The following is a 57671-nucleotide window of genomic DNA, read 5'->3' on the forward strand; positions in this document are numbered from 1 at the left end:
AGCAGGATCCAACGCTGCAGGGCGTAACTGTCAGCATTAACGGTGCAGATCAGCGCCAGGACCAAGCGTTGGCGAAAGTGAATCGCGACGGCCAGCTCGTTACCCTTACGCCATCGCGCGATCTACGCTTCCTGCTGCAGGAAGTGCTGGAGAAACAAATGGGCGCGCGCGGTTACATGATCGGCGCCGATGGCGCGGTTGATCTGCAAATCGTGGTGAACAACCTGTATGCAGACGTCTCCGAAGGCAACCTGCGCTACAACATCACCACCAAGGCCGATATTTCGATCACCGCTCAAGCGAAAAACGGCAACAAGCAGGTGAAAAACTACCGCTCCACTTATAACGTGCAGGGTGCTTTCACTGCGACCAACGAGAAAATCACCAACGCGGTTAACACCGTATTGGGCGACGTTATTGCCGATATGGCGCAAGACACCAGCGTCAACGACTTCATCAAGCAGAACGCGCGTTAATCCGCGAATACTTTGTGCCGCCTGAGCCATCGGGCGGCACAGACAGGGAAATCATGTCGAAACAGTATCTGAATATCTTCACCCAGCGTAACTCCGCCATTCTCCTGCTGCTGGGCTTTGCCTCGGGTTTGCCGCTGGCGCTGACCTCCGGCACGCTGCAAGCCTGGATGACCGTCGAAAACATCGATCTGAAAACCATCGGTATTTTTTCACTGGTCGGTCAAGCCTATGTATTCAAATTTCTGTGGTCGCCCTTTATGGACCGCTACACCCCGCCATTCCTTGGGCGGCGTCGTGGCTGGCTGCTGATCAGTCAGTTGCTGCTGGTGGTGTCGATTGTGGCCATGGGCTTCATGCAGCCGGCGCAACATCTGTGGTGGCTGGCGGCATTGGCGGTGCTGGTGGCGTTCTGTTCCGCCTCGCAGGATATTGTTTTCGATGCGTATAAAACCGACCTGCTAAGCGCCGAAGAACGCGGCGCGGGGGCGGCGATCTCCGTTCTCGGCTACCGGCTGGCGATGCTGGTTTCCGGCGGCTTGGCGCTGTGGCTGGCAGATCGCTATTTAGGTTGGCAATCAACCTATTGGCTGATGGCCGGGCTGATGCTGATTGGTATCGTCGCCACCCTGCTGGCCCCCGAGCCGGACGATGGCATTCCGGCACCGCGCTCCATGGAGCAGGCGGTCGTCGCCCCGCTACGCGATTTCTTTGCACGGAACAATGCCTGGCTGATTTTGCTGCTGATAGTCATGTACAAGATGGGCGACGCCTTTGCCGGCAGCCTGAGCACTACGTTCCTGATCCGCGGCGTGGGCTTTGACGCCGGGGAGGTCGGGCTGGTCAACAAGACTCTCGGCCTGTTCGCCACCATCGTCGGCGCGCTGTTTGGCGGCGTGCTGATGCAACGCCTTAGTCTGTTCCGCGCTCTGATGCTGTTCGGCATTCTCCAGGCGGTGTCCAATCTCGGTTACTGGATCCTGGCGGTCACCGACAAGAACATCATGACGATGGGCAGCGCCATCTTCCTGGAAAACCTGTGCGGCGGCATGGGCACTGCGGCCTTTGTCGCGCTGCTGATGACGTTGTGCAACAAGTCGTTTTCCGCCACCCAATTCGCCCTGTTGTCGGCGCTGTCCGCCGTCGGCCGCGTCTATGTTGGCCCGATTGCCGGTTGGTTCGTTGAGGCGCACGGCTGGCCGCTGTTTTATTTATTCTCGATCGCAGCCGCCCTGCCAGGCCTGCTGCTGTTGCGCCTGTGCCGTCAAACGCTGGAATATACCCAGCGCACCGACAACTTCATGCCGCGTACCGAGTTCCGTCAACTCTACCGCTGGGCACTGCGTCTGTTGACTTTGGGCTGCTCGCTGCTGGGGGTCTGGCTGATTCTGTTGATTACCAACGCGCTCGACTGGAGTGCCTTGCCGAACCTGGCCGACCTCCTGCTGCAAACTGGCGCCGCACTGAGCCTGGTGGGCATCGCGATGGGCAGCCTGCTTGACTATCTGGCGCTGCGCCGCACCAAGCTGGCCTGATATTGCCGACCGGTCATAGCACCGGTCGGCAAAAATGCATCAACGTGATGAGTTTATTTTTCTTAAAAAAACAGAATTGCCGTTAAAATTATTTTTTTATCCGAGCAAAACGCTCGGAAATAAAATTACCGTCACTTTAAATACACAATTATTTTACATTATATAAACCTTTCCTTCGTATTTAAAATACGGCAGGTTAATGTGCCAAAATCAGCATACCGTTAGTTTTCCTTAACATAGAGCCTGCCCGGCACGATTCAGCTCGCCAACGCGTTGTTGCCATTGGTAAATTGTCACGTAAGGTTACATCTGTGACCCCCTTAACAGAAAGTGTCAACAAGGCGCTGACACTCCCTTAAGCATGTTTACAGTACTGCAACCTTCCCGTAAAATGCCCGCACACATGAAACGACAATAGAGCCTTTGTAATTGAGGTCGTTAGATGAGACTTAAGAAATACAATAAAAGTATTGGGATGATGTCATTAATTGCATCTACTGTAATGCTCAGTGGTTGCAATATGGTATTGATGAACCCCAAAGGAGCAATTGGTGTTGAGCAACGGACACTGATTATCACTGCAATCGCGCTGATGTTGATCGTGGTGATACCGGTTATCTTTATGGCGTTCGCTTTTGCCTGGAAGTACCGTGCTTCCAACAAAGACGCCAAGTACAGTCCGAACTGGTCACATTCCAACAAGATCGAAGCGGTCGTCTGGACCATTCCTATCATTATCATCGCCATCCTTGGCACCATTACCTGGAAGACTACCCACGAACTTGATCCGTTCAAGCCGATTGTCACTGACAAGAAGCCGATGACGATCGAAGTGGTGTCGCTCGACTGGAAATGGTTGTTTATCTATCCAGAACAAGGCATCGCAACCGTTAATGAATTGGCTTTCCCGAAAGATGTTCCAGTCGAATTCAAGATCACCTCTAACTCGGTAATGAACTCGTTCTTTATTCCTCAGTTAGGTGGGCAGATTTATGCGATGGCCGGGATGCAGACCAAACTGCACCTTATCGGCAACGAAGCAGGCAAATACGACGGTATTTCCAGTAGCTTCAGCGGTCGCGGGTTCTCCGGCATGAAATTCACCGCTATTGTCACCCCAACCGAAGGCGACTTCGATCAGTGGGTTGCCAAGGTGAAAGCATCGTCGAATAACCTTAACGCCACCAGCGACTTTAACAAACTGGCAGAGCCGAGTGAAAACAACCCGGTCGAGTACTTCTCCAGTGTCAAACCGAATTTGTTCAAAGAAACTATTGGCAAATTCATGGGTGACATGAACATGCACAAAGGCGCTACCGCGCATGAAGGCATGGACATGAGCCAGGGTATGGACATGAGTGAGCATGCTCACGCCGGAGCCGAGGAATAATCTGATGTTGGGAAAATTAACACTTGATGCGGTTCCGTACCACGAACCGATCATCATGATCACCGTTGCTGCAATTGTTATCGGGGGCCTGGCTCTGCTGGCTCTGATAACCTATTTCGGCAAATGGAAATGGCTGTGGAGCGATTGGCTGACTTCGGTCGACCACAAAAAAATTGGTATCATGTACATCATCGTGGCAATGGTTATGTTGCTGCGTGGTTTCGCCGATGCCATCATGATGCGTAGCCAGCAGGCGCTTGCGTCCGCCGGCGAGGCCGGGTTCCTGCCGCCGCACCACTACGACCAAATCTTTACCGCTCACGGCGTAATCATGATCTTCTTCATGGCGATGCCTTTCGTGGTTGGTCTGATGAACGTTGTGGTTCCGTTGCAAATCGGCGCCCGTGACGTTGCCTTCCCGTTCCTGAACTCCCTGAGCTTCTGGTTCTTCGTGGTGGGCGTAGTGCTGATCAACATCTCTCTGGGGGTTGGTGAGTTCGCGCAGACCGGTTGGCTGGCTTATCCGCCGCTGTCGGGCAAGGAATACAGTCCTGGCGTCGGGGTCGATTACTGGATCTGGAGTCTGCAGATTTCCGGTCTGGGTACCCTGTTGACCGGCGTGAACTTCTTCGCCACCATCATGAAGATGCGTGCCCCTGGCATGCCTCTGATGAAGATGCCGGTGTTCACCTGGGCGGCGCTGTGTACTAACGTCCTGATCATCGTTTCTTTCCCAATTCTGACCGTCACCATCGCGTTGCTGACCCTGGATCGCTATCTGGGCACCCATTTCTTTACCAATGATATGGGCGGCAACATGATGATGTACATCAACCTGATTTGGGCCTGGGGTCACCCAGAGGTGTATATTCTGGTGCTGCCGGTGTTCGGTGTGTTCTCCGAAGTGACCGCGACCTTCTCCAGAAAACGCCTGTTCGGCTATACCTCACTGGTATGGGCAACCATCGCGATTACCGTTCTGTCGTTCATCGTATGGCTGCACCACTTCTTTACCATGGGGTCCGGCGCGAACGTCAACGCCTTCTTCGGTATCGCCACCATGATCATTTCCATCCCTACCGGGGTGAAAATCTTCAACTGGCTGTTCACCATGTACCAGGGCCGTATTCAGTTCAACTCGGCAATGCTGTGGACCATCGGCTTCATCATCACCTTCTCCGTGGGTGGGATGACCGGCGTGCTGCTGGCCGTTCCGGGCGCGAACTTCGTGCTGCACAACAGTCTGTTCCTGATTGCCCACTTCCATAACGTTATCATCGGTGGTGTGGTGTTCGGTTGCTTCGCCGGCCTGACTTACTGGTTCCCTAAATCCTTCGGCTTCACGCTGAACGAAAAATGGGGCATCCGCGCGTTCTGGTTCTGGATCATCGGTTTCTTCGTGGCCTTTATGCCGCTGTATGCTCTGGGCTTTATGGGTATGACTCGTCGTATCAGCCAGAACATCAACCCTGAGTTCCACCCACTGCTGCTGGTAGCGGCTGGCGGTGCAGCGCTGATTGCCTGCGGTATTCTGTGCCAACTGATCCAGATCTTCGTCAGCGTGCGTGACCGCGAGCAGAACCGCGATCTGACCGGTGACCCATGGGGCGCTCGTACGTTGGAGTGGTCTACCTCGTCTCCACCGCCGTTCTATAACTTTGCCGTAGTGCCGCAGATTCATGACCGTGATGAATTCTGGGACATGAAAGAAAAAGGCGAAGCCTATAAGAAACCGGCTAAGTATGAACCGATTCATATGCCGAAAAATACCGGCGCCGGTGTGATTATCGCTGGCTTCAGCCTGGTATTCGGTTTCGCGATGATCTGGGACATCTGGTGGATGGCGATCGCTGCCTTCGTAGGTATGATCGTGACCTGGATTGCCAAGAGCTTCGATGAAGATGTTGATTACTATGTGCAGGTTGATGAAATCGAGCGCATTGAGAACCAACACTATGAACAAATCAGCAAAGCAGGCGTGAAACATGTCAACTGATACTCTGACTAACCATAACGCAGCCCATGCAGAGCATGGGCACCATGACGCAGGCGAGACCAAAGTCTTCGGATTCTGGATCTACCTGATGAGCGACTGTATTTTGTTTGCGAGCTTGTTCGCGACTTATGCAGTACTGGTGAACGGGACCGCCGGCGGTCCCTCTGGCAAAGACATCTTCGATCTGAAGTTTGTCCTGGTTGAAACCTTCCTGCTGTTGTTCAGCTCCATCACCTACGGTATGGCGATGATCGGCATGAACAAAGGCAAGGTTGGCAGCGTTAATACCTGGCTGTTCCTGACCTTCCTGTTCGGTCTGGGCTTCGTAGCGATGGAAATCTATGAATTCCATCATCTGATCGCCGAAGGCTTCGGTCCGGATCGCAGCGCGTTCCTGTCCGGCTTCTTCGCACTGGTTGCTACTCACGGTCTGCACGTGTCTACCGGTCTGGTTTGGATCATCATCATGATGATTCAGGTGAGCAAGCGTGGCCTGACTTCAACCAACAAAACCCGTCTGATGTGTCTGAGCCTGTTCTGGCACTTCCTCGACGTGGTCTGGATCTGCGTATTTACCGTTGTTTACCTGCTGGGGGTTATGTCATGAGCCATTCATCCCATGAAACTTCTCACGGCGGCGCAAGCCACGGTAGCGTTAAGTCATATCTGATCGGCTTTATCCTGTCGATCATCCTGACGGTGATTCCATTTGCGATGGTGATGAGCGGCACAGCCTCTCACTCAACCATCCTGGCGGTTGTAGTCGGCATGGCAGTCATTCAGGTGATTGTTCACCTGATTTACTTCCTGCACATGAATACCTCATCGGAAGAGCGCTGGAACCTGGTGGCATTGCTGTTCACCGCTATGATCATCGGTATCGTTGTTGTGGGTTCACTCTGGATTATGTACAACCTCAACATCAATATGATGGTCAGTTAAAGAGTCGAGCTGCACGTGATGATTAAGCAATACCTGCAAGTAACTAAACCAGGAATTATTTTCGGCAATTTAATTTCTGTCGTAGGGGGATTTCTGCTCGCTTCCAAAGGAAGCATCGATTATCCCCTGTTTCTCGCCACCCTGGTGGGTGTCTCGTTGGTTGTCGCTTCGGGCTGTGTGTTTAACAACTACATTGACCGCGACATCGACAAGAAAATGGAGAGAACGAAGAACCGGGTGCTGGTGAAAGGCCTGATCGCGCCGAGTGTGACCCTGGTTTATGCTACCGTTTTGGGTATTGCGGGCTTTGTGTTGCTGTATATCGGCGCCAACCCGCTGGCCATGTGGCTGGCGGTGATGGGCTTCGTGGTTTATGTCGGCGTTTATAGCCTGTACATGAAACGCCACTCGGTATACGGCACACTGATCGGCAGCCTGTCGGGCGCTGCGCCACCGGTTATCGGTTATTGCGCGGTGACCAACGAGTTTGATGCCGGTGCGTTGATCCTGCTGGCTATCTTTAGCCTGTGGCAGATGCCGCATTCCTACGCGATTGCCATCTTCCGCTTTAAAGATTACCAGGCGGCCAACATTCCGGTTCTACCGGTGGTCAAAGGTATTTCCGTGGCGAAGAACCACATCACGGTCTACATCTTGGCGTTTATGATTGCTACGCTGATGCTGACCCTGAGCGGCTACGCCGGCTACAAATACCTGATCGTCGCTGCGGCGGTAAGCGTATGGTGGCTGGGTATGGCGCTGCGTGGTTACAAAACAGAAAATGACAGCATCTGGGCGCGCAAGCTGTTTGTGTTCTCCATTGTTGCCATCACTTCGCTGAGCGTAATGATGTCTATCGACTTCAGCGCAACGGCATCGCCAGAAACGCTGATGACTTACGTCTGGTAAGCCAAATCGTCTGTGAATGGGCCGCTTAGCGGCCCATTTTATTTGTCTCGCCGAAAAGCCGCCGAACTGTAATATCTGTTAAACAACATTCGATTTACCCCCCCTGCCCTTCACACTAAAATGACGCAGCTTTTCAGAAGCTATCCCACCAGGCGTTATCGCCGATAACCTGCTGGAATGGCTTTTAATGAGGTTTTAATGAACGACAATGCAATGACCCCGCAGGAACGACGGGCGACCTGGGGATTAGGAACGGTATTTTCACTGCGCATGCTTGGCATGTTTATGGTGCTGCCGGTACTGACCACCTACGGTATGGCGTTGAACGGCGCCAGCGAAACGCTGATCGGTATCGCCATCGGCATTTACGGCCTGGCACAAGCGGTGTTTCAGATCCCCTTCGGCCTGATTTCCGACCGCATCGGCCGCAAGCCGCTGATCGTCGGCGGGCTATTGATCTTTGCGCTGGGCAGCGTGATTGCCGCCGTCACCGACTCCATTTGGGGCGTTATCCTAGGCCGTGCATTACAGGGCTCCGGCGCTATCGCGGCGGCAGTGATGGCGTTGCTGTCAGACCTGACCCGCGAGCAGAACCGCACCAAGGCGATGGCGTTTATCGGCGTCAGCTTCGGCATCACCTTTGCCATTGCCATGGTGGTCGGCCCAATCGTCACCCATGCTTTCGGCCTGCATGCGCTATTTTGGATGATTGCCGTGCTGGCCTTGGCCGGTATCGTGATTACCCTGGCGGTGGTGCCGTCCGCAGACAGCCACGTGCTGAACCGTGAATCCAGCATAGTGAGCGGCAGTTTCAGCAAGGTGCTGAGCAACTCCCGCCTGCTGAAGCTGAATTTCGGCATCATGTGTCTGCATATTCTGCTGATGTCCAGCTTCGTGGCGCTGCCGCTGGCGATGGAAAAAGCCGGTTTGGCGCCGAGCCAGCATTGGATCGTCTATTTGGTCACCATGCTGGTTTCTTTTGCCGCCGTGGTGCCCTTTATCATTTATGCCGAAATGAAACGCCGCATGAAGCAGGTGTTTATGGGCTGCGTGGCGGTTCTGTTCTGTGCCGAAGTGCTGTTGTGGCTGTCCGGCGCCCATCTGTGGGGCATCATTGCCGGCGTGCAGCTGTTCTTCATGGCCTTTAACGTGATGGAAGCGATTCTGCCTTCGCTGATCAGCAAAGAATCGCCGGCCGGCTACAAGGGTACCGCTATGGGGGTTTACTCCACCAGCCAGTTTATCGGCGTGGCGATTGGCGGCAGCCTGGGCGGCTTGTTGTATGGCCTGCAGGGCGCCGGCTTGGTGTTTATCGCCGGTGCGGTTATCGCCGCCGTTTGGTTCCTGATCAGCAGCACCATGCAAGAACCGCCGTACGTCAGCAGCCTGCGCATTACGTTGTCGGAACTGGCGGTGAAGGATTCTGCGCTGGAAAGCCGTCTGAAGGCCCAGCCTGGCGTGGCGGAAGCGATAGTAGTGCCCGAAGAGCGCAGCGCCTACGTGAAGGTCGATACCAAACAGACCAACCGCGGTCAGCTGGAAGCTCTGGTAAATTCGCTGTAGCTGTCGTAATAGAAAGGGCCAGCTTGCTGGCCCTTGGTAATATCGTCGCGGAAAAGTTAATCGCGGAAGTTTTTGAACTGGAACGGTTGCCCCAGATCGGCACCGCGCACCAGCGCCATCACCCCTTGCAGATCGTCGCGTGACTTGCCGGTAACGCGGACTTCATCACCCTGAATTTGTGCCTGCACCTTCAGCTTGCTGTCTTTGATCAGCTTGACGATTTTCTTCGCCTGGGTGGTTTCAATACCCTGTTTCAGCTTGGCTTCCACGCTGTAGGTTTTGCCGCTGTGGGTCATTTCGTCCGGGATCTCCAGCGCGCCGCCATCGATACTGCGCTTGCTCAGTTTCTCACGCAGAATATCGAGCAGTTGCTGCACCTGGAAATCAGATTCGCTGGCGACTTTGATGCTTTCATCTTTTTCGTTCAGCTCAAAACTGGCCGGCACGTTGCGGAAATCCCAACGGGTGCCGAGATCGCGTGTGGCGTTCTCAACGGCGTTACGCACTTCCTGCATATCAATTTCGGAAACAATGTCGAAAGATGGCATACTTCTTCCTCCTGAATTAGAGCCTAATGCGATAGGCGATTTCGATGCCGAGCATGATAACCGCTTTAGCGCCTCAGGCAAAATCCGCTAAGCCTACCGACAGATATCTCGCCGGATAGCAGAAAAGTCTATAATTATACGACAGTAATTGAGCGGTATTCCCGTTACCCCAAGGAGACTGAATGAAAATAACTATTCTTGGTTGCGGTGCGCTCGGACAACTGTGGCTCTCCAGGCTTTATCAGCAGGGCCACGACGTACAAGGATGGCTGCGGGTACCGCAACCCTTCTGCGCAGTGAACGTGATTGAGCCTGAGGGCACCTCGTTCAACCGTAATTTGCCCACCAACGATCCCGAACATCTGGCCCAAAGCGAACTGTTGCTGGTCACGCTGAAAGCCTGGCAGGTTTCCAGCGCCGTCAGCGCGCTGCTGCCCAGGTTGAACCCGCGTTGCGCCATACTGCTGCTGCATAACGGCATGGGCACCCAGGATGAACTGCCGGCAAACAGCCAGCCCATATTGCAGGGCACCACGACCCACGCGGCAAGGCGCGAAGGCAGCACCATTATCCATGTTGCCGGCGGCACCACCCATATCGGCCCGACATCGCCGGCGGCGATACATCTCAGCCATCTGGCGGAAATGTTGCATCAGGCTTTGCCCGATGTGGCCTGGCACAACAACATTGCGTCGGCAAACTGGCGCAAGCTGGCGGTCAACTGCGTGATTAACCCCCTTACGGCGCTGTATGACTGCCGTAATGGCGAATTGCAGCGTTACCCGGAGCAAATCGAAACCCTGTGCCGCGAAGTCTCCGGCGTGATGGAAATGGAAGGCTACCACACCTCATGCGAAGGGCTGCGGCAATACGTGATGGAAGTGATTCAGAGCACCGCAGATAACATCTCTTCGATGCTGCAGGATGTCCGCACCCAGCGGCATACCGAGATCGACTACATTACCGGCTACCTGCTGCGCCGCGCGCGCAGCCACGGCATGATTCTGCCGGAGAACGCGCGGTTGTTTGAACTGATTAAGCGAAAGGAAAATGAATATGAGCGTATCGGCGCTGGTCTGCCTGGCACCTGGTAGCGAAGAAACCGAAGCCGTCACTACCATCGATCTTCTGGTACGAGCGGGCGTGAAAGTCACCACCGCCAGCGTGGCCGGCGACGGTGACCTGACTATCGTCTGCTCGCGCGGCGTAAAGCTGCTGGCGGACGCGCCGCTGGTGTCGATTGTGGACGATCCCTTCGATGCCATCGTGCTGCCCGGCGGCCTGAAAGGCGCCGAGTGTTTTCGCGACAGCCCGCTGTTGGTAGAGAAAGTGCGTCAGATGCATCTGCAGGGCAACATCGTCGCCGCTATCTGTGCGGCACCGGCCTTGGTGCTGCAACACCACGATCTGTTCCCCATCGGCAATATGACCGGCTTCCCCGGATTGAAAGATCAGATCCCGGCAGACAAATGGATGGAGCGGCGCGTGGTATACGACGCACGCGTCAACCTGCTCACCAGCCAGGGGCCGGGAACGTCGATGGAGTTTGCGCTGAAGTTGATTGATTTGCTGCTGGGTAAGGCCAAAGCGGCGGAAATAGCAGCGCAGCTGGTGCTGATTCCGGGGATGTACGATTTCCGCGATTAGTAAGCATCAGTTCTGAGGTTAAAATAGATAATCCACAAAATAATTCGAGCTGCAACCAGGCGGCTAGTGCGGGAATCCCCGGGAGCTTACTTGAGTAAGTGACCGGGGTGAGCGCATGCAGCCAACACAGTTGCAGCTTCAAGTATGAAGTGGATTTAAGGGCGGTAAACCTTCACATTGGTGAACCCCTGCTCCAGCAGGTACAGCGCCTGCAGGCGGCTCATCACGCCACGATCACAGTACAGCAGGTAAGTTTTGCTCTGATCCAGATCGCCAAACTGCGTGCTGAGTTTGTAGAACGGCAGCGGTTTCACCTCAACCTGTTCCAGCTTCAACGGCTTCTCTTCCTGCTCGTCATTAGAACGGATATCCAGGATCACGTCGTCAGCGCCAAAGGCCGCCACGGTTTCTACTTCAGCAACCTGTTCCTGCGCCTGTTCGGCGATGGTACGGATATCGACATTCTTCGCTTCACTCACCACGCGATCGAGAATGGAAAAATCGAAGTGACTTTCCTCTTCTTCAATTTTGGCTTTGATCGCTTTTACCGTCGGGCTTTTCGAGATCACACCACAGTATTCCGGCATGGTCTTGGCAAAGTCTTCGGTGCCGATTTCACGCGCCACTTTGATGATGTGTTCTTTGTCGTGCGAAATCAGCGGACGCAGGATCAGGGTATCGGACGCATTGTCGATCAAACGCAGATTAGTCAGCGTCTGGCTGGACACCTGACCCAGCGCCTCACCGGTGACCAGCGCCTGTACGCCATAACGTTCCGCAACTTGCGAGGCGGCACGCACCATCATGCGTTTGAGCACCACGCCCATCTGGCCATCGTCGACCTTTTCCAGGATCTCGCCGACCACGGGTTCGAAATCGATGGCGACAAAGCGCACCTTGTGCGAGCTGGCAAAGCGGTTCCACAGATAATACGCCACCTGCTTGACGCCAATCTCATGCGCCGCACCGCCCAGATTGAAGAAGCAGTAATGTACGCGGCAACCGCGACGCATCAGCATATAGCTGGAAACGCCCGAGTCGAAACCGCCGGAAATCAGCGACAGCACGTCTTCCTGGGTGCCCACCGGGTAACCGCCGATGCCTTCGCGGCGCGCTTTTACCAGCATCAGTTTGTCATCTTCGATTTCCAGATTGACCGTCACCTGCGGGTGCGACAGCTTAACGCGCGCACTTTCGATGTGCTGGTTCAAACCGCCGCCAACGTAACGTTCCACGTCCTGCGAGTTGAAGTCTTGCTTGCCGCGGCGCTTAACACGCACGCAGAAGGTCTTACCCTCCAACTGCTCGCGGTAAGCTTCCAGCGTCTGCTCGAAAATATGGTGGATATCGGTGTAGCCGCGGTCTTCCACTTCCAGAATATGGTGGATACCGGGAATGCGCGTCAGCGCGTCGGCAATCACCGGCCGCTGATTTTCATCTTTGGCGCGAACTTCGATATGATCCCAGTGACGGACAACCGCCAGCGTTTCATCATACTGCTTCAGGACGTTGCGGATATTGGTCGAGAGAATCTTGATAAAGCGCAAGCGCACAGATTGACTCTTGATGGTGATTTCCGGGAACAATTTAATGATAAACTTCATGGCGGTCTTTATTGTCAGAATTACGAGGGAAAAGGATTTACAATGTATATGCGATTGATAAAACCAACGGCAGTGCCGAATGTTTTATCAATCGCATTTGCGGCGCAGAGTATATCACTATCTGGTGAAGCCCGGTGCACAAAACCACACATGCGCGCCATGATTTGCTAATCAAAATCCGCTAGGATAGGCTCTGGCGCCACTGTTCACATGATGATGTAAAAAGAAAATTATGCCGAAAAAACCTGCACAATCAGACAGTACAGAGCAAAGCATCAGCTTTGAAAGTTCCCTCAGCGAACTGGAAAACATCGTGACGCGTCTGGAATCGGGTGAGTTACCGCTGGAAGACGCTCTGAATGAATTCGAACGCGGCGTTCAGCTGGCGCGTCAGGGCCAACAGAAGCTGCAACAGGCCGAGCAGCGTGTGCAAATTTTACTTAACGACAGCGCCGATGACGCCGCGCTGGCGCCTTTCACCCCGGATGCAGAGTAATCGTCATGTCTGAGATCGTCCAACAGCCCGCTTTTTCTGAGCAGTTACAGGCTTTTCGCCAGCGGGCCGACCGCGCGCTGCTGGATTTTATCGCGCCGCTGCCGTTCAATGAAGGCAACATGGTGGCCGCCATGCGCCACGGCGCGCTGCTGGGCGGCAAACGTCTGCGCCCGTTCCTGGTGTATACCACCGGGCAGATGTTTGGCGTTTCACTGAATAATTTGGATGTGCCGGCCGCTGCGGTAGAATGCATTCATGCCTATTCGTTGATCCACGACGATCTTCCGGCAATGGACGATGACGATCTGCGTCGCGGTCAGCCTACCTGCCATATCAAATTTGGTGAAGCCAGCGCGATCCTGGCGGGTGATGCACTGCAGACGCTGGCATTTTCCATTCTGGCCGATGCCGACATGCCCGACGTGGCGCTGCGCGATCGACTGGCCATGGTGTCCGAACTGGCGACCGCCAGCGGCGTTGCCGGCATGTGCGGTGGCCAGTCGTTGGATCTTGAGGCTGAAGGCCGGCAAATTGATCTGCCTGCGCTGGAACAGATACACCGCCACAAGACCGGCGCATTAATCCGCGCGGCGGTTCGCCTTGGGGCTTTGGCCGCCGGTGAGCCTGGCCGTGCAGCGCTGCCGCAGCTTGACCGTTACGCTGCGGCGATCGGCCTAGCGTTTCAGGTACAGGATGACATTTTGGACGTTGTCGGCGAAACCGAGAAAATCGGTAAACGCCAGGGAGCGGACCAGCAACACGGAAAGAGCACCTATCCAGCTTTGCTCGGGCTTGACAGCGCGAAAGCAAAAGCGTGGGATCTCTATCAGGAAGCTTTAGCTGCATTAGACACTTTGGCAGCGCAATCTTATAACACAGCGCCATTGCGAGCGTTAGCCAGCTTCATTATTGAACGCGACAATTAACGTGTGACGTTAACTCCTCTGATATGAGTATCGAATGAGTCTTGATATAGCCAAATACCCGACCTTGGCGCTAGTGGAAAATCCCGATGAACTCCGCTCGCTGCCAAAAGAGAGCCTGCCGAAGCTGTGTGACGAACTGCGGCAATACCTGCTGGACAGCGTCAGCCGCTCCAGCGGCCACTTTGCGTCCGGGCTGGGTACCGTCGAACTGACGGTGGCATTGCACTATGTTTACAACACCCCCTTCGATCATCTGGTATGGGACGTTGGCCACCAGGCCTACCCGCATAAAATTCTGACCGGCCGTCGCGACAGGATTTCCACCATCCGCCAGAAAGACGGCCTGCACCCTTTTCCCTGGCGTGCTGAGAGTGAATATGACGTGCTGTCGGTTGGCCACTCGTCTACCTCGATCAGCGCCGGCCTCGGCATGGCGGTTGCCGCGGAGCGTGAAGGCAAGAATCGCCGCACGGTCTGCGTGATTGGCGACGGCGCGATCACCGCCGGCATGGCGTTTGAAGCCATGAACCACGCCGGGGACATCAACCCGGATATGCTGGTGGTGCTGAACGATAACGAAATGTCGATTTCCGAAAACGTGGGCGCGCTGAACAATCATCTGGCGCAACTGCTTTCCGGCAAACTCTATTCCACCCTGCGCGAAGGCGGCAAAAGAGTGCTGTCCGGCCTGCCGCCCATCAAAGAGTTGGTCAAACGCACCGAAGAACACCTGAAAGGCATGGTGGTGCCGGGCACGCTGTTCGAAGAGCTGGGCTTTAACTATATCGGCCCGGTTGACGGCCACGATGTCCAGGGGCTGGTCGCCACGCTGAAAAACATGCGTGATCTGAAAGGCCCGCAGTTGCTGCACATCATGACCAAAAAGGGCCGGGGTTACGCGCCGGCGGAAAAAGATCCGATCAGCTTCCACGCAGTGCCGAAATTCGATCCGGCCAGCGGCACCTTGCCGAAAAGTGCCGGCGGTCAACCGTCCTATTCAAAAATCTTCGGTGACTGGCTGTGCGAAACCGCTGCCAAAGACAGCTCTCTGATGGCCATTACTCCGGCAATGCGCGAAGGCTCCGGCATGGTGCAGTTCTCTCGTGACTATCCGCAGCAATACTTTGACGTCGCCATTGCCGAACAGCATGCGGTCACCTTTGCCGCCGGTCTGGCGATTGGCGGCTACAAACCGGTGGTGGCGATTTACTCCACCTTCCTGCAGCGCGCTTACGATCAACTGATCCACGATGTGGCGATCCAAAAACTGCCGGTGATGTTTGCCATCGATCGCGGCGGTATCGTCGGCGCCGACGGCCAGACTCACCAGGGAGCGTTCGATCTGTCGTTCATGCGCTGTATCCCGACCATGGTGATCATGACGCCAAGTGATGAGAACGAATGCCGCCAGATGCTGTACACCGGCTATCACTATAACGAAGGCCCAAGCGCCGTCCGCTATCCGCGTGGTAACGGCACCGGTGCGACGCTGGAACCGCTTGCCGCGTTGCCGATCGGCAAAGGCGTGGTGCGCCGGGCAGGCGAAAAGGTCGCGATTCTGAACTTCGGTACCCTGCTGCAGGAAGCCGCTAAAGTGGCTGAAGACATCAATGCCACCCTGGTGGATATGCGCTTCGTGAAACCGCTGGACGAACAGCTGGTGCTGGAGCTGACTGCCAGCCACGAGGTGCTGGTCACGCTGGAAGAGAACGCCATTATGGGCGGTGCCGGCAGTGGCGTGAACGAGCTGCTGATGGCCAAACGCCGCGCAGTGCCGGTACTGAATATCGGCCTGCCGGACAGCTTTGTGTCGCAAGGCAGCCAGGAAGAGGTTCGAGTCGATTTGGGCCTGGACGCCGCCGGCATACGGCGACAAATTGAAGCCTGGCTGGCGCAATAATCCTCGCGCCTGATTGACCGACGCCTCCGCTTTGCGGGGGCGTTTTTCGTCTCAGTCATCCCGATAATCCACTACAGTTATAGATCTGTGCTGACACTGGGAGGCAAGCATGAAGTATCTGAAACTGGGTAACACCGATCTGAACGTCTCGCGCATCTGCCTGGGTTGTATGACCTACGGTGAACCCAACCGCGGCAATCACGCCTGGACGCTGCCGGAAGAAAGCAGCCGTCCGCTGCTGAAGCAGGCACTGGATGCCGGCATCAATTTCTTCGACACCGCCAACAGCTACTCAGACGGCAGCAGCGAGGAGATCGTCGGCCGGGCGCTGAGGGATTACGCGCGCCGTGATGACGTGGTGATCGCCACCAAAGTCTATTTCCCCCTGAGTAATCTGGAACGCGGGTTGTCGCGCGCCAAAATCATGCAGTCTATCGACGACAGCCTGCAACGATTGGGCACCGACTATGTCGATCTGCTGCAAATCCACCGTTGGGATTATGAAACGCCCATTGAAGAAACGCTGGAAGCACTGCATGACGTGGTCAGGGCCGGTAAAGCGCGCTATATAGGCGCGTCGTCGATGTATGCCTGGCAATTCGCCAAAGCGCTGTACACCGCCGATCTGCACGGCTGGACGCGGTTTGTCAGCATGCAGGACCAGTACAACCTGATTCAACGTGAGGAAGAGCGCGAAATGCATCCACTGTGCGCCGCCGAAGGCATCGCGGTGCTGCCGTGGAGCCCGCTGGCTCGCGGCCGTCTGACTCGCCCATGGGGTGAAACCACCGCACGGCTGGTGTCCGATCAGGTCGGCAAAAATCTGTATGACGAAACCGAAGGTATCGATGGCATTATCGCCGAACGCGTCGCCACCCTTGCTGAAGAACGCGGTGTATCACGTGCACAGGTTGCGCTGGCCTGGCTGTTGAGCAAACCGGTGGTCAGTGCTCCTATTATCGGCGCCTCGCGCCAGGAACATCTGGAAGACGCCGTGGCCGCCGTCGATCTGGCATTAACGCCGGAAGAGATTGCCGAGCTGGAAACGGCCTATGTGCCGCATCACGTGACGGGGTTTGAATAACGCGGAGGTTTCAAGGGCGCAGCCGTGTTGAACTGCGCCCCTGTAATCAAAACAGCCCGAGCGGCCAGTGGTGGCCAATCAGGTAGATGATGCCGGCCGAAAGCACCCCGGCGACGATGTCGTCGACCATGATGCCCATACCGCCATGCACGTTGCGATCGAACCAGCGGATAGGCCAGGGTTTCCACATGTCGAGAATACGGAAAATCACAAAACCTGCGGCCACCCACTGCCAGTCGTTAACCGGCAACGCCATCAGCGTGATCCACATGCCGACAAACTCGTCCCAGACGATGCTGCCGTGATCGTGTACCCGCATATCCTTGGCTGTCTGGTGGCATAAATAGACGCCGATACAGATGCTGAACATCACCAGCAGCGAATAGAGCTGCCACGGCAGTTGGATCAGCAGCAGCCAGAACGGAATCGCCGCCAGCGATCCCATGGTGCCCGGCACCACCGGTGACAGGCCGCTGCCGAAACCGGTAGCCAGCAAGTGCCACGGATTGCTCATCCGCAGACGGCGTTTAGCTTCATCCATATTACGCCTGCTCCGCGCTGAAATGATCGAAGCCCTTCCACGGCAGCTCCACCGCTTCATCGTTGCGGTAGAATTTAATGCCTTCGGAAAGTGGACCAATCTGGCCTATACAGGTGTAATCCGCACCCAGATGGCTCAGTGCCACTTCCAGCGCACCGCGATTGATTTCCGGCACCGTAAAGCACAGTTCGTAATCCTCACCGCCGGTCAGCGCCCAGCGCAGCGCTTGTTCAGCGTCCGTATGGCTGCTCAACACCTGCGACAGCGGCAGCTCATCCAGAACGATGCGCGCCCCGCACTCGGAAGCTTTCAGCACGTGCTTCAGATCGGAGATCAGCCCGTCGGAAATATCGATCGCAGAACTGGCCAAATCACGCAGCGCCTGCCCTTGCAACACCCGTGGCTGCGGCCGCAGATGGCGGCCAATCAGGTAATCGCGGGCGTCGGTATCCGCTACCTGCAGGCGATCCTGCAAGATAGCCAGGCCGGCGGCACTGTCGCCCAATGTACCGGTAACGTAGATCCAATCGCCGATGCGCGCACCGCTGCGGGTCAACGCCCGGCCGGCCGGGATCAAGCCATGAATGGTTAACGTCATGCTCAACGGGCCGCGCGTGGTGTCGCCGCCAATCAATTGCATACCGTAATAATTAAGCTGTTCGAACAGGCTGTCGCTGAACGCCTTCAGCCAGGGCTCATTCACGTCAGGCAAGGTTAACGCCAGTGAAAGCCAGGCCGGATCGGCGCCCATTGCCGCCAGATCGCTCAGGTTGACTGCCAGCGCTTTGTAGCCGAGATCGGCCGGATCGATATCCGGCAGGAAGTGAACGCCCGAAACCAGGGTGTCGGTACTGACGGCCAAAAGCTGTTTTTCTGCCACTGTCAGGAGTGCGCAGTCATCTCCAATGCCCAACTGTACGTCCCGGCGCAGACTCTTAAACCGGTCAAAATAGCGGGCAATGAGGTCAAATTCGCCGCATGCCATGGTCGATATTCCAATAGAAGAAATTAAGGCCGGCGATGCCGGCCTTAATTTTTTATTTTTTCTTGCGAATGCTTGGTGCTGCTTTATCCAGCACGCCATTCACAAACTTGTGGCTGTCTTCAGCGCCGAAGGTTTTCGCCAGTTCGATCGCTTCGTTGATAGCCACTTTATAAGGCACATCCTGACGCATTTTCAGTTCAAACAGGGCAATGCGCAGAACGGCTCTTTCTACCTGGCCCAGCTCTTCGAGCTGACGCGACAGGAAAGGTTCCATCAGGCCATCCAGCAGACCTGCATTCACCGCCACGCCAGACAGCAGCTCCCGAAAATAGGCGATGTCCACATCTTTGACATCTTGCTCCGTCAGGAACTGGTGTTCAACATCGGCAATGTCATTTTTAGACAACTGCCAAGAGTAAAGCGCTTGAACAGCGCACTCACGAGCGCGGCGACGAGCAGCAGGTTTCACGGAATTCCCCTTAACTAAATTCAGGCTTTAATAGCTTCGATAACATTAATCATTTCAAGTGCGGTCAGAGCCGCTTCAGCACCCTTGTTGCCCGCTTTGGTGCCGGCACGCTCGATAGCCTGTTCGATGCTCTCGGTGGTCAGCACGCCAAAGGCAACCGGGATTTCAGCGTTCAGAGAAACGCTGCCGATACCGGAACTGGCTTCGCCCGCGACATATTCGAAGTGCGCGGTGCCCCCACGGATAACGGTACCCAACGCGATAATCGCATCGTATTTGCCGGTGTTGGCCAACACGCGAGCCGTCAGCGGCAGCTCGTAAGCGCCCGGGACCCAGACAACGGTGATGTTGTCGTCAGCAACCTGACCAATGCGCTTGAGTGCGTCGATGGCACCTTGCAGCAGGCTGTCGTTGATGAAATTGTTAAAACGTGCAATTGCGATCGCCACACGGGCATTTGGAGTAGCAACAACACCTTCGATAACTTTCATGGGCTTTCCTTAAAAATGGGTTCGATACCCCGCAGGGGGGCGGATTCTATCACATTCTTTATCTGCCTGCGCGGCGGTTTTGTAAAACGCCAATCGGAGCGGCAAACAGACTTTACATTCAGTATTTCGGCTTCAGCCGCAAGCGCAGGTCGGGGCCGATTTGCCGTACTTCGCTAAAGACGAATTCCGGCGCATCGGCCAGGTTTTCAAGGCCCGGCAACCGGCACAGGCCGCGCCCATTATCGCCCATCAGTTTTGGCGCGATGTACAAAATGAGCTCATCAACCAGCCCTGCCTGCAACAACGCGCCGGAAAGCGCAGCGCCGGCTTCTACCCAGATGGAATTCACCTGGCGTTTCGCCAGTTGCATCATCATCACGACCAGATCGACCCCGCCGCCGTGCGCCGGAAATGTCAGTTGTTCAACATCCTGCGGCCAGTTCTGATCGTCCGGCTGCAACCGCGCCAGCCAGGTCGTTCCCGGCTGCTGCACTACCCGATGCTGCGGCGTTACGCGATTCCGGCTGTCGAGGATAATGCGCAGCGGCTGGCGCAGATTTTCACGCGGGTAGAGGCTCTGAGTGGCGGTATCCAGCTCATCCCAACGCACCGTCAGCGACGGATCGTCGGCCAACACGGTAGCGCTGGTGCTCAGGATGGCGGCGCTTTGCGCCCGCAGACGCTGCACGTCCTGCCGGGCCTGCGGCGAGGTGATCCACTGGCTCTCGCCGGAAGCCATGGCCGTGCGGCCATCGAGCGAGGCCCCCAGCTTCAGTTGCACATAAGGAAAACCGGTGCGCATGCGTTTGAGAAAACCCGGATTCACCGCTTCCGCATCGCTCAACATCAGGCCGTGGCGCACGTCTATACCCGCCTGTTGCAGCTTGTACAGGCCACGACCGGCAACCTCCGGGTTGGGATCCTGCATCGCCGCAACCACGCGGGCAACGCCGGCGGCGACCAGCGCATCAGCGCAAGGCGGCGTACGCCCGTGATGGCTGCAGGGCTCCAGCGTGACATAAGCGGTGGCGCCGCGCGCCCGCTCGCCCGCCATGCGCAACGCATGCACTTCCGCATGGGGTTCGCCGGCGCGCAGGTGATAACCTTCGCCGACGATTTCGCCGTCACGCACGATAACGCAGCCGACGTTCGGGTTCGGTGCGGTAGTGAAACGCCCCAGCCGCGCCAACTCAAAGGCACGTGCCATATAAAATTCGTCGTTATGCATGCGCTATCCCTTAGTCTTGCAGACGGGCGATTTCTTCGCCGAATTCGCGAATATCTTCAAAGCTGCGGTAAACCGAGGCGAAACGAATATAGGCCACTTTATCCAGCTTCTTCAGCGCGTCCATCACCAGGTTGCCGACCAGCTTGGTCGGTACTTCGCGTTCACCGGTGGCGCGCAGCTGGGATTTGATGTGGTTAATCGCATTTTCCACGTCGTCGGAGCTGACCGGGCGTTTTTCCAACGCTTTCAGCATGCCGCGACGCAGTTTGTCTTCGTTGAACGGCTCACGCACTTCGTCGCTTTTTATCACCCGTGGCATCACCAGCTCAGCCACTTCAAAGGTGGTGAAACGTTCATTACAAACCAAACACTGGCGGCGACGGCGCACCTGCGAACCATCACCCACCAGACGGGAATCAATGACTTTGGTATCAACGGCGGCGCAAAAAGGGCAATGCATAACACGTCCTGATAAACGTTTTCATAGTTAAGAGCAGTTTACCCCGAAGTACGGTCACAACAAAGGCCGTCGACCATTTGTTGCGAGCCGCGATACCGAATGGCGCTAAAACGGCGGCGCGCATGACTTTCCTCGCCGGGCGGGCTAAGCTGATAACAGGAGATATTGAATAGGAAATCGCCGCCATGACAACCCCTTATCCGAAAGTTTTCCTGCTCAGCGCGCTTGTTCTGCTGGCGGGCTGCGCGCAAACTCATGAGGTGCCGAAGCTCCGCCACCAGGTGGTTGAACTGAATCAGAAATTAACTACGCTGACCCAGCAAGCCACGGTGCTGGAACAGCAGAACCAGCTGAATCAGAACTCTACCAGCGGCGTCTACCTGCTGCCTGCGGCCAATAACGCCGCGCGCCTGCAAAGCAGCATCGGCGAACTGAGCGTGTCGCTCAGCCACGTAAAAGCCGAAGCCAACGGCACCCAGGCATTGCTGCACGTTCGCACGCTCTCGCAGGCTTCGCTGCCGGCATTTAAAGCGGTGGTGGAATGGGGGCAACTGGATGCCGTCACCGGTAAACCGCTAACCGCCGACTCGCTGTCACAACCGGTCGCCAGTGCAGACTCGCTGTTGCCGAAGCCGGAGCAGAATTTCGAACTGCGCTTTAGCGGCCTGACGCCGGAGCAACTGGGCTTTGTCCGGCTACACAGTATCGTTCCGACCGCCCAACCGGCGGTGGTGCAGCAACACTGATCCGCACTCCCTCGCCGCAGGCAAAAAAAAGGAGCGCCAAACGGCACTCCTTTTTATTTCACCGAAAAAATCAGCGTATTAAGGCAGAATCGAAGGCTGATCTGCGCCCTCTTTTTCCACTTTCTGTTGCAGCATGTGCTCGCGTTTCATACCCAGTTTCAACGCCAGCGCGGACGCTACGTAGATAGAGGATACGGTACCGATAGACACGCCGATCAGCATCGCCAACGAGAAGCCCTGCAGCATGGCGCCACCGAAGATGTACAGCATCAGCACCACCATCAAGGTGGTACCGGAGGTCATCAATGTACGGCTCAACGTTTGGGTCAACGACACGTTCATGATTTCGTAAGGCGTTCCGCGACGGATCTTGCGGAAGTTCTCACGAATACGGTCGGAAACCACGATACTGTCGTTCAGCGAGTAACCGATAACCGACATCAATGATGCGACAATGGTCAGGTCAATCTCGATATGGAACAGCGACAGCACGCCCATAGTGATGATCACGTCGTGCGCCAGCGCAATAACCGCCCCCAGCGCCAGGCGCCATTCGAAGCGGAAACCGACGTAGATCAGGATACAGATCAACGCCACCAGCAACGCCATACCGCCGGTCTGCGCCAGTTCACTGCCCACGCTCGGGCCGACGAACTCGATACGCTTCACGGTGGCGTTTTTATCCACCGCGTCGTTGATCACGCCGATCACTTTATTGCCCAGTTCCTGGCCTGCAGTGCCGGTCGCCGGTGGCATACGCACCATCACGTCACGGCTGCTGCCGAAGTTCTGAATAATCGGGTCCTGGAACCCGGCTTTTTCCAGCGTATCGCGCATCAGATCGAGGTTAGCCGGCTTTTCCAGGCTGATTTCGATTACCGTACCGCCGGTAAAATCCAGACCCCAGTTAAACCCGCGTACCGACATGGTGGCGATTGACGCGACCAACAGCAGCAATGAAATGCCGAAGGCCACGTAATCCCAGCGCATAAAGTCATAGACTTTACGGCCGTAGTTGAGTTGTTCAACAGTATAATCCTGTGCCACAACGCACTCCTCAGATAGACAGCTTGTTAATGCGTTTGCCGCCGTAAAGCAGGTTGACGATGGCACGGGTACCGACAATTGCGGTGAACATGGACGTCGCCACACCGATTGCGGTCGTAATCGCAAAGCCCTTGATCGAACCGGTGCCCACTGCGTACAGAATGATGGCGGTGATCAGGGTGGTGATGTTGGCGTCAACAATACTGGAGAACGCGCCTTTATAGCCTTCATGGATCGCCTGTTGAATGGAACGTCCATTCTTCAGCTCTTCCTTGATACGTTCGTTTATCAGTACGTTGGCGTCGACCGCCACCGCCAGCGTCAGCACGATACCGGCAATACCCGGCATGGTCAGTGTCGCCCCCGGCAACAAGGACATCACGCCGACAATCAGCACCAGGTTGGCCACCAGCGCCGTCGTGGCGATCATGCCGAACTTACGGTACCAAACCACCATGAACACGATAGAAGCCACCAGGCCCCACAAACAGGCTTCCAGACCTTGGGTAATGTTCTGTTGCCCCAGGGTTGGGCCGATAGTACGTTCTTCCACGATCTGGATAGGTGCAATCAGCGCACCGGCGCGCAGCAGCAGCGAGAGCTGACGTGCTTCGTTCGGGTTGCCGATACCGGTGATACGGAAGCTGTTGCCCAAGCGTGACTGAATGTTCGCCACGTTGATCACTTCTTCCTGCTTCACCAGAATCGCACGGCCGTTGGCGTCTTTCTTGCCGCTGTCCTTATACTCCACGAACAGGGTCGCCATCGGTTTGCCGATGTTGTCCTTGGTGAAGTTGGACATTGACGTGCCACCGGCGCTGTCGAGCGAGATATTAACCTGCGGCTGGTTGTATTCGTCGGTGCTGGAGGTAGAGTCGGTGATGTGGTCACCGGTCAGGATCACACGCTTATACAGCACTACCGGCTGGCCTTCGCGCGTGTTTTTCACCTCGGAATCACCCGGTACACGGCCGTTGGCCGCGGCTGTCGCATCCGCGTTGGTGTTGACCAAGCGGAATTCCAACGTAGCGGTAGCGCCCAGAATCTCTTTGGCGCGTGCGGTGTCCTGGATACCCGGCAATTCAACCACGATACGGTCAGAGCCCTGGCGCTGCACCAGCGGTTCGGCAACGCCGAGCTGGTTGACGCGGTTACGCAGGATAGTGATGTTCTGCTGCACCGCATATTCGCGCGCTTCGCTCAGACGAGCATCCGTCAGGCTGGCTTTCAGGGTGTTGGTGCCATTGGCGGAAAGCACCAGATCGCGCTGACGCGGGGTAATGTAGCTGATGGCCTGATCGCGGGCGCCATCGTCACGGAAGCGAACTTCCACGCCGTTGTTGTCCAGCTTGCGGATAGACGCATAAGGAATGCCCTTTTCACGCAATTCGCTGCGCAGGGTATCCATGGTTTGTTCCTGCAGCTTGCCCAGCGCGGTGTCCATGTCCACTTCCATCAGGAAGTGCACGCCACCACGCAGGTCCAGGCCCAGCTTCATCGGTTCGGCGCCCAACATGGCCAACCAGGCCGGCGTGGCCGGAGCCAGGTTCAGCGCGACGACGAACTTGTCGCCCAGCTCCGCCATCAAGGCTTCACGGGCACGCAACTGAACGTCAGGATCTTTAAAGCGAGCCAGGATGGCGCCATTTTCCAGCGCAATCGACTTGCTCGCGATATTGTCTTTTTCTAATACGGTACGGACTTGGTCCAGCGTAGTTTCACTGGCGGCGACACCGCGCGCGCCAGTGATTTGTACAGCCGGATCCTCACCATAGAGGTTGGGAAGCGCATAAAGCAGACCGACGATGATCACCACGATCAGCATCAGATACTTCCACAAAGGATAACGGTTTAGCACGGCAATTCCCTTCGGGAAAACAAAATTACAGGGCCTTCATGGTACCTTTCGGCAGAACGGCCGCCACGAAGTCACGCTTGATCATCACTTCCGTGGTGTCGTTCAGCGCAATGGCGATGATGCCGGTGTCAGCCACTTTGGTCACGCGGCCAATCAGGCCACCGGTGGTCAGCACTTCATCACCCTTGCCAATCGAGTCCATCAGCTTCTTGTGCTCTTTAGCGCGTTTTTGCTGCGGGCGCAGGATCATGAAATAGAAAATCAGACCAAACACGACCAGCATAATGATCAGAGAGTACGGGCTTCCCTGAGCCGGGGCCCCTGCGGATGCGACGGCGTCAGAAATGAAAAAGCTCATTGAAATTCCCTCATTAAGTTATCAATTATTAATTCAAGCGTTTAAAGGTGGAACCGGTTTGCCGATCCGACCGTAGAAATCCGTAACAAACAGCTCTAATTTACCCTGTTCAATAGCCTGGCGTAAACCCGCCATCAGGCGTTGGTAGTGGCGCAGGTTATGAATGGTATTCAATCGGGCACCCAGTATTTCGTTGCAACGATCGAGATGATGCAAGTAGGCGCGGCTGTAATTGCGACACGTGTAGCAATCACAGTCTTTATCCAGCGGAGAAGTATCATCCTTGTGCTTGGCATTACGGATTTTTACCACACCGTCAGTCACGAACAAGTGGCCGTTGCGGGCATTACGCGTTGGCATCACGCAGTCGAACATATCGATACCGCGACGCACGCCTTCAACCAGATCTTCCGGTTTGCCTACGCCCATCAGGTAGCGTGGCTTATCTTCCGGAATTTGCGGGCAAACATGTTCGAGAATACGATGCATATCCTCTTTTGGCTCGCCTACAGCCAAGCCGCCAACAGCGTAACCATCAAAGCCGATATCCACCAGCCCTTTTACTGAAACATCTCGTAAATCTTCGTAAACGCCGCCCTGAATAATGCCGAATAAGGCGTTTTTATTATTCAGTTCGTCAAAACGTTGACGGCTGCGCTGCGCCCAGCGCAGTGACATCTCCATCGAGCTCTTGGCGTAATCCCAGTCGGCCGGGTACGGCGTACACTCGTCGAAGATCATTACGATGTCGGAACCCAGGTCATACTGGATTTCCATCGATTTTTCCGGGCTGAGGAACACTTTATCGCCGTTAATCGGATTACGGAAATAAACGCCTTCCTCTTTAATTTTGCGCATCGCCCCCAGGCTGAATACCTGGAAACCGCCGGAATCGGTCAGGATCGGGCCGTGCCACTGCATGAAATCATGCAGATCGCCATGCAGTTTCATGATCTCCTGCCCTGGACGCAGCCACAGGTGGAAGGTGTTGCCCAGCAGGATCTGCGCGCCGGTCTCTTTCACTTCTTCCGGCGTCATGCCCTTTACCGTGCCGTAGGTGCCGACAGGCATAAAGGCCGGGGTTTCCACCACTCCACGTTCAAATACCAGGCGGCCACGGCGGGCGCGACCATCGGTTGCTTGTAATTCGTACTTCACAAAACCTCCAGCGCCAGAGAAACAGTCTGGCGTCGTTAAAACAGGGCCGCGCCAAATGCGCAGCCCGGGGAATCAGGCGCCGACGGACTCGTGTTCCGCCTGCGGGTTACGGCTGATGAACATCGCATCGCCATAGCTGAAGAAACGGTACTGCTCGGCCACCGCCTGCTGATAAGCATGCATGGTGTTTTTATAACCGGCGAAGGCGGATACCAACATGATCAGCGTCGACTCCGGCAGGTGAAAATTGGTCACCAGCGCGTCGATCACCTGGTAGTGATAGCCTGGGAAGATAAAGATGCTGGTATCGCCGAAGAACGGCGCAATCAGCGCGTCCTTGCTGGCGTTGGCCGCGCTTTCCAGCGAACGTACCGAGGTGGTTCCCACCGCCACTACGCGCTTGCCACGTGCTTTACAGGCCAGCACCGCGTCAACCACTTCCTGCGGAACCTCGGCGTACTCCGCGTGCATCACGTGCTCTTCAATGGTTTCCACCCGCACCGGCTGGAAAGTGCCCGCGCCCACATGCAGGGTGACAAAAGCCATCTCAATGCCCTTCGCGCGCAACGCAGCCAGCAGCGGCTCATCGAAGTGCAGCCCGGCGGTCGGTGCCGCAACGGCGCCCGGTTTCTCGCTGTAAACCGTCTGATAAAGCTCGCGGTCGGCGTCTTCATCCGGCCGATCGATATAAGGCGGCAACGGCATATGGCCAACGGCATTGAGGATAGTGAACACATCGCGCTCATCGTCGAAGCGCAATTCGAACAGCGTATCGTGGCGCGCCACCATGGTAGCGGCAACGCTTTCGTCATCGCCCAGCAGCAGTTCAGCGCCCGGCTTTGGCGCTTTTGAAGCGCGCACGTGCGCCAACACCCGATGATCGTCCAGCACGCGCTCGACCAGCACTTCAATCTTGCCGCCGCTGACCTTGCGGCCAAACATGCGCGCCGGGATCACCCGGGTATTGTTGAATACCAGCAGATCGCCGGCTTCCAGGTTATCCAGCAGATCGGTGAATACGCCGTGCGTCAGCGCCCCGCTCGGCCCGTCCAGCTGCAGCAAACGGCAACCGCTGCGCTCAGGCTGAGGATAATGGGCAATCAGGGACTCGGGAAGTTCAAAGGAAAAATCGGCGACGCGCATGGGTATTCACTTCTTCAATATAAGACTGGTTGGTAAAAAACAAGCGGCCTAGTCTAAAGCCGCGGGCGGTCAGCAGCAAGAAATAAGGAGGATTTGCACGACTTCGGATACAATGCCCGGATGAACTTCCTTGCACATCTCCATTTGGCTCAGTTGGCGGAAAGCTCACTGCTGGGCAACCTGTTGGCCGACTTCGTGCGCGGCAACCCCGCAGGCGAGTACCATCCCGAGGTAGTGGCCGGCATAATGATGCACCGCCGCGTCGACGTACTGACCGACAGCCTGCCGCAGGTGAAGGTCTGCCGTGACTTCTTCAGTGACGAACACCGCCGCGTGGCGCCCATCACGCTCGACGTGGTGTGGGATCATTTCCTGGCGCGCCACTGGCAGCAGTTGGAGCCGTCCCTCAGCCTCCACAGCTTTACCCAAGAGGCCCGCAGTCAGATCGTGCCGCATTTGCCGCTGACGCCGCCGCGCTTTCAGAACTTAAACGGGTATTTATGGCAGGAACGTTGGCTGGAGCGCTACGCCGAGTTGCCGTTTATCGGCACCGTGCTGGCGGGCATGGCCAGCCGCCGCCCACGCCTGGCCGCTCTGGCCGGCTCCTTCGCCGACGTGGAGCGCCACTATCATCAGCTTGAAACACAGTTCTGGCAGTTTTATCCGCAGATGATGCGGCAGGCAAAAGACAAAAAGCTTTAACGTCAAACCAAACCCGTTGAAAATGCGACGCTTTACAAGAAATCGGGTTTTAAGCCTTGCCCTTTTGCAGGAAAAGGTTACTTTTAAAGCTTGCTAAATTTAATCATCGAATTCGATAGGTAAAAGCTATCTCATCGATTGGTCTTTTACCCTTTATTCGCCGAGTCTTGGTCCCTATACTGGCCCTTGCTTTTACATCAACCCCTTAACACCTATTACAGGAGTAATTATGGTCCTGGTAACTCGTCAAGCCCCTGACTTCACTGCAGCTGCCGTATTGGGCAGCGGCGAAATCGTTGAAAACTTCAACTTTAAGAAGCACCTGAACGGTAAACCAGCCGTACTGTTCTTCTGGCCGATGGACTTCACCTTCGTATGTCCTTCTGAGCTGATCGCTTTCGATCACCGCTATGAAGAATTCCAGAAGCGTGGCGTTGAAGTGGTTGGCGTTTCATTCGACTCAGAATTCGTTCACAACGCATGGCGTAAAACCCCTGTCGAAAATGGCGGCATCGGTGAAGTGAAATACGCCATGGTTGCTGACATCAAGCGTGAAATTCAGAAAGCTTACGGCATCGAACACCCAGAAGCCGGCGTTGCGCTGCGCGGTTCTTTCCTGATCGACAAAGACGGTGTGGTTCGTGCTCAGGTTGTTAACGACCTGCCAATCGGCCGTAACATCGACGAAATGATCCGTACCGTTGACGCGCTGCAATTCCACGAAGAGCACGGCGAAGTGTGCCCGGCTCAGTGGGAAAAAGGCAAAGCAGGTATGGGCGCATCTCCAGACGGCGTAGCTAAATACCTGTCCGAGAACGCTTCCAAGCTGTAATTGCAGCCTGCAAGTGAATCAACCGGCCCTCGAGGCCGGTTTTTTTTTGCTCTTTTTTAGGGCAGCATGCCCCTCATTCGGGCTTTATTTCCCTGTTTCCGCTCACATTTTCTGCCCTGAACACCGCGTAATCCCCCACCTGTAGCTACTATAAATAACGCTGGCTCGCTCTTTGCAGGGTAAAACGGCAAGCCAATCACAATAAGAACACTGACAGGGTAGGAATAACTATGTTTTTACAGAAATGGAGCAAGCCGCTGACCATGGCGGCCCTGCTGGTCAGCAGCAGCCTGTATGCCGCCTCCAACCCGGCGGTCGAAGCCAAAAATGGCATGGTAGTGACATCGCAACATCTCGCCTCGCAGGTTGGCGTCGATATCCTCAAGCTGGGCGGCAACGCCATCGATGCCGCAGTGGCAGTCGGCTATGCGCAGGCGGTGGTGAACCCCTGCTGCGGCAATATCGGCGGCGGCGGTTTTATGACGATACACCTGGCCGAGGGTACCGACACCTTTATCAACTTCCGTGAAACCGCTCCGGCGGCGGCCAGCGCCAACATGTATCTGGACGCCGAAGGCAACGTGAAAAAAGGTGCCAGCCTGTATGGCTATCTGGCGGCGGGCGTACCGGGCACCGTGCTGGGCATGGAAACCGCACGCCAGAAATACGGCAAGCTGAGCCGTGAGCAGGTGATGGGGCCGGCGATCAAACTGGCGCGCGAAGGCTTTGTACTGACCCGTGCCGATACCGATATTCTCGACACCACCGTCGCCCGCTTCAAACAGGACCCGGAATCCGCCAAAATCTTCCTGCGCCCGGACGGCACCGCACTGCAACCGGGCGACCGTCTGGTGCAGAGCGATCTGGCCAACACCCTGGAAGCCATCGCCAAAGACGGCCCGGACGCCTTCTATAAGGGCAAGATCCCGCAGGCCGTGGAGGCCGCAGCCAAACAAGGCGGCGGCATCCTGACGGCGACCGACTTCGCCAACTACAAAGTGACCGAAACGCCGCCCATTACCTGCAGCTACCGTGGCTATAAATTTGTTTCTGCACCGCCACCCAGCTCCGGCGGCGTAACGCTGTGCGAAATCCTCAACGTGGTCGAAGGTTATGATCTGAAAAGTATGGGCTTTAACTCGGCGGCGGCCATTCACACCCTGACCGAAGCGATGCGCCACGCCTATATGGACCGTAATACCTACCTTGGCGACCCGGAATTCATCAAGAACCCGATCGATCGCTTGGTCAGCAAGAGCTATGCCGAAGAGATCCGCAAAAAAATTGTCGCTGACAAGGCCACGCCGTCAGAGAACGTGCAGCCGGGCATGGAACCCCACGAGAAACCGGAAACCACCCACTATTCTATTGTCGATCATGACGGCAATGCGGTCTCCACCACCTATACCGTCAACGGCCGCTTTGGCGCGGTCGTGATAGCACCGGGAACAGGCTTCTTCCTCAACGATGAAATGGACGATTTCACCGTTAAAGTCGGCGAGAAAAACCTCTACGGACTGGTGCAGGGCACCGCCAACAGCATTGCCCCCGGTAAGCGCCCACTATCGTCGATGAGCCCGACACTGGTGACCAAAGACAACAAAATCTTTATGGTGCTCGGCTCGCCGGGCGGATCGCGCATCATCACCATCACCCTGCAAACCGCGCTGAACGTGATCGACCACGGCATGGCGCCGCAGGAAGCGGTGGATGCGCCGCGTATTCACCATCAGTGGCTGCCGGACGAAGTGTATTACGAGCAGCGTGGCGTCTCCGCCGATACGCTGAAACTCCTCAGCGGCATGGGGTACAAGATGGTCGAGCAAACGCCGTGGGGCGCCGCCGAGCTGATTCTGGTGGGCCTGCCGGGTGCCGCAGGCGTTAGCCCGGCCAACTCCGGCAACGACTCTGCGGTTTCCGGCAAGGTACGCGAAGGTTATCTTTACGGTGCCAATGACGTGCGCCGCCCGGCAGGTTCAGCGGTAGGCTATTGATCTTATGGAAAGTGTGAACGCACACTAACTTAATCAGGGGCCGGTCCGCCGGCCCCGTCGCCGCTTTACCCTATCCGACGCCACAAGGTGACCGACTCTTCGCCCAGTTGCAGCGTCATGCCGTTTTGCTCTTCTCTCAGCTCACCATGCCCTTCCAGCCGCTGCCATTTGCCTGCGGCCAGCAGCGGGCTGTACGGCAATGCCACTTCACCGCTGCCGCCACGCTGTAACGCCACCACTACCTGCTCCCGTTGATAAAGGCGCACGAATACCAACGTTTCACCGGCGGCATATAACACCTGGCAACCACCGCGACGCAGCGCCAGACTCTGTTTACGCAGCGCCGCCATCCGTTGGCACAGCGCCAGCAGGCTCTGATCCCACTGATTTTCATCCCACGGGAACGGCTTGCGACAGAACGGGTCGTTGGCGCCATCCAGGCCAATCTCGTCGCCATAATATAAGCAGGGAACGCCAATCCAGCTCATCAGCCACACCGCCGCCATCTGCATGCGCGCCTGATTGCCCTGCAACAGCGTCAGGAAACGCGCAGTATCATGGCTGTCGAGCTGGTTAAACTGAATCAGTTGGCTGCCGTGCGGCAATCCGGCACGGTAGCCGTCCATCCACTGCGCGCAGTCCGCAGCGTCCATCTGCACCGGGTGATGCGCCACATCCAGTCCGGCAAGGAACCCCCTTACCGGCAGGGCGAAGCCCATATAGTTCATCGCCGCATCTTCTACGCCGGCATGCAGCCAACGGCGCGCATCGCCAAAATGTTCGCCCAGCACGTAGGCCTGCGGGTTTTCCTGTTTAACCGCCTGATAAATGCCGGCAAGGTGTTGGAGATTGCCGGTAGCACCGCCGTTCTCACCCAGCATATGCACCACGTCCAGCCGCCAACCGTCGATGCTGTAGGGTGGGCGTAACCAGTGGCGCACCACGCTACCGTCGCCGCGATAAATCCTCTCGGCTACCTGAGGTTCGGCAAAATTGAGCTTCGGCAGGCTGGCGTTGCCTTTCCAGTCCAGCGCCCGGCCATCAGGGTAGAAATTGAACCAGCCGCGGTACGGTGAATCCGGGTGGTGGCAGGCGCCGTTGTCGCCCTGCTGGTGACGATCAAACCAGGGGTGGGAATCGCCGGTATGATTAAACACCCCGTCCAGCACCAGTTTCATCCCCACCTTGTGAGTACTCACTCGCAAACGCTGCAAGGCGGCATTGCCGCCGAAATAGGGATCGACCTGATAATAGTCTTCGGTATCGTATTTATGCACGCTCGGCGCGGTGAAAATCGGGTTCAGGTACAGCGCCGTGACGCCCAGTTTCTGCAGGTAAGGCAGCTTTTGACTGATGCCATCCAAATCGCCGCCATAGAAAGTGGAAGCGGCATCCCGGTCTTCCAGCGGATGCTGCCAGTCGCGACGCACCACGTCGCAACCGGCTGCGTGATGGCGATAGCTGCCGTTTTGAATACCGTGCTCGCCGCCGCTGCCGGCGAAACGATCGGGGAAAATTTGATAAAATATCTGATCCGCCACCCAGGCCGGGCTGCGGTCAGGTTCGTCGAGCGCAAACTGCGCCAGTTGGCCCGGCGGGATCAGCGACCACCCCTGAGGCCCGAACCATTGTTGACGATCGGCCCACACCAGTTTGAAGCAGTAGCGCCGCGTGGCCTCTCCTTCGTTCAGCGTCAGGCTGGCCTGATAACGCCACCGGCCTTCAGCGCTGTGCGCTTTCATGATCAGCAGCCATTCTTCATTATCCGGCTCGGCGCGTAAAAACACCCTTTCAGGCAAATCATTACCCTGTAACCACAGCGTGATATCCAGGCGTTGTCCCTTCTTCACCACAAAGGGCGGGACCGGTTGATGCCAGGCGTTAAGCATACTGTTCTCCTGCTGTACAAAACGAAATCGACGACGTTATTCAATGCCACGAACAATGCCACGTTGAGTGCAAGTCCCCCTCCTCTTTGGCCGCTAAACTCGGGGAGGAGCCGGGGGGTGGAGATAGGCTGCCGACGGCAACCCTATGTAAAAAAGGGTAAACAGCCGCACATTATGGCCTGCAGCCATTAGGCTAACGTCTTTTGAGTGTATTGGATATTTTTTGCGCATTTTTTAAAGGAGCGATAATGCAACAACAGATAACACTGTGGCTGGAGAAGTTCGGGCTGGAATTCAGCGGGGTAATGTCTCTGCTGATGGTGCTCGGGCTGATCGTCCTGATTTCGGTGGCCATTCATCTGGTGCTGCACCGCGTGGTGCTGGCGACGATCCAGCGCCGCGGCCAGCAGTCGCAGCGCGTATGGCAACAAGCGCTCACCCAGTACAAGCTGTTTCAGCGCATGGCGCTGTTGCTGCAAGGGGTCATCATCAATCTGCAAGCGGTGCTGTGGCTGCACGCCGGCGGCGAGACGCAGGCATTCATCATCACCGCCGCACAGGTCTGGATCATGGCCTTTGCCTTGCTGTCGCTGTTTTCGCTGCTGGATACGTTATTGGCGGTGCTGCGCCAAAGCCCACTGTCGAATCAGCTGCCGCTGCGCGGCATTTTCCAGGGGCTGAAACTGGTAGCCGCCATTCTGATCGGCATCATGATCGTTTCATTGCTGATGGGCAAATCGCCATTGCTGCTGCTCAGCGGCCTGGGTGCGATGACCGCGGTGCTGATGTTGGTGTTCAAGGATCCCATCCTCGGGCTGGTGGCCGGCATTCAGCTTTCCGCCAACGATATGCTGAAAATCGGCGACTGGCTGGAGATGCCGAAATACGGCGCGGACGGCGCGGTCATCGACATCGGCCTGACCACGGTAAAAGTCCGTAACTGGGACAACACCGTCACCACCATTCCCACCTATGCGCTGATCTCAGATTCCTTCAAGAATTGGCGCTCAATGTCAGAATCCGGCGGGCGACGCATCAAGCGCAGCATCAATATCGACACCACCAGCGTGCATTTTCTGTCCCCGGAAGAGCAACAGCGCCTGAATCGCAATCCGCTGTTGCAGCGTTATCTGAACGATAAAACGCAAGAACTGAGCCACTATAATCAGCAGAGTGCCGTGGATCTCAGTTCACCGCTCAACGGCCGCCGTCTGACCAATCTCGGCACGCTGCGCGCCTACCTGGTGGCTTACCTGCGCGCTCACCCCAATATTCATCAGAGCATGACGCTGATGGTGCGCCAAATGGCACCGACGCCGGAGGGCTTGCCGCTGGAGATTTACGCCTTCACCAACACCACGGTGTGGGCGGAATACGAGAGCATTCAGGCCGATATCTTTGATCATATTCTGGCGGTGATTAACGAGTTCGATCTACGCGTGCATCAAACGCCCACCGGCAACGACATGCGTAGCATGCTGAGCCAAATGCGAGCGGCGACGGACGTTTCCTGACGCAGGCTGACGTAATTATGTCTGCTGGTAATGATTCCCTGTCGATTGCCAGCAGATGTCTCCAGACGCTTTTCTTCTGCGATTAAAACGGCGTTAATGCTTTTTCCCCTACTGCACAGAAGAAGAGATGCCTTTGCTTAAATCGTTAAAACACCGGTTGTTTACTCTGCTGGCCACCCTGATGTTTATCGGCTGCCTGCATAGCGCTTCGCTGGATGAAAGCCGCATGAGCCGCACGCTGCAACCCTCGCTAAGTGCCCTCAGCAGCAGCATGCAGGATCTCCGTGAAGTGCTGGCGCGCTGCGCCGGCGAGGGCAAAGAAGAACGACTGTGCGACAGCAGTTTGCGCGTTGAAGCACGCGGCTCGGGTGACGATGAACCCGAGGATAGACGATAGTCTGCAAGGGTCAAAACAAACCGTTGCGCTGTGCGCAACACCCGACTATGATGCGTATAACGCAACACCCATGGAGCCATCAGGATGATAAAAAGCTTCAGGCATAAAGGACTCAAGAAATTCTTTGAAACGGGTTCAACGGCTGGCATCGATGCCAAACAGGCAAAAAAATCAGCCTCCGTCTGAGCGTGTTGGATCTGGCTAAGGAAATCAATGATGTAGATCTCCCCGGGTTCTTTCTTCATTCGCTGACGGGCGATCGAACAGGACTTTGGTCAATCACCGTCACTGGCAACTGGCGAATTACGTTTGAATTGTCCGAGGGGGATATCTATATCGTCAATTATGAGGATTATCACTGATGAGCCACATGCATAACCCGCCACATCCCGGAGAACTGCTCAAGGAAACGATGGAGACATTGCAGCTTAGCGCGCGCGGCCTGGCCAGAGCGCTTGATGTAGCGCCATCAACGGTTCAACGTCTGATTACCGGCAAGTCCGATATCTCACCGGAAATGGCTATACGTTTATCGATTGTTATCGGCAGTTCCGAACATGTCTGGATGGGAATGCAGGATGCCTACGATCTCTGGCACGCCAGACAATCCATTGACCTATCGAAACTGCGCAAACTGGATTTTGCCTGACAGACCAGAACTATGAGCTTAAAAAAACACCGGCGCTGGCCGGTGTTTTCATTTTCAATCCTGCTGTGGTGCCAGCACCGCCCGCTTCTTCTGGCGGTTGACCTTGAAGTAGTAACCCGCCAGCAGCACTACCACCCACACCAGACCGGCGTAAAGTGATACGCGGGTAGTTGGGAAATAGCCAATCAGGCCAATGATGAACGCCAGGAAGATAATCGCGACCACGGAGGTGAACACGCCGCCGCGCAGCGGGAACGCCAGCTTTTTCACCTGCTCTTTGCTCAGACTGCGGCGGAAGGCAATCTGCGAGCACAGGATCATGATCCACACCCACACGGTGGCAAAGGTCGCCAGCGAGGCAATCACCAGGAACACGTTTTCCGGCATGATGTAGTTGAGGTACACCGCCAACAGCAACGCCAGCATCATCACCAACACCGTAACCCACGGAATACCGCGCTTCGACACCTTGCTGAACATCTTCGGCGCATGGCCCTGCTCGGCCATCCCGTGCAGCATGCGGCCGACACCGAACACATCGCTGTTAATCGCCGACAGCGACGCGGTGATCACCACAAAGTTGAGGATGCCCGCAGCCACGGTAATCCCCATGTGCTGGAAGGTCAGCACAAACGGGCTGCCGTTGGTGCCCACCTGATTCCACGGATAAATCGACATGATGACGAACAGCGTACCAACGTAGAACACCAGGATGCGCCACGGCACCGAATTGATGGCCTTGGGAATCGACGTTTTCGGGTCCTTGGCTTCACCGGCGGTGATACCGATGATCTCGATGCCGCCATAGGCGAACATCACCAGTTGCAGCGACAGGATCATGCCGATAAAACCATTGCTGAAGAAGCCTCCGTTGGACCACAGGTTATGGATACCTGTCGGTTGCCCGCCGTTGCCAATCCCCCAAATGATGATGCCGATACCGGCGGCAATCATGATGATGATGGTGGCGACTTTGAAGAACGAGAACCAAAACTCCAGCTCGCCGAACACCTTCACGCTCATCAGGTTGATGGCGCCAATCACCAGCACCACGCTCAGCACCCAAATCCAGTGCGGCACCTCGGGGAACCAGACGCCCATATAAATGCCGAACGCGGTCACGTCGGCGATGGCGACGATCAGAATTTCAAAACAGTAGGTCCAGCCGGTGATATACCCGGCCATCGGGCCAAGGTAGTCCTGCGCATAACGGGAGAACGAGCTGGCCTGCGGGTTGTTGACCGACATCTCGCCCAAAGCGCGCATGATGATAAAAGCGACGACGCCGCCAATCAGGTATGCCAGCAAAACGCTCGGGCCGGCCATTTTAATGGCGTCCGCCGAACCGTAGAACAGGCCGGTGCCAATGGCCGAGCCGAGAGCCATAAAGCGGATATGACGCGTGCTGAGACCGCGCTTCAGCTTATTGGCCGCAGGGGCGGAGGGTGACTGTTGTTGCATGAAAATAACCCGTGTTTTTTAAACGTAAAAAGGCCACGGACAAGTCCGTGGCCCAAAATTCAGCCGGGGGATTATGGGTGCGCGGTCACTTCAGAACGCGTACAAACCCGGTCATAAATCGCGACCAACACCAGCATCAGCAGAGAAGGCGACAGCCATGCCAGCCCCTGCGCAGCCAATGGCAGGTGATTGGTCCACTCCGGCAACAGGTGCTGGAAGGTGGAGGCTTTCACCGCATCAAGGATACCAAACAACAAGCTGACCAGCATCACCGGCGCCACGATACGCGTCGCGCTGTTCCACCAACGCAGGGTGAAGCTCAATACCACCAGCACGATACACGGTGGGTAAATCGCGGTCAGCACCGGGATAGAGATCTGGATCAGATGGCTCAGGCCCAGATTGGAAACCACCATCGAGAACAGGCCCAGAATAAAGACCAGCGTCTTATAAGAGAACGGCAGGTACTGAGCAAAGAACTCGGCGCAGGCACAGGTCAGGCCTACCGCAGTCACCATACAGGCGATGAAGATCAGCGCCGCCAGGAAGAAGCTGCCCAACCCACCGAAGGTATTTTGCACATAAGCGTGCAGGATCACCGCGCCGTTGGTCGCGTCCGGCACCAACACGCCACTGCCGGAACCCAGCTTGAACAGGCTCAGGTAAACCAGCGTCAGGCCCACACCGGCGATCAGGCCGGCCAAAATGGTGTAACGCGTCAGCAGGCCGGCATCTTTCACGCCGCGGGAACGCGCAGCGTTGACGATGACGATGCCGAACACCAGCGCGCCCAGCGTATCCATGGTCAGATAGCCGTTGACGAAGCCGGAAGAGAAAGGAACGTGCTGATAAATTTCGGTCGCCGGAATAGGCGTGCCCGCCGGCCAAACCAACGCCGCAATGCCGAGTGCGCCGAGCGCAACGATTTTCAGCGGAGCCAGCACGTGGCCCACGGTATCGAGCAAGCGGCCCGGATACAGTGAAATGCCGATGACCAGCGCGAAATACACCAGGCTGTAGATAAACAGCGGCATGGCGCCGTCGCCGGTCAGCGGTGCAATACCCACTTCAAAGGACACGGTCGCGGTACGCGGGGTGGCGAACAGCGGGCCAACCGCCAGATAACAGACCGTCGCCAGCAGCAAACCGGCGCTGCGGCCAATCGGCGTGCTAAGGGCATCAATACCGCCGCCAACGCGTGCCAGAGCGATAACGGTTATCACCGGCAAACCGACTGCGGTAATCAGGAAGCCGATTGCTGCGGTCCAGACGTGCTCACCGGACTGTAAACCGACCATCGGCGGGAAAATGATGTTCCCGGCGCCGACAAATAAGGCAAAGGTCATAAAACCCAGCGCCATAATATCTTTTGACGTTAAACGATGACTCATACGATGTCGTGCTGCCTGTTCAAATGAAAAAAAGTACCCGATATCGTGGTGACGTAATGCCCCCACCCGGTTGCCGGCTTGCCCTTTCATCGTGAGACCAACAAGAGCAGAAAACGCGTAGCGTCCGGCGTTTTGTCCTTATTCGAAATTGACCACTCATGATGATGGACAGAGTTTTAGGAGTTATAAATGGAGGTTTAGTCCGACAACGGGGGGTAAGTTAAACGTTTATAGCGTTGAAAGGCAAGTCGCGTGACAAAAACCAGAGCTATCGACCAGATAATCTTTTGTCACCAGTCGATCATATTGGCTATCAATTAATATACACTACATGATTTGTATCATTTTTGAGCGACGCATTCACAAACCGTGAAACATCCGGCTTGAGACCGCGCGAAAACGCCAATAAACGATCGGTTTTCGCGTGGTCTGAACGGGATCTGCGCGCTTACCAAACCTCTCGGGCAATATTCACCACGCTTTGCAGCTTATTCCACTGCTGCTGTTCGCTCAGGCTATTGCCCTCTTCGGTCGAGGCAAACCCGCACTGGGTGCTGAGGCACAACTGGCGGCGATCGACAAACTGCGCGGCCTCCTCGAGACGCTGTTTCACCTGTTCCGGGTTCTCCAGCTCGCCGTTTTTGGTGGTGATCAGGCCGAGCACCACCTGCTGTTTACCGGGTTTGATAAAACGCAGCGGCTCAAAGCCCCCGGAGCGCTCGTTGTCGTATTCCAGGAAGAAAGCGTCGATATTCACCTGGCCGAACAGGATTTCCGCCACCGGCTCGTAACCGCCTTCGGATATCCAGGTAGAGCGGAAATTACCGCGACACACGTGCAAGCCGATGGTCAGATCGTCCGGCTTGCCGGCGATCGCCGCATTCAGCACGTCGGCGTAGATCTTCGCCAGACGATCCGGATCCTCACCGCGCTCGCGGATCTGCCGTCGTTGATCGTCCGAGCACAGATAAGCCCAGACGGTGTCATCCAGTTGCAGATAGCGGCAACCTGCGTCATAAAACGCCTTGATCGCATCACGGTAGGTCTGCGCCAGATCGTCGAAATAGACATTCAGATCCGGGTAAACCCGGCTGTCGATGGCCTTGCGCCCGCCGCGAAAGTGCAGCACGCTCGGGCTGGGAATGGTCATTTTCGGTACCGCATCGCCGGCCGTCGCCTCCAGAAAGCGAAAATCCGCCAGCATCGGGTGCTGGGGATTAAAACCCAATTTGCCGACCACCTTGATGCTGCGCGCGCGGGTTTGCACGCCGTTGAACTGGATCCCCTGCTCCGCATCATAACCTTCCACGCCGTCCAGTCCTTCCAGGAAGTCGAAGTGCCACCACGCACGGCGGAATTCGCCGTCCGTCACCACCGCCAAACCGAGGTCTTTCTGTTTTACCACCGCCAAACGGATCTGCTCGTCTTCAACCGCGCGCAACCGGGCGGCATCGATTTCGCCTTGCTGGAACTGCTGGCGAGCAGTTTTCAGCGCCGCAGGGCGCAACAGGCTGCCGACAACGTCAGCGTGAAAGGCGTGGTTGCAATCGCACATATTATGACTCCCGGTGACAGGCAAAGGATCGGGCCTCTTTGCTTCAATGATTGACAGTGTGAACTATTACGCTGAGTTACTTTAGACATCCAGACGTCTAAAGAATCTATTGGGGTGCATCCTGTCACGCCGCTTGTCGGGCGGCAATAGAATAATTTTCATTGGTGTTGAGAGAAATTCATGTTGGGCGCCACTCGGCGCCCGTTGGAGGATTACTTCAGGCCCAGCGCCAGCCGGGTTTTACGCAGCGTATCGGGTGGCAGCGGCAGGTAGCCGTCATGATTAACCAGCTTTTGCCCGGCATCGGACAGCACGCGATCGAGAAAAGCGGCGGTCAGCGGCTCCAGCGGTTGGTTGGGGGCCTTGTTGATGTAAATATACAGATAGCGCGACAACGGGTAACTGCCGTTGCTAACGTTGGTATCATTGGGGACAACATAATTTTCACCCGACTCCGCCAGCGGCAACAGACGCACGCCACTGGCGCGAAAACCGATGCTGGCATAGCCAATGCTGTTCAGTGAACCGGCCACCGCCTGCACCACCGAGGCCGAACCGGGCAGCTCATTGACCCGCGGCATAAAATCGCCGCCGCACAGGGCGCGCAGTTTGAAATAGCCGTAAGTGCCGGAGGCGGAGTTACGCCCGAAACGTTGGAGGTCACGCTGTTGCCAACTGCCGGTCAACCCCAATTCGCCCCAACGCATCAGCGGCCGGCTTTCGCCGCAGCGCCGGGTAGCGGAGAAAATGCGGTCGAGCTGCTGCAGGTTCAGACCGCGCAACGGATTGTCCTGATGCACCAGCACCACCAGCGCATCCACCGCTACCGGCACGGCCAGCGGCGCATAACCATAACGGTGTTCGAACGCCGACACTTCCGCCGCCTTCATCGGCCTGCTCATTGGCCCAAGCTGCGCTGCACCCGCCGCCAGTGCGGTAGGCGCGGTTGAAGAACCGGCGGCCTGGATCTGCAAATTGACGTTAGGGTAGTGCTGACTGAAGTCTTGCGCCCACAGCGCCATCAGATTCGCCAGCGTATCGGAGCCGACGCTCGACAGGTTGCCGGACAGCATACCGTCCGGCTGCGCCAGTGCGCCGCGGCTCGCCAGCAGCGCCAGGCACAGCAACAACCATCGGGTAATTCGGATCATGCCAGCCTCTCGCGCGTTAATTTTTCACCGCATTCTCTGATAAAGCTGCAGGAACAATCAACCGGTTAGGCAAGGTAAAGATGAAACGGGTGCCAATCCCCTGCTCGCTGAGGATCTCCAACCGCGCATCGTGGTGGCTGAGCGCATGCTTGACGATCGCCAGCCCCAGCCCGCTGCCGCCGGTCTGGCGTGAACGGGCTTTATCGACGCGGTAGAAACGCTCGGTCAGGCGCGGAATATGTTCGGCGGCGATACCCGGCCCGTTGTCGCTGACCTGGAACTGCGCGCCGTTTGGCGTCTGTTGCCAGCTCACCTCAATATGGGTGCCTTTCGGCGTGTGATTGACGGCGTTATACACCAGATTCGACACCGCGCTGCGCAGTTGGTCATCGTTGCCGAACACCTTGAGCTGCTCGTTCACCCGGAAGGTAATCTCATGGTTGTCGCCGCTCAGCGACTGCGCCTCACGCTGCAACACCCGCAACATCAGCGGAATATCGACCCGCTCGTTCATATCGACGTTAGGGGCCGCCTCAATGCGCGACAGCGTCAGCAGCTGTTTGACCAGCCCGTCCATGCGCCGGGTCTGTTCCTGCATGGTGCCCAGCGCCTTACCGCGCAGCGAGCCGTCCAGCTCCTCGTCGCTCATCATCTCCAGGTAGCCCTGCAATACCGTCAGCGGGGTACGCAATTCATGGCTGACGTTGGCGAAGAAGTTGCGGCGCGCGCCTTCAAGCTGGCGCATTTGGGTGACGTCGCGCGCCACCATCAACAGTTGCCCTTCCGAATAGGGCATCACGCGGAACTCAACGTAGTGCTCGTTATTGAGTTGCAGCGTCAGTGGCCGCGTGAATTCCTGCTGTTGCAGATAGTGGCTGAACTCTGGGTAACGCAACAGGTTAAGGATGTGCTGCCCGTTGTCTTCCGGCCAGCGGAATCCCAGCAGATGCTGCGCCAACCCGTTGCACCAGAAGATATTGCCTTCGACGGTGGTCATCACCACCGCATCGGGCAGCGATTCCGCGCCGCTGCGAAAACGTTTGATCAACAACGCCAGTTCACGACGACGACGACGGTTACGCTGTTGCATCTGGTAGAGGCCGTAAAACAGCGGCTCCCAGCTCCAGCGCCCAGGCGGCGGTGTCATGCTGCGATCGACCCACAGCCAGTGGGAAAGTTTGAGTTGGTTGTAGAAATTCCAGACCAGCGCCGCCAGCACGGCGGCCAGCAGCAGCCAGGGCAGATAGCCGAAAATCAGCCCCATCAACAAGGCAGGTAAACAGAAAAGAGCCAGCTCCAGGGCCAGCCTCTTCCAGGAAAGGCGTTCTAGCACAGCATATTCTCCAGCGCGACGCGATCAGTAACGCGTTGAGAATCGGTAGCCGGTGCCCCGAACGGTTTGAACCATTTTGTCATGACCAGTGGTCTCTAACGCCTTACGGAGCCGGCGGATATGCACATCAACGGTGCGGTCTTCCACATAAACGTTAGTGCCCCAGACGTGATTAAGCAACTGTTCGCGGCTATAAACACGTTCCGGATGGGTCATAAAGAAATGCAGCAGTTTGAACTCGGTCGGCCCCATATCCAGCGCCTGCTCATTAGCCATTACGCGATGTGAGGAAGGGTCCAGGCTCAACCCCTGCATTTCAATCACTTCTTCCACCGCCATCGGCGAAATGCGGCGCATTACCGCCTTGATGCGCGCCACCAGCTCCTTCGGCGAGAACGGCTTGGTAATGTAATCGTCCGCTCCCACTTCCAGGCCGCGCACCCGGTCTTCTTCTTCACCGCGTGCGGTCAGCATCATCACCGGAATATCGCGGGTCAGCGCTTCACGCTTCATGTGTTTGATAAACTGGATACCGGAACCACCGGGTAACATCCAGTCGAGCAACACCAAATCAGGGAACGGCTCAGACAGGCGCGTCACGGCGCTGTCATAATCCTCGGCTTCCAACGGTTGGTAACCATTCTGTTCCAACACAAAGCACACCATCTCACGGATCGGCGCTTCGTCTTCCACCACCAGTATGCGTCTTGCCATCGTCAATCCTGCCAATGTGTTAGCGATCACAGTTGATTGCGGGCGCCATTATGCGTCAGTTTTGTGACACTTTTATGAAAAAACCAGCCTGTTATAGCCAGTAAGCATAGCGATTATTTCCAGCTTCAAAGAAAAATCATTCAGTTGTCATAATCATTGCGTCACGACAGGAGAGTCTGCCCCCTTTATAATCACTGCCATTAGCTTATCGCCCCGGGAGTGTCATGCGCCTGATCCACACCTCTGACTGGCATCTTGGCCAGTACTTTTTCACCAAAAGCCGTGCCGCCGAGCACCAGGCTTTTTTGCGCTGGCTGATCGAGCAAATTGAACAGCAACGGGTGGATGCTCTGATCGTCGCCGGGGATCTGTTCGACACCGGGTCGCCGCCGAGTTACGCCCGCGAGCTGTATAACCGCTTCGTGGTGGAGCTGCAGCGTACCGGCTGCCAACTGGTGGTGCTGGGCGGTAACCATGACTCCGTGGCAACCCTGAATGAATCGCGCGAATTGCTTTCTTGCCTGAATACAACGGTGATCGCCAACGCCCAAAGCGACATCGGGCAGCAGATCCTGGTGCTTAACCAGCGCGACGGCCAACCGGGTGCGGTGTTGTGCGCCATCCCGTTCCTGCGCCCGCGCGATCTGACGACCAGCCGCGCCGGCGAATCGGGTGCGCAAAAGCAGCAGGCGTTGCAAGAGGCGATCGCGGAACACTATCAACAGCTCTACCAGGCGGCCTGCGCACGCCGCGATGAACTGGGGCTAACCTTGCCGATTGTCGCCACCGGCCACCTGACCACCGTGGGGGTTACCACCTCCGATTCGGTGCGCGATATTTACATCGGCACGCTGGATGCCTTCCCGGCGCAGGCGTTTCCGCCTGCCGACTACATTGCGTTGGGGCATATTCACCGGGCGCAAAACGTCGCCAAATCCGAGCATATCCGCTACAGCGGTTCGCCTATCCCACTCAGTTTCGATGAGCTGGGCAAACCCAAAAGCGTGTTTATGGTGGATTTTGCCGATGGCGCCCTGCAACAGGTCACCGCACTGGATATCCCCAGCTTCCAGCCGATGCAACTGATCAAAGGTGATTTGGCGCAAATAGAGCAACAATTGCGGCAGTTCGCCGATTATCAAGGGGAACTGCCGGTATGGCTGGATATCGAAGTGGCCACGCAAGATTACCTCAGCGACATTCAGCGCCGTATTCAACTGCTGGCGGATCAACTGCCGGTGGAGGTGGTATTGCTGCGCCGCAGTAAAGAGCAGCGCCGCCAGGCCCTTGAACAGCAGGACAAGAAAACGCTCAACGAACTGAGCGTCAATGAGGTCTTCGAGCGGCGGCTGGCGCAGGAGACGGAAATCACTGAGCCCCGCCAGCAGCGGATGCGCCAAATGTTCCATCAGGTGGTCGAGGCCGTACGGCACAACGACGAGGAGCCGACCCAATGAAAATCCTGAGCCTGCGGCTGAAGAACCTCAATTCATTGCAGGGCGAGTGGAAGATCGATTTCACCGCTGAGCCTTTTGCCAGCAATGGGCTGTTCGCCATCACCGGGCCAACCGGCGCGGGCAAAACCACCCTGCTGGATGCCATCTGCCTGGCGCTGTACCACCAGACACCGCGCCTCAACGTGACACCGAGCCAAAACGAACTGATGACGCGCCACACCGCCGAGTCGTTGGCGGAGGTCGAATTTGAGGTCAAAGGCATCGGCTACCGCGCCTTCTGGAGCCAACGCCGCGCCAAAAATGCGCCGGACGGCAACCTGCAAGCGCCAAAGGTGGAGCTGGCGCTGCGTGAAGACGGCAAAATCCTGGCGGATAAAGTCCGCGACAAGCTGGATCTGACCGCCGCGATCACCGGGTTGGATTTCGGCCGCTTCACCAAATCGATGATGCTGTCCCAGGGGCAGTTCGCCGCCTTCCTCAATGCCGATGCCAATGACCGGGCCGAACTGCTGGAAGAACTGACCGGCACCGAGATCTACGGCCAGCTTTCCGAACGGGTTTTCGAGCAGCACAAACAGGCCAAAGCCGATCTGGACGCCTTGCATCAACGCGCCAGCGGCATTGAACTGCTGAATGACGAACAGCGTCAGCAATTGGAGAGCCAATTAGCTGAGCTGAGCGCGCAGGAAACCGCCCTCAACGGGCAGGCCCGGCAACAGCAACAGGCGCTGAACTGGCTGCAACAGTGGCAGCGAACGCAGCACCAGCAGCAGGAATACCAACGCCAGTTGAGCGTCGTGCAACAGGAGCAGGCTGCGGCCGAACCGCAGTTGCAACAGTTGGCGCGCAGCGAACCGGCGGAGAAACTGCGGCCGCTGCATAACGACCGTCACCGCTGCCGCAGTGAGCAGCAGGCGCTGCAACAGCAGATCGCCCAAATGGCGCAGCAGCAGGAGCATCAGCTTGCGCAGATGGCGCCATTGCAGCAGGCAGTGGAAAAAGCGCGCGCCGAGCAGCAGGCGCAGGCCGAACGCCAGCAGATCCAGCAGCGGCTGATCGACGAGCAGATCGTCCCGCTCGACCACCAGATTGCTCAGCTGCAAAAAACGCAGACGGAATTGCAGCAGGCGTGCGACAACGCCGCCCGGCAGAGCCATCAGCAGAAAACGGATCTGGAGCAGTTAAACGTTCAACGCAGCCAATTGACCGCTCAGACCGGGCAGCATCAGGAGAAGCTTAACGGCCTTACCGCAGCGCTGATGGCGCAGCAACAACAGCAAAATGCGCTGGAAACGCAGTCACCGCTGGCGGCGCTGCGCCAGCGTCAGACCGCGTTGGCCGAGCTGCGCCCGGCACGCCAGCAGCTGTTCACCCTCTCCTCGCTGTTCCGCCAGACCAGCGAGCGGCTTGAACAACAGCGCAAAGAGTTTTCCGCCCGTCAGGCGCAGCTTGGCGAACATGAGCAACAGCTGGAAGAAACGCGGCGGCACTACAAGCAGCAAAAAGCGCATCAGTTGGACGTGGAAAAAGCCCTTGAGCTGGAAAAGCGCATCGTCAGTCTGGAAGCCGAGCGCGCACTGCTGCAAAGCGGCGAGCCCTGCCCGTTATGCGGTTCCGCCAGCCATCCGGCCATTGAGCAATATCAGGCGGTAAAACCGTCCGAGACGGCATTGCGCCTGGCGGAAATGCGCGTCAAAACCGAGGCGCTGTACACCCAGGGCACCGAACTGCGCACCCGTTGCGAAAGCCTGAAGGAGCAGCAACAGCGCCAACAACAGCAAATAGCGCAGGACGAGCAGCAACTCGCCGCCCAGCGCCAACAGTGGCAAACCCTCAGCGCGCCGCTGGCGTTTGATTTCGATCTGCAAGATGCCGAGCGCCTGAGCCAGTGGCTGAACGCCTGCGACAACGAAGAGCGCCAGGGCCAGCAAGGGCTGGCGCAGCACGAACAGGCAGCACAGGCGGTACAGCAGGCAAAAGATGCACTGGCCGAGCTCCAGGCGCAGCAACAACAAGCGCAACAGCAACAAGCGCTGCTGGACGAGCGCTTCACCCTGCTGGAAAAAAACCACGCCGATGCGCAGTTGCAACAGCAGCGCTTGCAACAACAGTGGCAAGAGGGCGAGAAAACCCTGGGCGAACACCGCGCGCAGCGGCTGGCGCTGTTTGGCGAACAACAGATTCCGCAGGTGCGCGAACAGCTGCGTGCCCAACTGGCCGCCTGCGAGCAGGCCAGCCATCAGGCGGCGGAACAATGGCAGAAAGCTCAGGAGCAGCGCGATCGCCTGGCCGGCCAGCTTGCCGGCCTGCAACAACAGCAGCAACGGCAAAGCGAGAGGCTGCAACAGGCGGAACAAACCTGGCTGGAAGCCCTGGCCGCCAGCGAATTCAGTGACGAAGCCGCATTCAGCGCCGCGCTGTTGGATGACGCACAGCGCCGGCAATTGCAGCAGCATAAAGAACGGTTGCACCAGCGGCAGGTGGAGGCCAGCGCCCTGCTGGCACAGGCGGTTCATACGCTGGAACAACAGCGGCAACAGCGCCCGGAAGGGCTGGATGAAACCCAGGCCGACGCGCAAGCCCTGAGCCAGAGCCTGGAGGCGTTGGCGCAGCAGTTGAAAGCCTTGCAACTGCGTCAGGGTGAAGTGCGTAACCAATTGGAAAGCGACGCCGCACGCCGTCTCAATCAGCAATCGCTGTTTGAGCAAATCAGCCAGAGCCAGCAGCAGTACGACGACTGGAGCTACCTCAATCAGCTGATCGGCTCCAAAGAAGGCGATAAATTCCGCAAATTTGCCCAGGGGCTGACGCTGGATCACCTGGTATACCTGGCCAATAACCAGCTTGGGCGGCTGCATGGGCGCTACCTGTTGCAACGCAAAACCAGCGACGCGCTGGAACTGCAGGTGGTGGATACCTGGCAGGCGGACGCGCTGCGTGACACTCGCACCCTGTCCGGCGGCGAAAGTTTCCTGGTCAGCCTGGCATTGGCGCTGGCGCTGTCTGACCTGGTCAGCCACAAGACCAGCATCGACTCGCTGTTTCTCGACGAAGGCTTCGGCACGCTGGATGCGGAAACCCTGGATACCGCGCTGGACGCGCTCGACAGCCTGAATGCCTCCGGTAAAACCATCGGCGTGATCAGCCATGTCGAAGCGATGAAAGAACGCATTCCGGTGCAGATTAAGGTGAAAAAGGTCAACGGGCTGGGTATCAGCCGGCTGGAGCCGCAGTTTCGGCTGGAAAGTTAGGCCGGCAGTTGCCGCCACTGGCGTGGACTGATGCCAAACCAGCGGCGAAAAGCGCGTGAAAACGCGCTGACGTCGGAATACCCCAGCAGCAGCGCCAACTCGGCAATCGGCAGGTGGCGCTGCTGCAAATAATGAGTCGCCAGGTCGCAGCGTACCTTGTCCACCAACGCGGTAAAGGTCACCCCCTGTTCACGCAGGCGGCGCTGCAACGAACCGGCGGACAGGCCCATTTTCTCGGCGATGATTTCCAGCACCGGTTCTCCGCTCAGCAGCGCTTGGCGCACCTGGGCGCGGGTACGGTCCACCAGCGTCAGTTCGGCATTGCGCCGTTGACACAAAATCACTCCGTGCTCCACCGAATAGTCGAAACGATAGCCTTCCCTCTTGTTCTCCCGCCGCGTCAGACCGGCTTCCAACTGAGTGCATGCTTCCGGCTGGCAGGAAAGCGCTGTCGGCATGATGTATTCCACTGTGGCTGTAACGGTGCAGGGAGGTAAGCAACTTCCGTACCAGCTTACCGGTCCGCCTCCCGCCGCCGCATCGGTCAAAAAATCACCAATAAAGCACAATTTCGTCGCCACGCTGCCCACTTTTGGTGCGCGTTCAGGTGGCCCTTAAGCCACGCCCCCGTGCTGGCGGAGAGGCTTCGTCATGGCATAAAACCTGCAGCATCGTGAGCGGGCACCTTCTTTATCTGCGCAGGCGGTTTTTTCGATCGGGAGAGCAACATGACAATGCAACTTAAACCTACCCTGGGCACCCTGCATCTTTGGGGCATTGCCGTCGGGCTGGTGATTTCCGGGGAATATTTTGGCTGGAGCTACGGCTGGGGCGTGGCGGGGACGCTCGGTTTCCTGATCACCACCCTGATGGTGGCGACCATGTACGGCTGTTTTATCTTCAGTTTTACCGAGCTGACCACCGCCATCCCTCACGCAGGCGGGCCTTTCGCCTATAGCCGCCGCGCCTTTGGCGAAACCGGCGGCCTGATCGCCGGGCTGGCGACGCTGGTGGAATTCGTGTTCGCACCGCCGGCGATTGCCATGGCGATCGGGGCTTATCTCAACGTGCAATACCCGGCGCTTAACCCCAAGTGGGCGGCGGTGGGCGCCTACGCCATTTTTATGACGCTGAATATCCTCGGCGTTAAGCTGGCGGCGCTGTTCGAACTTTGCGTCACCGTGCTGGCGGTCTTTGAGCTGCTGGTGTTTATGGGCGTAGTGGCGCCGGGCTTTAGCTTCAGCAACTTCGTGCTCAACGGCTGGGCGGGCAGCGATCATTTCGGCAGCGCGGCGCTGTCCGGCATCTTCGCCGCCATTCCGTTCGCCATCTGGTTTTTCCTGGCCATCGAGGGCGCGGCAATGGCGGCTGAAGAGGCCAAGGATCCGAAACGCACCATTCCGCGTGCCTACATTTCCGGCATTCTGACGCTGGTGGTATTGGCGCTGGGCGTGATGCTGCTGGCAGGCGGCGCAGGCGACTGGAGCAAACTGTCGAACATCAACGATCCGTTGCCACAGGCGATGAAAATGGTGGTAGGCGAAAACTCCGGTTGGATGCACATGCTGGTGTGGATTGGCCTGTTTGGATTGGTGGCCAGCTTCCACGGCATTATTCTCGGCTATTCGCGCCAGTTCTTCGCGCTGGCGCGCGCCGGTTACCTGCCGACCTCGCTGGCGAAACTGTCGCGCTTCCAGACGCCGCACCGGGCGATCCTGGCCGGCGGCGTGATCGGCATCGCCGCGATCTTCAGCGACAGCTGGATCAACCTTCAGGGCATGAGCCTTACCGCCGCCATGATCACCATGGCCGTATTCGGTGCCATCGTGATGTACCTGATGAGCATGCTCAGCCTGTTCAAACTGCGCCGCATTGCGCCGGAGCTGGAGCGCAGCTTCCTCGCGCCGGGGTACCCGCTGGTACCAGCCATCGCGCTGGTGCTGGCGCTGGTATGTCTGATCGCCATGCTGTGGTTTAACCCGGTGATCGGCGGGGTATTTATCGCCCTGATGGCCTGCGGTTATCTCTATTTCCTGCTGACCAAAACCCAGCGCCGAAATGCGCCGCAGGACCTGATGTTGTCCGGCAGCGACTGAGAAGTGTGACCACAGCGGCACTCCCTGGCAAAAAGCGTTGAGCCGCCGCTGACAAGGGTTATGATGCTGCTGATAACAGGATTGCTACTGTATACCTAAGAATTTCAAGCTGCGGCCTTGCCCGATGAATCAAACTCATGCGGGCGCAATATGCAGCGTCCCTGGCATACCAGGGAGAAGAGATATCCGAATACAGGCAAAACCTGACGCAGGGGATCGCTCCCGTGCGTCAGGTTTTTTCGTTTTCAGCGCGCTGAAACAACAGGGAACAACCATGAAAATCGCAAAAATACTTAATAATAACGCGGTGATTACCTTGGACGACCGTCAGGAAGAAACGGTAGTGATGGGTCGCGGCGTAGGGTTTAAAAAGAAAGCCGGCGATCTGCTGGACGAAAGTCTGATCGAGAAGATCTTCACCCCCAACGGCGGCGAGATGGGCGAACGCTACAAAGAACTGCTGGCAGAAATCCCGCTGGCCTGCGTGACCACCGCCGACAAAATCATCACCCTTGCCCGCCAGCGCCTGCCAGGCAAGCTGCACAACATCGTCTATATCACGCTGACCGACCACATACACTTTGCACTGCAGCGCCACGATCAGGGGCTGGACATCAAAAACGTGCTGCTGTGGGAAATCAAAAAGCTTTATCCGGCCGAATTTGCCGTCGGGCTGGAAGCGCTGGACCTTATCACCCAGCGGCTGGGCACCACCCTGCCGGAGGACGAAGCCGGGTTTATCGCCCTGCATCTGGTCAACGCCCAGTTGAACGACGAAATGCACAACACCCTGCACATCACCCGCGTGATGCAGGAGATCCTTAACATCGTCAAATACCACTTCCGCTTTGATTACAACGAAGAAGCGCTGAGCTACCATCGCTTTGTCACTCACCTGAAATTTTTCGCCCAGCGCCTGCTGGGGAAAAACTACGTCGACAGCGACGATGATTCGCTCTACCAGGTGGTGAAAGAGAAATACCGCGAGTCATTCGCCTGCGCCGGCAAGATCAATCAGCACATCGAAAAACATTACCAACACCAACTAACCAGCGAAGAGATGATGTTTTTGACCATTCATATCGAGCGGGTGCGCAGTGAAAGCGAGGTAAAATAGGATCAGCGCCGGGCGTCGAACACCCGAATGCCATACTGCGGGAAAACGCCGTCGGCGGTGATCAGCGTCAGCCCTTCGGCCTGCGACTGGGCGATCAGCATGCGATCGAAAGGATCGCCGTGGTGTTGCGGTAACTGCCCCGCCTGCTGGCTATGAAAAGCGGCTATCGGCAACGACAGAAAATCCTCAGCCTCAATGATGTCAAAAATGTCCTCTGGCACCGGCAGCTTGCCCAACGCCTGCTTGATCGAGATTTCCCATACGCTCGCCGCGCTGACGTAAACCAGATTATTGGGATCGGCGATCAGATTGCGGGTCAGCGGCCCCAGGCTGGCATTGTCCACCAGCCACCACAGCAGCGCGTGGGTATCCAGCAGCAAGCGCCTCATTTTTCTCCCTCAAACAATGCGGTGATGTCCGCATCGCCGGCATTAATATCCTCCGGTACGGTAAATTTACCTTTGGCCGCGCCGGGTTTGCGCACTTCACCTTTAATCGCCATCAACTGAACGTAAGGCTTCCCTGCTTTCGCTATGATCACTGTCTCTCCCTCTGCGGCTTTATCCGCCAACTGGCTCAGGTTCGATTTTGCTTCGTGCATATTGGCCTGAATAGGCATGAGCGTCTCCTTAGCTAAGTTAGCTAAAGCATAGAGGGGCGTCCAGTTTTTGTACAGGCAATTGATTAAAGCGCGAACAGGCTCGCGCTTTTTTGCAAGGGTTACCTCTGCGGCCACAACCAGGCTGCGCCGCGCACGCCACTGGAATCGCCGTGGATCGCTTTGCGTATTGGCGTTTCGCATTCGCCGCCGAATACCCAGGATTTCACCAACTGCGGCACGTGCTGATACAAGCGGTCCACATTGCTCATACCGCCGCCCAGCACCACCACGTCCGGATCGAATATATTGATCACATGCGCCAGCGATTTCGCCAGCCGCAGTTCATAGCGGCCGATAGCCCGCTCCGCCAGGGCATCACCTTGCGCCGCCAGCGTCATGATCTCATGGCCTTTCAGCGAGTTGCCGCTCAGGCGCGCATAGTCGGTGGCAAAACCGGTACCGGAGATAAAGGTCTCGATGCAGCCTTGCTTGCCGCAGTAACAAGGCACCTCGGTGCGAAAACGCAGCTCGTCGTCATCCATCCAGGGTAAAGGGTTGTGCCCCCATTCGCCGGCAATGCCGTTGCCGCCGGAATGCGCCTGCCCGTTAATCGCCACGCCCGCGCCGCAGCCGGTACCGATAATCACCGCAAACACGGTTTTCTGACCGGCCGCCGCGCCATCGGTGGCTTCCGAGACCGCCAAGCAGTTGGCGTCGTTGGCGATGCGCACTTCACGAGCCAACATCGTCGACAAGTCCTTATCCATGGGCTGGCCGTTGAGCCAGACCGAGTTGGCGTTTTTCACCAGCCCGGTATAGGGCGACAGCGTGCCGGGAATGCCGACGCCGACAGAGCCTTGCTGCCCGGTATTTTCTTCCGCCAGCTTCACCAGGCCGCTGATTGCATCCAGCGTTTGCTGATAGTCATGACGCGGCGTCGCGATACGATGGCGGAACAGCTCATGCCCATCGTTGGCCAGCGCGATCACTTCAATTTTGGTGCCACCCAGATCGATACCAATGCGCACGATTTTTTCTCCTCAATGCACAACAACATTGCTACAGACTACTGTAACCGGCATGCCGGATCATCCCCTTGCCGCCGAATGTGACGGCGATGGCAATTTCCGCATCAGACACCCTGCCGGCTACCGCTTATTAATTGGCCATCAGGTACACTGTTTTTAAACGGTTCCACATAATAAATCCGGAGAGCAGCGATGAAACCTGCCGTACTGATCGTCGATGACGACCCCGCTATCTGTGACGTGCTCTGCGACGTGCTCAATGAACACGTATTTACCGTTCATGCCTGCCACCGGGGTAGCGAAGCGCTTGCCTTACTCAACCAGCAGCCGGACATTGCTCTGGTGCTGCTCGATCTGATCCTGCCGGATACCAACGGCCTGCTGGTACTGCAACAGATCCACCGCCTGCGCCCGGATTTGCCGGTGGTAATGCTGACCGGCCTCGGTTCCGAGTCTGACGTGGTTGTCGGCCTGGAAATGGGCGCCGACGATTACATCGCCAAACCCTTCAACCCACGCGTAGTCGTGGCCCGCGCCAAAGCGGTGCTGCGGCGTACCGGCGCGTTGGCGCTGGAGCCGGTTGCGGTTGGCCAGGGCAAGTCCGAAGGCTGGCAGTTCAACGGCTGGTGTCTGGACGCCGCCCGCTGCACCTTGCACAATCCGCAGCGACAACCTGTCGATCTGACTCAGGGCGAATATGGCCTGCTGCTGGCGCTGGTGCAGCATGCACGCAAAGTGCTGACCCGCGATCGCCTGCTGGAGTTGACCCACAGCGAAACGCTGGAGGTGTTCGATCGCACCATCGACGTGCTGATCATGCGGCTACGGCGCAAGATCGAGATCAATCCGCATCAACCCGAATTGATCCGCACCATTCGCGGGCTGGGTTATGTGTTCGCCGCCGACGTCAGCCAGCCGGTGGCTGCCGCCTGATATACGCTTGCAGTTCCGATAACGGCCGTGCACCATCAATAGCATTGGCGCACAGCAGATTGAAACGCGCGCAGGCGTGCGCCAGTTGCAATGTCTCCACCAAAGGCCAGTCTTCATGGCTGGCGTACAACACCCCGGCACAGAACGCATCCCCGGCGCCGACGCTGCCGACAATCTCGCCCTCGCTCAGGCGCCATGAAGGCTGCCAGCGCGCATCACCGCCGTTTTCCAGCCCGTACGCCCCTTCCGGGCAGTGGATCACCACCCGTCGCCGCACGCCGGCCTGCAACAGCTGCTGCGCGGCCTGCGCCATCAAATGCCGCTGTAAAGCGCCGTTGGCTGATCGCAGCGCCAGCCCGGTAAACTCCCCGGCCTCCAGCTCGTTGATCACCAGATAATCCAGCCAGCGCAGCGCCGGCAAGACCAGCGGCCGGTAGCGCGGATCGCCCTGACGCGACACCAGATCCAGCGACGTCCGGTAACCGCGCTGCTGCATCTGCGCCAGCAGCCGCGCGCTGCGGGTGCCGAACGCCTCATCCGGGCGATCCAGGCTGTCGAGCAGCAGCAGATAACCGAGATGGAAAATTTTGTGTTCGCTGTGCAACCCGTCGAAAGCGTCCAGATCCAGCAGCCGATTGGCGCCCGGCGCATGGAAGAAGGTTCGCTGCCCGCCCGGTTCGGTCATCACCTGCGACATGGAGGTCATCGCCCCTTCGCTGCGCTGCACCCAGCGGCCATCAACCCGGTGTTGCGCCAGCATCTGCATGATGTAATCGCCGTCCGCGTCGCAGCCGATAAGCCCGATCGCCGCCAGCGGCAGCCCGGTTTCCATCCGCGCCAGCGTCAGCAGCACGTTAAGCGGCGCACCGCCGGTGGCACGTTGGCTGTGTTCAATCTCCACCAACCAGCCCGGCTGCGGCCAGTGAGCGATGTGATGTACGTGATCCACCAGCATATTGCCGGCCGAGACAATGCCACGCCTGGTCATTACAACCGCCCGGCGCTGCCGAAAATATGCATCTGTTGCTGCACCACTTCGCTAATCGACTGCTCCACCGCCAGCAGCACTTCGGCGAACTCATCGTAAATTGCGTGGCGCTGCGTCATCCGCTGCTCAATCGCGCCCAGCGCCGCCTGAGACATACCGGTGTAGAAATTGATCTTGTGAATGCCCAGGCCAATCGCCCGCTTGAAATCCGCGTCGCTGATACCGGAACCGCCGTGCAATACCAGCGGAATGCCGGCCTGCTGCTGGATCGCCGCCAGCCGGTCGAAATCGAGCTTCGGCTCGCCCTTGTATTTACCGTGAGCATTGCCAATCGCCACCGCCAGCGCATCGATGCCGGTCAACCCGACAAACTCGCGCGCCCGCTGCGGATCGGTAAATTTATTGCTGTCGGCCTCGCCGTACAGCGCGCCGCCCTCGTCGCCGCCGACCGCGCCCAGCTCAGCCTCGACCGACACCCCGACCGCGTGGCACATGCGCACCACTTCCTGCGTCTGGCGCACGTTCTCTTCATAGCTCAGGCCGGAGCCGTCGAACATCACCGAACTGAACCCCAGTCGCAGCGCCTGCACCACCGCCTCGAAATGCAAACCGTGATCCAGATTCAGCACCACCGGAATAGCGTGCTGCGCCGCTTCGCTTTTAATCGCCGCCACCAGCGACTCCAGCGAAACGTACTTAAAGTGCACTTCGGCAATGTTGATAATAAACGGCGATCGCGCCGCCTCTGCGGCGGCAAACAGCGCACGCAGGAAGTGGCTGTCGAGCACGTTGAACGCGCCAAGCGCATAACCGTGCTGACGAGCATGCGCCAACCCCTGCGCCAGTGAAATCAGTGCCATAGCTGTTCTCCTTTAATCGATAAAGCGCGAATATTCGTTGCACAGCAGCCACTGCGGCGGCTGGTCTTCCGTGATTTGGCCAAAGCGGCTGAGCGGCGTCAGGAAACGGTTGTCGTTGTCGTCATCGTTGACCGTCGAGACTTCGCCCACCAGCACGTCACCAAAGCCCTCCTCACCCCAAAAGCTGTGATAAATGCCCGGCGTCAGACAGATGCTTTCTCCCGGCGCCAGCCGCAGACGCGAACCGGCGGCATGGGTCTGCCGGCAACCGTCCAGGGTAACGGTCACCGCTCCCTCAGCCAGCCGTTCATCGGCATCGGCGTTGTGCAGTTCGACGATCAGATTGCCGCCGCCGCGGTTGATGATGTCCTCGCGTTTGCGCCAGTGGAAATGCATTGGCGTCACCTGCGCTTCGCGGCAGTGCATGATCTTCTCCGCATAACATTTGGCATAGGGCTGGCCGCCGGGCGAACCGTTGCGCAGCGTAAACAGCGTCAGGCCACTATGCGCAAAGTCATCGCCGCCGAACGCGGTGACATCCCAACCGAGTTTCAGATCGAAGACCTCCTGCCACGGCTGGCGATCGAGCTGCCGCCAGGCCGACGGGCTAAAATGAGCGAAAGGCGGCAGATGGACGTCGAAGCGGGCAAAAAAGTGCTGGGTTTGCTGCAGGATCCGGTTCACGGCGGAACGGTTCATGGCACCTCCGGGCGTGGTTATCAATAAGGGGCCAGACTGAGCTGGCCCCTGGCGGCAGAAGGTTATTTCACCGTCCAGCCTTTGTAGCTGCCGATATTATTTTTATCGATCATGGTCACCGGGATCAGCACCGGGCCGGTTGGCGCGGGTTTGCCCTGCAGAATGTCGTAACCGATCTCGACCGCCTTGGCCGCCATCACCTGCGGATCCTGCGCCGGCGTCGCCACAAACAGCGAATTGCCGCGCTTGAGCGCCTCTTCACCATCCGGCGAACCGTCTACGCCGACGATAAAGAACTCGCTGCGCTGCGCCTGCTTGGCCGCCAGATCGGCACCGATCGCCGTCGGATCGTTAATCGCGAATACGCCGTCGATCTTCGGATTGGCCGCCAGCAACGAGGTCATGATCTCCAGGCCGCCTTCGCGGCTGCCCTTGGCGTTCTGGTTATAGGACAGCAGCTTGATATCCGGGTGTTTTTTCAGCTCGGTCATGCAGCCTTCCACCCGGTTTTGCACCGCAGAAACCGGCGGCCCGTTGATGATCACCACGTTGCCTTTCTCTTTCAGGCGATCGCTGATGTATTTACAGGCCATCGCACCCGCCTGGGTGTTATCCGAAGTGATGGTGGCGTCGGCGCCTTCGGCCGCCACGTCTACCGCCACCACCACGATGCCGGCGTCCTTGGCGCGTTTGACCGCCGGGCCGATGCCTTTGGAATCGGCGGCGTTGAGGATGATCATATCGACCTTGGCGGCGATGAAGTTGTCGATCTGCGCCACCTGCTGGCCAAGATCGTAACCGCTCGACACCAGCGTCACATTCACCTTGTCACCGGCCAGCTCGCGCGCTTTCAACTCCGCGCCCTTGGTGATCTGCACAAAGAACGGGTTGGCCAGATCGCCCACCGTCACCCCGATCGATTTCAATTCTTTCGCCTGGACCACAGAGGCGCTGCCGAGCGCGGCGGTAACCAACAAAGCGGTAATCAATGGCTTGAAACGCATAGTGTTTTCCTCATTATTATCCAGATGTTATGAAGCACTGCGATTAGTGTTGATAGTTTCGGGTACGGTATTTATCAATCAGCACCGCTATGATGATCACCGCCCCTTTGATCACCAATTGCCAGAAATAAGAAACCCCCATCAGCGTCATGCCGTTGTTCAGGGTCGCGATAATCAGCGCCCCTACCAGCGTGCCGGTAATGGTGCCGATACCGCCGACGAAACTGGTACCGCCGAGGATCACCGCGGCGATGGCATCCAGCTCATAACCCATGCCCAGGTTGCCGTTGGCGCTGTAGAGCCGGGAGGCGCTCATCACCCCGCCCAGCCCGGACAGCAGGCCGCTCATGCCGTAGACGAACAGCAGCACCGCGCCCACCTTGATGCCGGTCAGACGTGCGGCCTGTATATTGCCGCCCACCGCATAGATATGAACCCCGAGCGTGGTGCGACGCAGGATGAACCAGCACAGCGCGATCACCGCAAAGGCGATAATCACCAGCCAGGGAATCGGCCCCAGATAAGCATTGCCGATCCATTCAAAACTGATATTCGAGT

The 57671-nt window shown here is 57.3% G+C and carries 54 protein-coding genes and 2 pseudogenes (2 of these 56 running past the window's edge); 27 read left to right on the forward strand and 29 right to left on the reverse strand.

What is annotated here, in order from left to right:
• The 8 genes from SPL01S_RS05510 to SPL01S_RS05545 all read left to right on the forward strand — a co-directional run.
• Positions 1-476, forward strand: the 3' portion of a protein-coding gene (locus SPL01S_RS05510) for a lipoprotein (RefSeq protein ID WP_006323933.1). Its footprint begins 103 nt before the window's first position; the window shows 476 of its 579 coding nt (coding positions 104-579); its start codon lies beyond the left edge, outside the window; it ends in the stop codon at positions 474-476.
• 53 nt (positions 477-529) lie between these two features.
• Positions 530-2008, forward strand: a complete 1479-nt coding sequence (gene ampG, locus SPL01S_RS05515; RefSeq protein WP_062793165.1) for a muropeptide MFS transporter AmpG — start codon at positions 530-532, stop codon at positions 2006-2008.
• A gap of 442 nt (positions 2009-2450) precedes the next feature.
• Positions 2451-3398: a cytochrome o ubiquinol oxidase subunit II gene (cyoA, locus tag SPL01S_RS05520; RefSeq protein WP_004949290.1), complete on the forward strand. Its 948-nt coding sequence runs from the start codon at positions 2451-2453 to the stop codon at positions 3396-3398.
• A 4-nt stretch (positions 3399-3402) separates the two neighbouring features.
• Positions 3403-5394, forward strand: a complete 1992-nt coding sequence (gene cyoB / locus SPL01S_RS05525) for a cytochrome o ubiquinol oxidase subunit I (protein WP_004949288.1) — start codon at positions 3403-3405, stop codon at positions 5392-5394.
• Positions 5384-6001, forward strand: coding sequence for a cytochrome o ubiquinol oxidase subunit III (locus SPL01S_RS05530; protein ID WP_006319781.1), 618 nt, complete (start codon positions 5384-5386; stop codon positions 5999-6001). Before cyoB ends, SPL01S_RS05530 begins: the two co-directional genes overlap by 11 nt.
• Positions 5998-6336, forward strand: coding sequence for a cytochrome o ubiquinol oxidase subunit IV (locus SPL01S_RS05535; protein WP_004949284.1), 339 nt, complete (start codon positions 5998-6000; stop codon positions 6334-6336). Before SPL01S_RS05530 ends, SPL01S_RS05535 begins: the two co-directional genes overlap by 4 nt.
• A gap of 18 nt (positions 6337-6354) precedes the next feature.
• Entirely contained in the window at positions 6355-7245 is an 891-nt protein-coding gene (gene cyoE / locus SPL01S_RS05540) for a heme o synthase (protein ID WP_004949283.1), read from the forward strand.
• Between the two features lie 198 nt (positions 7246-7443).
• On the forward strand, positions 7444-8808 hold the full coding sequence (locus SPL01S_RS05545) for an MFS transporter (protein ID WP_063198072.1): 1365 nt from the start codon (positions 7444-7446) through the stop codon (positions 8806-8808).
• 56 nt (positions 8809-8864) lie between these two features.
• On the opposite strand, the gene SPL01S_RS05550 is transcribed toward SPL01S_RS05545, so the two are convergent.
• A complete protein-coding gene (locus tag SPL01S_RS05550; protein WP_004949281.1) occupies positions 8865-9356 on the reverse strand; it encodes a YajQ family cyclic di-GMP-binding protein in 492 nt (163 codons plus the stop codon).
• 182 nt (positions 9357-9538) lie between these two features.
• Between SPL01S_RS05550 and panE the strand changes: the two genes are divergently transcribed.
• Together panE and yajL are read left to right on the forward strand one after the other, a co-directional pair.
• Positions 9539-10450: a 2-dehydropantoate 2-reductase gene (panE, locus tag SPL01S_RS05555; RefSeq protein WP_062793170.1), complete on the forward strand. Its 912-nt coding sequence runs from the start codon at positions 9539-9541 to the stop codon at positions 10448-10450.
• Positions 10413-11003, forward strand: coding sequence for a protein deglycase YajL (gene yajL, locus SPL01S_RS05560; RefSeq protein WP_006323929.1), 591 nt, complete (start codon positions 10413-10415; stop codon positions 11001-11003). Before panE ends, yajL begins: the two co-directional genes overlap by 38 nt.
• A 155-nt stretch (positions 11004-11158) precedes the next feature.
• On the opposite strand, the gene thiI is transcribed toward yajL, so the two are convergent.
• A complete protein-coding gene (gene thiI, locus SPL01S_RS05565) occupies positions 11159-12607 on the reverse strand; it encodes a tRNA uracil 4-sulfurtransferase ThiI (RefSeq protein ID WP_063198074.1) in 1449 nt (482 codons plus the stop codon).
• 232 nt (positions 12608-12839) lie between these two features.
• Here thiI and xseB point away from each other — a divergent pair, with 232 nt between their 5' ends.
• The 4 genes from xseB to SPL01S_RS05585 all read left to right on the forward strand — a co-directional run bounded on the left by xseB (position 12840) and on the right by SPL01S_RS05585 (position 17013).
• On the forward strand, positions 12840-13103 hold the full coding sequence (gene xseB / locus SPL01S_RS05570) for an exodeoxyribonuclease VII small subunit (RefSeq protein WP_004949276.1): 264 nt from the start codon (positions 12840-12842) through the stop codon (positions 13101-13103).
• Between the two features lie 5 nt (positions 13104-13108).
• Positions 13109-14029, forward strand: coding sequence for a (2E,6E)-farnesyl diphosphate synthase (gene ispA, locus SPL01S_RS05575; RefSeq protein ID WP_063198077.1), 921 nt, complete (start codon positions 13109-13111; stop codon positions 14027-14029).
• A gap of 34 nt (positions 14030-14063) precedes the next feature.
• Entirely contained in the window at positions 14064-15929 is a 1866-nt protein-coding gene (gene dxs / locus SPL01S_RS05580) for a 1-deoxy-D-xylulose-5-phosphate synthase (RefSeq protein ID WP_063198079.1), read from the forward strand.
• 109 nt (positions 15930-16038) lie between these two features.
• Entirely contained in the window at positions 16039-17013 is a 975-nt protein-coding gene (locus SPL01S_RS05585; RefSeq protein ID WP_063198080.1) for an aldo/keto reductase, read from the forward strand.
• 46 nt (positions 17014-17059) lie between these two features.
• Here SPL01S_RS05585 and pgpA read toward each other — a convergent pair whose 3' ends face one another.
• From pgpA to nrdR, 6 genes are all read right to left on the reverse strand, one after another.
• On the reverse strand, positions 17060-17614 hold the full coding sequence (gene pgpA, locus SPL01S_RS05590) for a phosphatidylglycerophosphatase A (protein WP_170865747.1): 555 nt from the start codon (positions 17612-17614) through the stop codon (positions 17060-17062).
• Positions 17556-18539, reverse strand: coding sequence for a thiamine-phosphate kinase (gene thiL / locus SPL01S_RS05595; protein WP_004949265.1), 984 nt, complete (start codon positions 18537-18539; stop codon positions 17556-17558). The genes pgpA and thiL overlap by 59 nt, the downstream gene beginning before the upstream one ends.
• Before the next feature lie 52 nt (positions 18540-18591).
• On the reverse strand, positions 18592-19008 hold the full coding sequence (gene nusB / locus SPL01S_RS05600; RefSeq protein WP_013811729.1) for a transcription antitermination factor NusB: 417 nt from the start codon (positions 19006-19008) through the stop codon (positions 18592-18594).
• Between the two features lie 20 nt (positions 19009-19028).
• Positions 19029-19499, reverse strand: coding sequence for a 6,7-dimethyl-8-ribityllumazine synthase (ribH, locus tag SPL01S_RS05605; RefSeq protein ID WP_006323924.1), 471 nt, complete (start codon positions 19497-19499; stop codon positions 19029-19031).
• Positions 19500-19617: 118 nt separating this feature from the next.
• The gene (gene ribD, locus SPL01S_RS05610; RefSeq protein ID WP_063198081.1) at positions 19618-20727 is read right to left on the reverse strand and encodes a bifunctional diaminohydroxyphosphoribosylaminopyrimidine deaminase/5-amino-6-(5-phosphoribosylamino)uracil reductase RibD; all 1110 of its coding nucleotides are present in this window, start codon (positions 20725-20727) and stop codon (positions 19618-19620) included.
• A 10-nt stretch (positions 20728-20737) separates the two neighbouring features.
• Positions 20738-21187 (reverse strand): transcriptional regulator NrdR, encoded by a 450-nt coding sequence (gene nrdR / locus SPL01S_RS05615; RefSeq protein ID WP_004949256.1) that lies wholly within the window; start codon positions 21185-21187, stop codon positions 20738-20740.
• Between the two features lie 185 nt (positions 21188-21372).
• Between nrdR and SPL01S_RS05620 the strand changes: the two genes are divergently transcribed.
• On the forward strand, positions 21373-21933 hold the full coding sequence (locus SPL01S_RS05620; RefSeq protein WP_062869841.1) for a SadB/YajI family lipoprotein: 561 nt from the start codon (positions 21373-21375) through the stop codon (positions 21931-21933).
• 78 nt (positions 21934-22011) lie between these two features.
• Here SPL01S_RS05620 and secF read toward each other — a convergent pair whose 3' ends face one another.
• From secF to queA, 5 genes are all read right to left on the reverse strand, one after another.
• Positions 22012-22980, reverse strand: coding sequence for a protein translocase subunit SecF (gene secF / locus SPL01S_RS05625; RefSeq protein WP_037432251.1), 969 nt, complete (start codon positions 22978-22980; stop codon positions 22012-22014).
• A gap of 10 nt (positions 22981-22990) precedes the next feature.
• On the reverse strand, positions 22991-24838 hold the full coding sequence (secD, locus tag SPL01S_RS05630) for a protein translocase subunit SecD (protein WP_073972023.1): 1848 nt from the start codon (positions 24836-24838) through the stop codon (positions 22991-22993).
• 25 nt (positions 24839-24863) lie between these two features.
• Entirely contained in the window at positions 24864-25196 is a 333-nt protein-coding gene (gene yajC, locus SPL01S_RS05635) for a preprotein translocase subunit YajC (RefSeq protein WP_004949246.1), read from the reverse strand.
• A gap of 33 nt (positions 25197-25229) precedes the next feature.
• Complete coding sequence (tgt, locus tag SPL01S_RS05640; protein WP_062869840.1) at positions 25230-26354, reverse strand: tRNA guanosine(34) transglycosylase Tgt; 1125 nt, start codon at positions 26352-26354, stop codon at positions 25230-25232.
• 72 nt (positions 26355-26426) lie between these two features.
• Positions 26427-27497, reverse strand: coding sequence for a tRNA preQ1(34) S-adenosylmethionine ribosyltransferase-isomerase QueA (gene queA, locus SPL01S_RS05645; RefSeq protein ID WP_006319749.1), 1071 nt, complete (start codon positions 27495-27497; stop codon positions 26427-26429).
• A gap of 120 nt (positions 27498-27617) precedes the next feature.
• Here queA and SPL01S_RS05650 point away from each other — a divergent pair, with 120 nt between their 5' ends.
• The 3 genes from SPL01S_RS05650 to ggt all read left to right on the forward strand — a co-directional run bounded on the left by SPL01S_RS05650 (position 27618) and on the right by ggt (position 31025).
• Entirely contained in the window at positions 27618-28199 is a 582-nt protein-coding gene (locus tag SPL01S_RS05650) for an ACP phosphodiesterase (protein ID WP_063198083.1), read from the forward strand.
• A 229-nt stretch (positions 28200-28428) separates the two neighbouring features.
• Entirely contained in the window at positions 28429-29031 is a 603-nt protein-coding gene (locus SPL01S_RS05655) for a peroxiredoxin C (protein ID WP_004949238.1), read from the forward strand.
• A gap of 230 nt (positions 29032-29261) precedes the next feature.
• Positions 29262-31025, forward strand: a complete 1764-nt coding sequence (gene ggt / locus SPL01S_RS05660) for a gamma-glutamyltransferase (protein ID WP_063198084.1) — start codon at positions 29262-29264, stop codon at positions 31023-31025.
• A gap of 65 nt (positions 31026-31090) precedes the next feature.
• Here ggt and malZ read toward each other — a convergent pair whose 3' ends face one another.
• Positions 31091-32914, reverse strand: coding sequence for a maltodextrin glucosidase (gene malZ / locus SPL01S_RS05665; RefSeq protein ID WP_063198085.1), 1824 nt, complete (start codon positions 32912-32914; stop codon positions 31091-31093).
• Positions 32915-33162: 248 nt separating this feature from the next.
• Here malZ and SPL01S_RS05670 point away from each other — a divergent pair, with 248 nt between their 5' ends.
• The 4 genes and pseudogenes from SPL01S_RS05670 to SPL01S_RS05685 all read left to right on the forward strand — a co-directional run bounded on the left by SPL01S_RS05670 (position 33163) and on the right by SPL01S_RS05685 (position 35474).
• Entirely contained in the window at positions 33163-34428 is a 1266-nt protein-coding gene (locus SPL01S_RS05670) for a mechanosensitive ion channel family protein (protein ID WP_063198088.1), read from the forward strand.
• Between the two features lie 133 nt (positions 34429-34561).
• Positions 34562-34825, forward strand: a complete 264-nt coding sequence (locus SPL01S_RS05675) for a hypothetical protein (RefSeq protein ID WP_062871295.1) — start codon at positions 34562-34564, stop codon at positions 34823-34825.
• 84 nt (positions 34826-34909) lie between these two features.
• Positions 34910-35187: pseudogene (locus tag SPL01S_RS05680) on the forward strand (type II toxin-antitoxin system RelE/ParE family toxin).
• Positions 35187-35474: a HigA family addiction module antitoxin gene (locus tag SPL01S_RS05685; protein ID WP_006319733.1), complete on the forward strand. Its 288-nt coding sequence runs from the start codon at positions 35187-35189 to the stop codon at positions 35472-35474. Before SPL01S_RS05680 ends, SPL01S_RS05685 begins: the two are co-directional and overlap by 1 nt.
• Before the next feature lie 54 nt (positions 35475-35528).
• Here the strand turns inward: SPL01S_RS05685 and proY are convergent, their stop codons facing one another.
• The 6 genes from proY to phoB form a co-directional block, all read right to left on the reverse strand.
• Entirely contained in the window at positions 35529-36935 is a 1407-nt protein-coding gene (proY, locus tag SPL01S_RS05690) for a proline-specific permease ProY (protein ID WP_062869832.1), read from the reverse strand.
• A gap of 71 nt (positions 36936-37006) precedes the next feature.
• Entirely contained in the window at positions 37007-38326 is a 1320-nt protein-coding gene (gene brnQ, locus SPL01S_RS05695; RefSeq protein WP_062869831.1) for a branched-chain amino acid transport system II carrier protein, read from the reverse strand.
• Between the two features lie 448 nt (positions 38327-38774).
• Complete coding sequence (locus tag SPL01S_RS05700; RefSeq protein WP_063198090.1) at positions 38775-39881, reverse strand: cobalamin-independent methionine synthase II family protein; 1107 nt, start codon at positions 39879-39881, stop codon at positions 38775-38777.
• Between the two features lie 212 nt (positions 39882-40093).
• On the reverse strand, positions 40094-41032 hold the full coding sequence (locus SPL01S_RS05705) for a PstS family phosphate ABC transporter substrate-binding protein (protein WP_063198092.1): 939 nt from the start codon (positions 41030-41032) through the stop codon (positions 40094-40096).
• A gap of 16 nt (positions 41033-41048) precedes the next feature.
• Positions 41049-42365, reverse strand: a complete 1317-nt coding sequence (gene phoR / locus SPL01S_RS05710; protein WP_063198094.1) for a phosphate regulon sensor histidine kinase PhoR — start codon at positions 42363-42365, stop codon at positions 41049-41051.
• A gap of 24 nt (positions 42366-42389) precedes the next feature.
• Positions 42390-43079 carry a phosphate response regulator transcription factor PhoB gene (phoB, locus tag SPL01S_RS05715; RefSeq protein WP_004949222.1) on the reverse strand — a complete coding sequence of 230 codons (690 nt, stop codon included), beginning with the start codon at positions 43077-43079 and terminating at the stop codon, positions 42390-42392.
• 224 nt (positions 43080-43303) lie between these two features.
• Between phoB and sbcD the strand changes: the two genes are divergently transcribed.
• Together sbcD and sbcC are read left to right on the forward strand one after the other, a co-directional pair.
• On the forward strand, positions 43304-44536 hold the full coding sequence (gene sbcD, locus SPL01S_RS05720; protein ID WP_063198097.1) for an exonuclease subunit SbcD: 1233 nt from the start codon (positions 43304-43306) through the stop codon (positions 44534-44536).
• On the forward strand, positions 44533-47787 hold the full coding sequence (sbcC, locus tag SPL01S_RS05725; RefSeq protein WP_063198099.1) for an exonuclease subunit SbcC: 3255 nt from the start codon (positions 44533-44535) through the stop codon (positions 47785-47787). The genes sbcD and sbcC overlap by 4 nt, the downstream gene beginning before the upstream one ends.
• Here the strand turns inward: sbcC and SPL01S_RS05730 are convergent.
• A pseudogene (locus SPL01S_RS05730) lies at positions 47784-48092 on the reverse strand (helix-turn-helix transcriptional regulator); the annotation flags it as partial. The gene sbcC and the pseudogene SPL01S_RS05730 overlap by 4 nt on opposite strands.
• Before the next feature lie 423 nt (positions 48093-48515).
• Between SPL01S_RS05730 and eat the strand changes: the two are divergent.
• Both eat and licT read left to right on the forward strand, forming a co-directional pair.
• Positions 48516-49883, forward strand: a complete 1368-nt coding sequence (eat, locus tag SPL01S_RS05735) for an ethanolamine permease (protein ID WP_062793276.1) — start codon at positions 48516-48518, stop codon at positions 49881-49883.
• A 274-nt stretch (positions 49884-50157) separates the two neighbouring features.
• Positions 50158-51000 (forward strand): BglG family transcription antiterminator LicT, encoded by an 843-nt coding sequence (gene licT, locus SPL01S_RS05740; protein WP_063198102.1) that lies wholly within the window; start codon positions 50158-50160, stop codon positions 50998-51000.
• A 2-nt stretch (positions 51001-51002) separates the two neighbouring features.
• Here the strand turns inward: licT and SPL01S_RS05745 are convergent, their stop codons facing one another.
• The 3 genes from SPL01S_RS05745 to mak all read right to left on the reverse strand — a co-directional run bounded on the left by SPL01S_RS05745 (position 51003) and on the right by mak (position 52629).
• Complete coding sequence (locus SPL01S_RS05745; RefSeq protein WP_063198104.1) at positions 51003-51389, reverse strand: type II toxin-antitoxin system VapC family toxin; 387 nt, start codon at positions 51387-51389, stop codon at positions 51003-51005.
• Positions 51386-51619, reverse strand: a complete 234-nt coding sequence (locus tag SPL01S_RS05750) for a type II toxin-antitoxin system Phd/YefM family antitoxin (RefSeq protein WP_063198106.1) — start codon at positions 51617-51619, stop codon at positions 51386-51388. The genes SPL01S_RS05745 and SPL01S_RS05750 overlap by 4 nt, the downstream gene beginning before the upstream one ends.
• Positions 51620-51720: 101 nt before the next feature.
• Complete coding sequence (gene mak / locus SPL01S_RS05755; protein ID WP_063198108.1) at positions 51721-52629, reverse strand: fructokinase; 909 nt, start codon at positions 52627-52629, stop codon at positions 51721-51723.
• A 192-nt stretch (positions 52630-52821) separates the two neighbouring features.
• On the opposite strand from mak, the gene SPL01S_RS05760 reads away from it, so the two are divergent.
• Positions 52822-53562: a response regulator gene (locus SPL01S_RS05760; RefSeq protein WP_013811706.1), complete on the forward strand. Its 741-nt coding sequence runs from the start codon at positions 52822-52824 to the stop codon at positions 53560-53562.
• Here the strand turns inward: SPL01S_RS05760 and SPL01S_RS05765 are convergent.
• The 5 genes from SPL01S_RS05765 to SPL01S_RS05785 all read right to left on the reverse strand — a co-directional run.
• On the reverse strand, positions 53537-54550 hold the full coding sequence (locus tag SPL01S_RS05765) for a carbohydrate kinase family protein (RefSeq protein WP_063198112.1): 1014 nt from the start codon (positions 54548-54550) through the stop codon (positions 53537-53539). The two genes, SPL01S_RS05760 and SPL01S_RS05765, sit on opposite strands and share 26 nt — an antisense overlap.
• Positions 54550-55410 (reverse strand): ketose 1,6-bisphosphate aldolase, encoded by an 861-nt coding sequence (locus tag SPL01S_RS05770; protein WP_063198114.1) that lies wholly within the window; start codon positions 55408-55410, stop codon positions 54550-54552. The genes SPL01S_RS05765 and SPL01S_RS05770 overlap by 1 nt, the downstream gene beginning before the upstream one ends.
• Before the next feature lie 12 nt (positions 55411-55422).
• Positions 55423-56109: a D-lyxose/D-mannose isomerase gene (locus tag SPL01S_RS05775; protein WP_006323890.1), complete on the reverse strand. Its 687-nt coding sequence runs from the start codon at positions 56107-56109 to the stop codon at positions 55423-55425.
• Positions 56110-56171: 62 nt separating this feature from the next.
• Positions 56172-57113: an ABC transporter substrate-binding protein gene (locus SPL01S_RS05780; RefSeq protein ID WP_006323889.1), complete on the reverse strand. Its 942-nt coding sequence runs from the start codon at positions 57111-57113 to the stop codon at positions 56172-56174.
• Positions 57114-57156: 43 nt separating this feature from the next.
• Positions 57157-57671, reverse strand: partial view of an ABC transporter permease subunit gene (locus SPL01S_RS05785; RefSeq protein WP_004949199.1) — the 3' portion only. It continues 475 nt past the right edge of the window; only the last 515 of its 990 coding nucleotides appear in the window; its start codon lies beyond the right edge, outside the window — the gene reads right to left on this strand; it ends in the stop codon at positions 57157-57159.

Source organism: Serratia plymuthica NBRC 102599, from assembly GCF_001590925.1.
In the GTDB taxonomy this organism is placed as follows: domain Bacteria; phylum Pseudomonadota; class Gammaproteobacteria; order Enterobacterales; family Enterobacteriaceae; genus Serratia; species Serratia plymuthica.

Coding starts and splice junctions, on each gene's coding strand:
- licT (WP_063198102.1), top strand. CDS start 50,158: ATGAAAATCGCAAAAATACTTAATAATAACGCGGTGATTACCTTGGAC.
- phoB (WP_004949222.1), bottom strand. CDS start 43,079: ATGGCAAGACGCATACTGGTGGTGGAAGACGAAGCGCCGATCCGTGAG.
- cyoA (WP_004949290.1), top strand. CDS start 2,451: ATGAGACTTAAGAAATACAATAAAAGTATTGGGATGATGTCATTAATT.
- SPL01S_RS05750 (WP_063198106.1), bottom strand. CDS start 51,619: ATGCCTATTCAGGCCAATATGCACGAAGCAAAATCGAACCTGAGCCAG.
- SPL01S_RS05620 (WP_062869841.1), top strand. CDS start 21,373: ATGACAACCCCTTATCCGAAAGTTTTCCTGCTCAGCGCGCTTGTTCTG.
- SPL01S_RS05700 (WP_063198090.1), bottom strand. CDS start 39,881: ATGTGCGATTGCAACCACGCCTTTCACGCTGACGTTGTCGGCAGCCTG.
- proY (WP_062869832.1), bottom strand. CDS start 36,935: ATGCAACAACAGTCACCCTCCGCCCCTGCGGCCAATAAGCTGAAGCGC.
- sbcD (WP_063198097.1), top strand. CDS start 43,304: ATGCGCCTGATCCACACCTCTGACTGGCATCTTGGCCAGTACTTTTTC.
- SPL01S_RS05775 (WP_006323890.1), bottom strand. CDS start 56,109: ATGAACCGTTCCGCCGTGAACCGGATCCTGCAGCAAACCCAGCACTTT.
- nrdR (WP_004949256.1), bottom strand. CDS start 21,187: ATGCATTGCCCTTTTTGCGCCGCCGTTGATACCAAAGTCATTGATTCC.
- thiI (WP_063198074.1), bottom strand. CDS start 12,607: ATGAAGTTTATCATTAAATTGTTCCCGGAAATCACCATCAAGAGTCAA.
- SPL01S_RS05780 (WP_006323889.1), bottom strand. CDS start 57,113: ATGCGTTTCAAGCCATTGATTACCGCTTTGTTGGTTACCGCCGCGCTC.
- queA (WP_006319749.1), bottom strand. CDS start 27,497: ATGCGCGTCGCCGATTTTTCCTTTGAACTTCCCGAGTCCCTGATTGCC.
- eat (WP_062793276.1), top strand. CDS start 48,516: ATGACAATGCAACTTAAACCTACCCTGGGCACCCTGCATCTTTGGGGC.
- SPL01S_RS05530 (WP_006319781.1), top strand. CDS start 5,384: ATGTCAACTGATACTCTGACTAACCATAACGCAGCCCATGCAGAGCAT.
- dxs (WP_063198079.1), top strand. CDS start 14,064: ATGAGTCTTGATATAGCCAAATACCCGACCTTGGCGCTAGTGGAAAAT.
- ribH (WP_006323924.1), bottom strand. CDS start 19,499: ATGAAAGTTATCGAAGGTGTTGTTGCTACTCCAAATGCCCGTGTGGCG.
- malZ (WP_063198085.1), bottom strand. CDS start 32,914: ATGCTTAACGCCTGGCATCAACCGGTCCCGCCCTTTGTGGTGAAGAAG.
- sbcC (WP_063198099.1), top strand. CDS start 44,533: ATGAAAATCCTGAGCCTGCGGCTGAAGAACCTCAATTCATTGCAGGGC.
- cyoE (WP_004949283.1), top strand. CDS start 6,355: ATGATTAAGCAATACCTGCAAGTAACTAAACCAGGAATTATTTTCGGC.
- ampG (WP_062793165.1), top strand. CDS start 530: ATGTCGAAACAGTATCTGAATATCTTCACCCAGCGTAACTCCGCCATT.
- SPL01S_RS05550 (WP_004949281.1), bottom strand. CDS start 9,356: ATGCCATCTTTCGACATTGTTTCCGAAATTGATATGCAGGAAGTGCGT.
- SPL01S_RS05545 (WP_063198072.1), top strand. CDS start 7,444: ATGAACGACAATGCAATGACCCCGCAGGAACGACGGGCGACCTGGGGA.
- ggt (WP_063198084.1), top strand. CDS start 29,262: ATGTTTTTACAGAAATGGAGCAAGCCGCTGACCATGGCGGCCCTGCTG.
- yajL (WP_006323929.1), top strand. CDS start 10,413: ATGAGCGTATCGGCGCTGGTCTGCCTGGCACCTGGTAGCGAAGAAACC.
- SPL01S_RS05705 (WP_063198092.1), bottom strand. CDS start 41,032: ATGATCCGAATTACCCGATGGTTGTTGCTGTGCCTGGCGCTGCTGGCG.
- panE (WP_062793170.1), top strand. CDS start 9,539: ATGAAAATAACTATTCTTGGTTGCGGTGCGCTCGGACAACTGTGGCTC.
- thiL (WP_004949265.1), bottom strand. CDS start 18,539: ATGGCATGCGGCGAATTTGACCTCATTGCCCGCTATTTTGACCGGTTT.
- yajC (WP_004949246.1), bottom strand. CDS start 25,196: ATGAGCTTTTTCATTTCTGACGCCGTCGCATCCGCAGGGGCCCCGGCT.
- SPL01S_RS05650 (WP_063198083.1), top strand. CDS start 27,618: ATGAACTTCCTTGCACATCTCCATTTGGCTCAGTTGGCGGAAAGCTCA.
- SPL01S_RS05535 (WP_004949284.1), top strand. CDS start 5,998: ATGAGCCATTCATCCCATGAAACTTCTCACGGCGGCGCAAGCCACGGT.
- SPL01S_RS05745 (WP_063198104.1), bottom strand. CDS start 51,389: ATGAGGCGCTTGCTGCTGGATACCCACGCGCTGCTGTGGTGGCTGGTG.
- SPL01S_RS05585 (WP_063198080.1), top strand. CDS start 16,039: ATGAAGTATCTGAAACTGGGTAACACCGATCTGAACGTCTCGCGCATC.
- ribD (WP_063198081.1), bottom strand. CDS start 20,727: ATGCATAACGACGAATTTTATATGGCACGTGCCTTTGAGTTGGCGCGG.
- SPL01S_RS05655 (WP_004949238.1), top strand. CDS start 28,429: ATGGTCCTGGTAACTCGTCAAGCCCCTGACTTCACTGCAGCTGCCGTA.
- SPL01S_RS05685 (WP_006319733.1), top strand. CDS start 35,187: ATGAGCCACATGCATAACCCGCCACATCCCGGAGAACTGCTCAAGGAA.
- cyoB (WP_004949288.1), top strand. CDS start 3,403: ATGTTGGGAAAATTAACACTTGATGCGGTTCCGTACCACGAACCGATC.
- SPL01S_RS05765 (WP_063198112.1), bottom strand. CDS start 54,550: ATGACCAGGCGTGGCATTGTCTCGGCCGGCAATATGCTGGTGGATCAC.
- SPL01S_RS05670 (WP_063198088.1), top strand. CDS start 33,163: ATGCAACAACAGATAACACTGTGGCTGGAGAAGTTCGGGCTGGAATTC.
- brnQ (WP_062869831.1), bottom strand. CDS start 38,326: ATGAGTCATCGTTTAACGTCAAAAGATATTATGGCGCTGGGTTTTATG.
- SPL01S_RS05760 (WP_013811706.1), top strand. CDS start 52,822: ATGAAACCTGCCGTACTGATCGTCGATGACGACCCCGCTATCTGTGAC.
- SPL01S_RS05770 (WP_063198114.1), bottom strand. CDS start 55,410: ATGGCACTGATTTCACTGGCGCAGGGGTTGGCGCATGCTCGTCAGCAC.
- ispA (WP_063198077.1), top strand. CDS start 13,109: ATGTCTGAGATCGTCCAACAGCCCGCTTTTTCTGAGCAGTTACAGGCT.
- pgpA (WP_170865747.1), bottom strand. CDS start 17,614: ATGAAGCGGTGGAGCTGCCGTGGAAGGGCTTCGATCATTTCAGCGCGG.
- xseB (WP_004949276.1), top strand. CDS start 12,840: ATGCCGAAAAAACCTGCACAATCAGACAGTACAGAGCAAAGCATCAGC.